Here is a 57,671-nt window from a genome sequence, read left to right as displayed (position 1 = left end):
TGCACTTCGAAGAGCTTCGCGGTGGAAATGATGGCCAGAGGGTTTTCCTGGCCGTCGACGACGCCGGTCTGCAACGCGGTGTAGACTTCCGCGAAGTTGATGGAAGCGGGAGCCGACTTGAAGGCCTTGAACATCGAGGTCCAGAGAGGGCTCACCGGCACGCGGATCTTGAAACTTTCGAGATCGGCAGGCGTGGTGATGGGTTTCGAGGCGCTGGTGATCTGGCGGAAACCGTTGTCCCAGATCGTATCCATGGCGACGAGATTCTGTTTGGCAATTTCACCGCGTACATATTTGCCGAGATCGCCGTCCATGGCCGCCCATACGGAATCATAATCCGGGAAGGCAAAGCCGATGCCGCTGATGGACGCGTTTGGTACCAGCGTGGACAGGATCAGCGGCGAGAGCGTGAAGAATTCAACGCCGCCGGAACGCACCTGGCTCAGCATGTCGGTATCGGCCCCCAACTGGCTGCTGGGGAATATCTTGATATTGACCCGCCCGTCGGTTTCTTTCTCGATACGATCGGCCGCTTCCTTGGCGCGCACATTCATGGGGTGCGCGGCCGGCAGGTTATTGGCATATTTGTAGCTGAATTCCGCGGCGCGTGCGCGCGATACGAATGCGGTGGCAAGAACGGCAGAACCGGCGCCCGCGAGCATGGTACGTCTGTTGATGATCATTGCTTTCTCCTCCCAAATAAAAGCATGTGTCGTTCGTCGGCATGGCGGGCGGACCCGCCACGGTGTCAGAGCAGAATTGTGGACAGACCCGGAATTCCGGCAATCAGCAGCAGGCCGATGACCATGGCTGCGAGATAGGGCCAGATGGCACCCATGGCTTCATCGGGCGAGACGTTGCCGATCTTGCAGGCAATGTAGAAGCCGATGCCGATGGGCGGCGCCATCAGGCCGATATTCATGGCGACCACCACGACCATCGAATAATGGATGTCGTTGATGCCGAGCGTGCGGGCAATGGGGAACATGATCGGTGCGAGCAGAACGATTGCAGGCAGTCCTTCCAGCACGCAGCCGAGGATCATGAAGATCAGGATCGATACGATCATGTAGGTCATCCAGCCGCCCGGCAGGTCGGTTATCATCGCGGTCAATTCGAAGGCGAAACCGCTTTGCGTCAAACCCCAGGCCATGGCGGAGGCGCAGCCGAGGATCAGCAGGATCGCGCCCGAGAGCGCCGCTGTCTCCACCAGCATCGAGTAGAGTTTTTTCAGGCTGATACCGCCATAAAGCACCGCGCCGATAATCATGGCATAGAGCACTGCAATGGTGGATACTTCGGTCGCCGTTGCCACACCGCCGCCCACAAGGCTGCGGATAAGGAAAGGCAGAACCAGAGCGGGTGCGGCAACGAGTGCCGCCTTGCCGACCAGCGGCCACGGAGTGCGTCTGGCGCCATCCATGTTTTCATTGCGCGCTTTCCACCGGGCCAATACCGCCAGCACCAGAAGCAGCACCATGGCGATCATGAAGCCGGAGGTAAACAGGCCGGCAATCGATACGCCCGCTGCCGAACCGAGGACGATGAGAACGATGGACGGCGGAACGGTATCGGCCATGGCGGCGCCGGTGGCCAGCAGTGCGATCATTTCCTTGGGCTTGTGGCCGCGTCGCTTCATTTCCGGAAACAGCGCAGGTGCGACCGTTGCCATATCTGAAACCTTGGAGCCGGAAATGCCCGAGACCAGAAACAGCGAACCGAGCAGAACATAGGACATGCCCGCGCGGATGTGGCCGAACATCGAGGACAGCAGTTCGACGATCGCCTTGCCCATGCCGGTTGCGTCAAGGACGCAGCCCAGCAGCACGAATACCGGCACCGACAGCAGAATGATGCCCGACATTCCTTCATCCATGCGCCCGACCATAACGATCATCGGAACCCAGGTGGTGAAAGTCAGATAGGACAATGTTCCAAGGCCGAAACAGAAGGCAATGGGCACGCCGAGCGCCAGAAACACCGCCACGAACAGGCCGAGGAAGATCGCCAGGTTAAAATTGCCAAAGGATTCCAGTGTGGGCGACGCCAGAAACAGAAGGCCGGCAGCCACCGCAACCGTGACGATAGCGGCGACGATGTCCCGCAGCCTTTCCCTCCGGAAGAGGTTGTTCATGACCAGGAGCAACATCAGGGAGGCGCCGAATGGCAGGGCTGCGGCGCGGAAAGTCATGGGAATGTTCAGCGCCGCCGATGTGACGACCCATTCCTCGATGGCGTATTCGATTGCGGGCTTGATGATAGCCGCAAGAAATGTCGCCACCAGCACCAGCGCCAAAGAATTGATGTAACCCAGAAAACGCTGCGGAAACATGTTGAGGAACAGCGTCAGGCGCAGGTGCTCGCTACGGTCGATGGCAATGGCCGCACCCAGCATGGCAAACCACAGGAAGCACAACGACGCCGTTTCATCGATCCAGACAATCGGCAGATGCAAGGCATAACGTGATGTCACGCCGAGCAGAAGCAGGCCGATCATCAGCGCCAAAAGAATGGCTGCCATGGCCTCGACCGGCCGCATGAACCAGGAGCCCGTTACCGGCTCCGTGTGCAGTAGCTCGCCGTCGAGCACAAAGACGTCGTCATTCGCGTTTGCGGTCATGGTCATTGGGGCCTCCTCTCCCGCAGAACAACCTTCGCAATGGATGGTGGTCAGCAAGGCAGAATGTCCGGGCCCCAGCCACGATCATGGCCGGCATCAGGATATATCTGTCATCGCAAGACCGGCCAGACCCCTCCAAAAGTCTGAGCGTATCGGTATATCGCCTCCACGATATGGACCGTTACAAAATCATACGTTCGGGATACACAGGAAGAATGATAAAATCAATAGTAAAAGGACGCAATTACGCAGTTTTAGACTCGTGTATATGGGTCCATATAGTGGATCTTACTTTGGCCCATTCGAGCTTGTGCCTGTGCGATGATCCGGGCGACAGACGCCATCCTGCCTGAAAGTGAACATCGTCGGCATCGAATGATCCCCTCGATGCGCCCTGGGGCCGGGCCGCAACGCGACCCGCGCCTCAAATGTCCTTTGCGAGGCGCAGGGCGTCGTAGATCGCCGCATGGGTGTTGCGCGCCGCGACGGCATCGCCGATGCGGAACAACCGATATGTGCCTGTCGGATTGCGCGCGACGGTCTGAGCCTCTCCGGCGAGCAGGGCGTCATAGGAAACCTCCCCGAGATTTGTCGAGCCGGGCTTGAGTTCGAAATACAGTTCATCCAGCGGGACTGTACCGTGATTGACGACGATCTGGTCGACGGTGCGCTGTCTGGAAATGCCGCCATAGTCGCTGCCGACGTGGGCGACGATCTGGTTGCCGCTTCTTTCGGCTGCTTCCAGCCGGTAAGTGACGGTGAATGTGGCGTCGAGCTTTTGCAGCGAGCGCATATAGGGAACGAGATTCATGGCCATAACTTCAGGGGCGAAGGAGCGATCCGGTGTCATGATTTCCACCTTGCCGCCAGCCTTGGCGATGAGCTCGGCCGCCTGAAGGCCGGCATGGTCTCCCGCGTCGTCATAGACGAGAACATTGGCACCCGGCCTGACGTCTCCGGAAATAATATCCCACGCGGAGACGACCAGTTCGTTGCCCTTAGACAGCACCTCGGTATGCGGCAGTCCGCCTGTGGCGATGATCACCACATCGGGTTTTTGCGAGAGAACCGTGTCCGCTTCCGCCCAGCTGTTGAAGTGGAAGACGACGCCGAGCTTTTCGCACTGGCTCATGCGCCAGTCGATGATGCCGGTCATTTCCCGGCGGCGTTCGCTCTGCGCGGTGAGGCGAATCTGCCCGCCCGGATGGCTCGCTGCTTCGAAGACCACGACCGTATGGCCGCGTTCGGCACAGACCCTTGCGGCTTCGAGGCCTCCCGGCCCGGCGCCGACGATAACCACCTTCAGGCTTTTCGCAGCCCTGGTGATGGCGTGCGGCATGGTTTCCTCGCGGCCGGTTGCCGGATTGTGAATGCAGAAGGCAAGGCCGCCCTGATAGATGCGGTCGAGACAGTAATTAGCGCCGACGCAGGGACGGATATCGTCCTCCCGCTTTTCCATGATCTTGCGCACGATATGCGGATCGGTCATGTGCGCGCGGGTCATGCCGACCATGTCCACCTTGCCGGTGGCGATGGCATGCCGGGCTGTGGCAACGTCCTGAATTTTGGCGGCATGGAAGGTCGGGAAACGTGTCGCTGCACGGATTTCCCCGGCAAAATCGAGGTGCGGTGCACTTGCCATGCCCTGAATCGGGATAACGTCGGTCAGGCCGGGATCGGTGTCGATATGCCCCCTGATGACGTTGAGATAATCGATCAGACCGCTTTCTTTCAGCAGTCTGGAGATTTCGAGGCCTTCTGCCTTTCCGGTGCCACCCTCCAGACATTCATCGGCGGTGTAACGAACACCGAGGATGAAGTCCTCACCCACGCGCCTGCGTATCGCCCGGAAAACGTCGAGGCAGAAACGCATGCGGTTTTCGAGCGAGCCACCATAGGGGCCATCCAGCTCGTTGGTCAGCGGGGAGACGAACTGATCGATGAGATGACCATAGGCCTCCAGCTCCACCCCGTCCATGCCGCCAGCCTTCATACGCTCGGCGGCGTCGGCGAAATCCTTGATGACACGCTCAATATCCCAATCCTCGATTTTCTTCGGAAAGGCGCGATGAGCGGCTTCCCGCTGGTGTGAAGGTGCGAGCACCGGCAGCCAGTCGCCCTTGTCCCACCGGGTGCGCCGGCCAAGATGAGTGAGCTGGATCATGATTGCCGACCCCGCCTCGTGGACGGCGTCGGTCATTTCCCTGATCCACGGAACGATTTCATCCTTGTACGCGAGCAAATTGTTGAAGACGGGAGGGCTGTCTTTCGAAACGGCGGCTGAGCCTGCGGTCATCGTCAACGCCACGCCGCCTTTCGCACGCTCGACGGTATAGGCGCGATATCGCCCTTTCGGCATGCCGTCTTCCGGATAAGCGGGCTCATGCGACGTCACGATGATACGGTTGCGCAGCGTCAGGTGCTTCAGCTGATAGGGTTGAAGAAGGGGATCGTTCGACATGGGCCTGCTCCAAGGGGGTTATGGTGCGAGGCTAAGAGAAAATGTACATATGTGTCAATTAACAAAACACCAGTGTCTATAAGTTAGACAAGAGTGTACGCCTCGCCTTGTCGCGCAGGGACTGATTTGCTACTCAACTGTCATGGACGCGACATTAAACGAAACCGGTTGGCGTGGATCGCAGGAGGGTTGGCTTGAGGCCGCCTACGAGTCCCTGCTGGAATCGGGGGTGGATTCCGTCAAGATTTTGCCGTTGGCGAAGAAGCTCAATCTCTCGCGCACCAGCTTTTACTGGTTCTTCAAGGATCGGGAGGAGTTGCTGGCGGCGCTTTTGTCCCGCTGGCGCGACAAGAACACGGGAAGCATCCTCAGGCAATCGGAGGCCTACGCGGAAACCTTGGCCGAGGCGATGCTGAACGTCTTCGATTGCTGGCTGGATCCCTCGCTTTTTGACAGCAAATTCGAATTCGCGGTGCGCAGCTGGGCGCTGCAGTCCGATGATATCCTTGCCGAGGTTCGCAAGGCGGATGCTGTGAGGATGGAGGCGCTTTCGCGCATGTTCGTCCGTTTCGGCCATCCCGAAAATACTGCGGATGTGCGCGCCCGCACCACTTATCTCGTGCAGATCGGCTACATTTCCATGCAGGCCGAGGAAGATGTGGCAGTGCGGATGAAGAGAATTGCGGATTATATCGCCATCTATACCGGCGAGGTGCCGCAACAACGGGAGCTTGATCGCTTTTATGCGAGGCACGGATACAGACCAGGCCCCGGGGCCTGACGCCTGCGTGCGGATCTCGACAGGCGCGGACAACCCTCGGGACAGCGATAAGTGACGCGGCCAACGCCTTCGATGCCAGTCGGATTACGCCGTTTGGGATGGTACAAGAAGAAGGGGCGGCCGGGCTGCAATCTATCTGCAACATTCACCAATCAGTGGTGGGGATGGCAAGAGCTCATCTTTGGGGGAAAGTCATTGCGAATCCTGCTTCTCGAGGACGAACCCGAAATGGCGCGGGCGCTGCTCGAAGCCTTGCGCCGGCGCGATGTGCTTGCCGATCATGTCAGTACCATCAGCGATGCGGATGTCCTTGCGCGTGACGGCTCCTACGATGTGCTTGTCCTGGATCGCCGCCTGCCCGATGGTGAGGGGCTGAACCTTGTATCGGCGCTTCGCCGCAGCAAACATTCCGTACCGATCCTTGTCCTGACGGCGCTTGGAAGTGTCGATCACCGCGTTGACGGGCTGGATGCCGGCGCGGATGACTATCTCGCCAAGCCTTTTGCGATAGAGGAACTGCTCGCCCGCCTCAGGGCCCTTCACAGGCGCGGCCCTTCCATTTCCGACAGATATGCGATTTTCGGAAATCTGAGCATTGATCAAAGAAGCAATGAAGTCAGCGTTGCCGGCTCCATCCTCGAGTTGCGGCGTCGGGAATATCTGGCGCTCGAAGCCCTGATGCGGCGCCCGAACCGTATCGTGACGCGGTCCAACCTGATCGAGGCGGTTTATACGCTCGACGACGAGATCGAGTCCAATGCGCTCGATGCCCACATCTCCCGTATCAGGAAGAAGCTGGCGCAGGCGGAAGCCACGGTGGAGATTAGAGCCGTACGCAATATCGGTTATCTCATTCGGGCAAAGTCATGAGTTCGCAGCACAACCAATCCCTGCGATGGGGGCTGATGAAGCGCCTTCTCGTCCTGCAGGCTTTCTTGCTCGTTCTCTTCGTCGTTCTTCTCGTTGGCTGGATCTGGATCATCGATCCAAGGCTGGAAGGCGCCAATGAAGAGGCTGTGCGCATCATTGCGGAAAGCGTGACAAAGGATGGGCAGGGGCGGACACAGGTGTCGGCTACACCCGATCTGGAGGCGCTGAAACAGCGCTATCGCAATCTCTGGTTCATGGTGCGGGACGCGGAAGGAATCGTCCTTCGATATGGAGATATCCCCACTTCCATCGTGACGGGGGCATTTCCTTTGGGCATCGAAAGGGCGCGTCTGGAGGCTGGGGAAACAGTCCGGGCCACGATGGAGAACCGCGATACGCCCGCCGGACGGCTGCAGTTCATTGCCGGGACGGAAAAAGGTCTCGCGAATGATGGCGTGAATATCTGGATCAACATACAGCTGGATCTGGAAAAGGATGCGGATGGTGCCATTCGCTGGTTGACCGTGCTGCCGGGAATTGGGTTCATCATTCTTGTGGCCGTGGTGCCCATGTTGCTGCTGACGGGTATTGCGACATTGCTGGTGACCCCACGTGCGGTCGGCCGTTCACTGAGTGGCCTCATGGAAACGGTCACCCAAGCGCAGTCGATCAATTTCGAGAACCGGTCCGCCCGTATCGCTCGCTCGAAGGTGCCGAGTGAAATCATTCCGCTGGTGGATGCCTTCAATGTTGCCCTCTCGAAACTGGACGAGGGCTATAATCGCCGCAACCGCTTCCTGGCCGACGCCGCCCATGAACTGAGGACGCCGATTGCGATCGTGCGCGTCCGCGCCGATCTTCTTCCCGATGACACGCTGAGCCGCCAGCTGCGGGCGGATATCGACCGGCTTACCCGCGTCGCACACCAGCTTCTCGAAATGCAGGCGGTGGGCGCGGTAGACCTGCCTGCGGAAGAGCAGGATTTGAATGTTCTCGTCGAACGCATCGCGACCGATCTTGCCCCGATTGCGATGGATGCCGGTTACGAGTTCGATTTCGAGCCGAGCGAAAAAGAAGCCCTGCTGACGGTCCAGACGTCGATCATTGAGATGGCGGTCGTCAACCTCATCCGCAATGCCATCGATCACGGCGGCGGCAGGGCCGCCATTGTCGTCCGGGTGGGTGCAGCAGGAACCATAGATGTCTGCGATGAAGGTCCGGGCATACCCGTTGACGAACGCGAGCAGGTGTTCGAACCGTTCCATCGCATCAACACCAGCTCCTCCGGTGCCGGCCTTGGCCTCAATCTCGTGCAGAAAGCAGCTGAGTTGCATGGGGGCAGGGTGCTGTTCCTCGACCTTGATCCCGGCTTCTGCGTTCGGCTGGAGATCCGCTCCGTCACGCCAGGGAGCGGTGCGGGGCCATGAATCGCCTCCGGGAAGTCCGGACTCCTGAAATTCTTAAAATAAGATTAAAGAAATAAGTATAATCACATGAAAAATAACAATTATATTTAAATAAAACAGCCGCGTGTAATCCAGGCGCAATTCTCGCGCGGAAAATGCCCGTATCTGCTGCGCTCATTCGCACAGGAGACCATGGGAGCCGGTTTCCGGTTCTTCAACGCGAACGGAAACCCTGGCGCCTCAGATTGAGACGCCCCTGGTTTCGTCTGGAGTCATTGATGTCGTTCATTGCAAAATCGCTTGTTGCCATCAGTATTATGGCGGCACCGAGCGCCTATTCCGCTGATCTTGCCAACTACAATGCGCAGCAATTCGATTATACCAGTCCGCCAGCCTTTTCCTGGGATGGGGCTTATATCGGCGCACATGGCGGCGTCGCCTCACCAAAAGTCAATCCTCTGGCCAGTGGCCGTGGTCTGACGGGTGGCGTACAGGCCGGTTACAATTTCCAGTTCGGCTCCGGTGTCGTCGGGGCGGAGCTGGAGGGCTCGTATCTCGGCAACGAGGCGCGGGTGCCGAATGGCCGCCTGAGAGAGCGTTTTCGTGGCGCCGCCAAGCTGAAGGCCGGTGTGGCGCTTGATCGTACCCTTCTTTACGGCACCGCAGGTCTGACCACGACGAAATTCAAGGATGGAAACGGCGTTACCGGACCGGATGACTGGAAGCGGGGCTATCTCGTGGGAGCGGGTGTCGAACAGAGTTTCGGCGGCGGCCTGTCGGCCAAGTTTGAATATAACTACGTGAACACGGGAAATGTATCGACGACGACCTCCAGCGGCAGATCGAAGACGGATGTCAGCGATCACGTCGTCAAGGCGGGCCTGAACTATCGTTTCTGATCCGCTGACATGTGCCACAGAAGCATAAGACCGCCGCTTTCGGGTCGAAGCGGCGGTAAGGGGAAATGGCTCGAACGGCGAGGGGGCCGTAAGAGGTTCATTCGCATTCGAGTGAGGGTTGCCGGAAGCTCGTTACATACCAGTCGTTACCGGAACTGCGGGTGTAGAAAGTGTAGTAGCAATCGATGCGCTCGACATAACCAGGCGTTTCGGACACTTCGTAACGCTCGCCATGCCGCGTCGAGCGGACCTCGCCGCTTGATGATCCGGCCACAACCTGCGTCTTGTTCTTGCGCCACTGATAGGCCTGCTGGCCGGGGCCGAGGCTATAGACATTGTCAGGCGGCCCATAGTCCAGCATCACGCTGGTAATGGGTGCGCCGATATAAGTTTTCATCACGGTTGATGCGCAGGCTGTGAGCAAGAGCGATGTGGCGGCGACGAGGGTGATTGCTGGCGGGACTGCAAGTGATGACCTGTCGGACATGGGAATTCCTTTCAGCTGCGGTGAATTTCAGCAGGGATAGGAACAGGTCATTGCAGGTACATTACACTAGCAGACGGCGCGATGGACGGTCGTCTCGACGGGCCCGTGCTTCAGCGGGGCGCACGTGAACGGAATCTCGGCTTTGGTGCGCTGACAGGCTGTTGTTGACTGTGATGATACTGCTCTACAGCACCAGGGCTACGGGCGGGATTGACCGCCCTGACACTGGCCACCGGAGCCAGTATCAGCTTCCATCCGAGAGCCAGCCAGCCTTTTCAGGCAGACGAGTTAGCGGCTGCGGGCGTTCCGAAGCTGGGCGAGGGTTGCCAGCGTATTGCCGCTGATGGACATTTTGCCATTGCCGAACAAGTCGAGACGGGGATCGGAAGGCGAATTGTTCATTTCATACCTCAGCAAAAAGCGGTCAATCAGCTTGTCGACCTTGCCGGCTTCCTGCAGGTCCCTCATCTTCAGTTTCTTTTCGATCATCTTTGCCTGCATCTCGACCTTGGAATTTGCGGTTTCCGCAGGAATTCCAAGGGCGGTGCGGGTGAATTCCGAAAGCGCATTGTCAGCCAGTATGTCGTAGGCATTGGAAATGCCGCCGGCCATCCGCTTGAAATAGAGAGCAAGACGAACACCGGCGTTTTCTTCTCCCGCCCTTTCCTCCAGCGTCTGCCGAACGTATTTGTCACGCGTTTCCATCAGGCCGCGGTTGTTCTGGACATGCTGGCTGGCTGTCGCGCGAATATTCCCCTTGGTGTCGAAGTTGAAGGAACCGGCAAGCGCGCGAAAGCGGGGATCCTTTTCGGCGTTTGCGAAGCTTTTCGGGTCCTTGAGGTCGGATTTGAAGATCTTTTTCAGATAATCGGTGCTGACCGATTTGGGGTCGATGCGTTCCGCAACAAGCATGAAATCCACCAGACGGCGGTCGGCAAGCAACTGATCAACGGTTTCCAACGTCTCCATCTGCTGGCGGTAATAGGCGGCCTCCGTCTTTGCCTTTTCCTTTATCTTGTCTTTGCTGTTTTTCTGGCGATAGGCGGCGAGTTCCTCATCCTGCTTGCCTGTCGTCTCCCTGCTCTTCGAGGCCGTGTTCCATCGGGTCATTTCGAGAACGTAGTTCCGGGAGATGCGGGTAATCTCGTTTTCGGCCTGGGCCAGCCGTGGCGAGCCGATCCTGCCTTCGGCATCAAAATTATAGGCTTTCGCCAGTCGAACGAACCTTTCGTCTTTGAGGTTGCGGACATAACTTTTCGGGTCCGACAGGGCACTGGTGAAGACCTTCTTCAACTTGAACGTGGAAACCTCTTCGGGGCTGATGTTGAATGCCTTCAGCGCGAAATTGCGAATGGTAACGGCTGCCGGTGCAGCGGAGAGGAAGTCCTCCAGGTTTTTCGTCAGGCCGATATAGCGTCTGTAGTCCTTGATCGTCTTTTGGTCCGCCGCCTCCTGTGCGTCGTCGTAGCGGCTAAAATAAAGTGTCATCATCGTACTGAGCTGGGCGGCGGTCTGGATCGTCTTTCCGGCAGCGATCTTGCCTTCCCCGTCGAAATTGAACGCTCTCGCAAGATCGATGAAGCCTTTGTCCTTTTCGGCGTGAAGCGCGCTTTGCGGATCGTCGGGATTTTCGCGAAGCGCCCACTGGATTTTCTTGTCGGTATCGGTGTCGTCCCTGAGGTTGAAGGCGACGATCAACATCGTTCTAAGACGGGAATTGGATATGAGTTGTCCGGCATCGGTAATCTCGTTCATCTTTTGCGCGAAGAAGTCGCGATTGAGAACTGCGCCGGTCTGCGTCAGGCGAGGATACGATAAAACATAGGTTTCGTTGATCAGCCGCTTCTGGGTTGCCGTCTGCGCTTTCGTGCCGTCATCCACGAAACCGTCATCGCGGAAATTAAACGCTGCCGCCATTTCGAAGAGCTTGTGTGCATTGGCGATGCGCTTGTTGTACTGGCCGAGCAGATAATCGATTTTGGCCAGCGACGCCTTATCGGCGGAGGGGACTTTTGCGCGTTCGATGCGCAGATCGGCGGTCTTTGCCTGCCATTCTTCGACCAGAGGTTTGTAGGTTCTGTTGACGTAACTGTCGGCGCTGCTGATATCGCTGGTCAGAACATCCCGCAGATGTTTGTAGTTGAAGGCTTCGGCGTCGATGCCGAAGGATTTGAAAACATAATCCCGTAACCGCGTGTTTTTGAAGATGTCATCCACATGGCCGACCGTGTCGATGACGATGTTGTAGTACCGCGTTTCCTCCTTCAGTTCGTCGTCTCGTTGTTTGTGTGCATCGTGATAGGCGGCAACCAGCCGGTCCTGCTGGGTTTGCGTTTGAACCGTTTTTTCCGATTTGATAGTGCCGAAATCAAACGCCGCCGCGAAGTCGCGGTAGCGGGTGTCCTTCAGCTTGTTGGCGAAACTGTTCGGGTCGTTGAGATTGCTTTCCAGCACCTTCTTCATGAAGGCGGCGGCGTAGGTCATCTCGCCCAGGCCATAGGCCTTCATGGCGTAGGAATATAGCCTGTGGTCCTTCAGAAACTCATCGAGATTTTTGATCTTGCCAATATTGTCGGCGTAATATTTGGCGTCGCGCGATACGATCGGATCGTTTGCGACGCGTTTCAGTGACGATGCCAGGTCGCGATTATAGAGGGTGTAAGTTGTATATGCGGGCAGCACCCCAAGCCTCCGGACAATATTCATTCGTGAAAACTGTCAATATTGTTTCGGATATAACTTGTGTGTGGCTGTATTTATTTAATTTATACTTCATATAATTCTTTAGTGTTTAATTTATAAAATATTGATTCATTTAGTTCTTTTGTTCGCAGCGGTGTCGGTACAATACATCGTCGCTGGAAGGGGTAGAAAAATCGGCGGTTTATCCAAAGCAGGGGCACAGGAGCGCGCGCCCGGATCGGGGCGCAACGGCATGTCGAAATCTCCGCGGGGACAGTCCTGCGCGTCGGATTATCCATGGCGTGCTTGGCCGCAAGGCAGGTGCGGCTGCGCTATGGATTGCTGCGGGAAACCGGCGCAATGGCGGCCATTTGCTGCAATGCCCGCTCGTTCGTGCGCTTTGCCCGTGCAAGCGCATCGTCTCGATCTTCCGGCAGCGTGTAGGTCATATAGGAGAGGGAGGTTTCGAGATCGTTGTTGTTATGCCCGAGAATGGCGGCGAAATAGCTGTTCTTGGTCACGTGGGGAGGTGCGAAATTATGATAAGCCACCTCCGCATAGAGATGCCGAAGACCATAGGGCTTGGGAAGCTCCTCCTTCGGCCAGAGATCTTCGAACAGGTTAAAAACCGTGTCCCTGAGCAGCAGGCGCGTCTCCGATGAAAAATCATCGATCGACATGCCATGCCACAATTTTCCCTGCCCGCTTTCGCGCAGGCGCTTGTAGGCGGCAAGAATGGTTTCCGAGCGCGCAAGCACCGGGATCTCATAGGTCACACCGTATTTCGTTCCCTCGCCCTGTTTTGTCTTGGCCTGGCCGTTGAACAGGACGCTCCATTTGGAAATGCCCTTGCCATAGGGAGCAGGCGAAAATTCCGCCTGGGTAAAGACTTCGTAGGGTCGGCGTCCGGTCATGCCGATCAGGCCGATGCCGATCATCAGGGGATCGGCTGACAGGAGTTTGTCGGCACAGATCTTCAGAACCTGGCGGTAATTCTCGAAGGTGATCAGCGCGCCGTGCTTTCTGGCGATCTTCTCCATCTTCACCCGTCGCGCATCGTCATACATCGCAGCGTCGCCGGTGGCGATTTTCAGCATCGGGTGATCGTCGCCAAACGCCTCGCGGATGGCGTTGCGATATTTGGTGATGTAGGAGATGATCGTTGTCTGGGCTCTGCCCTTCATGGTGCTGATTTCAGCATTCCACAGGGTCTGCATCTCTTCTTTCGTGCCCATGCCGTTCATCGCAGAAATGAAATCCGCGATGCGTAGAAGAACGGTGGGTTTGCGGCCGGCTGTATTAAATTCCGCGCGTTCGATTTTCTCGACGATCGAGGTTGCTACGCCCGTTTTCGGATAGTCGGCACGTTCGATGTAGGTTTTCAGCCGCTCGCGCAGTTTTTTCATGTTGCAAATGGCAAGCGGCGTGCTCTTGGGACCGAATTCGACCTTCAAGGCGTTACGGTACTTCATGATGTAAAGTTCGAGAGTCTTTTCGGTGCGCCCATTGTCGAAATGGTAGCGGACCTCGGCGTCCCACAGATCGCGGATCTTTCTGTTGCGCGAGGCGTCGTCGTTTTTCATCGCCTCTTTGACCTGTGCGACAAAGTGGTCGATGCGTTCCACCAGGACCGGCGTTTTTGTTTTTCGTTTTGAGGAAAGCATGCGGCGGCTCCCTGAACCGGTCCGGATATATAAATCGATGGTTTGCGATCAACAGCAGCAGGGTTGCAGAAATAGATCAACATCCACTGCAGTCCGGTTCTTTTGAATAATAGTTTAGGCGATTCCGCAAGCGCGATGCGGAAAAGCGTCGGCGGCCCATTCGCCGCCAAGGATTGTCGAGGGCTCCTGTCGTAGCCCGGGTCAAGGTGGTGAGTGAGACGCCGTTATTTCGACAGCCGGGTCTTCAGCGATGTCACGATACGCTTGGCCAACCCCTCATAATCCTCGTCAAAGTGGTGGCCGCCCTCGATGCCGACCGCCTCCACGCCCTTGGCTTTCAGGCCGGGGCAGGGGTCTTCGTCTTCTTCTTCCGTGCCATATATGCATTGCACCAGCTTCGGATCGATCTTCGCGATGTCATCCACCGTTTTGCCGCCCTTGCCTTCGCCGGCCACGCCAAGCCAGCCTTCGACGGAAATTTCGAAATCCACTTCGGTGGAAAGACCCATCAGGGTCAGCTGCACGACATGCGATTTGTCGCGGTCGGGCAGCAGATTATAGGTGGCGGGGATAATATCGGCACCGAAGGAATAGCCGATCAATACCACATTGCGGACTTTCCATTCCTTGCGATAGGTATCGATGATGCGGCCGAGATCGCTTGCGACCTCCTGTGGTTTCTTTTCCTTCCAGAAATAGCGGAGTGAATCGACGCCGATGACGGGTATGCCTTCCTTCTGGAAGGCGCCGCCCACTTCCTCGTCAAGATCGCGCCAGCCGCCGTCGCCGGAATAGATCACCGCCATGGTATCCATGACAGGGCTGGTTTCCAGAACCTTGATCGGCAGGCCGAGCGGACTGTCGGTGTCGCCTGCGGCGTCGACCTGGTCGGAGAGGGTCTGGGTCAGAACCTCGTCCGCCTTGTCATCCACATCCGTCACGTCGATATCGGGATGCAGCTTGACAAGCGCGTTGACGTGGTCGCGGCCCTTCTGATCCGCAGCAGAGGTGAACAGCACGCTGACGGGGGCAGGAAGGGGACCGTCGGTCAGACCATAAACGGTTTCGCCATCCACTTTATCCTTGGTGGCGGGGGTACAGAGGATCTTCTCGAGAGGCAGGCCGGCCTTGGGGTCCACGGCGATGGCCTCCCGCACGGTGGAGACAGGGCTCTGCGCAATCATCGCCAGCGCCAGCGTTCCGCCCTTGCCGATGCCGGAAAGGATGGGCTGGCGATAGCTGCTGGTGCCGGCGGTGCGCTGGATCTGCTGCGAGAGTGACTCGATGTCCGAGATCATATAGATGCACTCGTCATCGTCGGCCTCGAGCGCCTTCAGATATTCCTTGAAGTCGATGCCGACCACGGCGGCGCCCTTTTCCACCAGCGCCTTGGCACGGGTCTCATCGGCCGCCGACCATCCGTCCGCATCGGAAATCAGGAAGACGCTGGCGAGGATGTCGCCATCAGGCACCATGATGTGCCCGGCGGGGATCATGCCGGTTTCGTATGCGGGCTTGTCCTCAGCAAAAACGGCGCCAGAAACGAACAAGGGGGATGCAAACAGGGCGGAGGCGGCCAGAACTGCTTTGAGCATGCTGAATCTTCTCATTTTCCGATCACTCCTCTGACACCGCCGCTGATCAGAACCGTCGCATCCATCAGCGCCAGAGCGGCATCTGCACCGTTCTGCACGGCAAGGTAACGCGGTTCCCATTTCGGGTGGAACTTGGCCTTGAAGGCGCGAAGCCCCTTGAAGTTGTAGAATCGTTCACCGTGTTCGAACAGTGTGCTGCCGATGCGGTCCCAGACGGGCGCCGCGTCGCGTTTAGACATGCCGGACATGGGCGCCATGCCGAGATTGAAGCTCTCGTAACCGGCCTCGCGCAGATATTGCATGATGCTGACGAAGAGAAAGTCCATCGAGCCGCGCGGCGCATCCGGCGAAAAGCGCATGAGATCGACGGTGGCTTCCTTTTTCGTATCCGTCACCATCAGATTGGCGAAGGCGGTGATCTTTCCATCCTTGCGCAGCACGGCAACGGGTTGCGACAGAATGTAGTCCGGCTCGAAAGCACCGAGCGAAAAGCGTTTTTCGCGGGTGTTATGGTGGGCGAGCCAGCCGTCGGAAACCTGTTTCAGCTCTTCCAGAACATCCTGCACCTGGGTCTTTTCGATGACCTCGAAGGTCAGCCCGTCGCGCGCGCCGCGGCTCAGCGACTGGCGAAGATTGGCAAGCTTGCCACCTTTGAGTTCGAATGCGGTGAGATCGACCAGGGCCAGTTCGCCCAGCTTGAAGGCGCGCAGACCCGCGTCGGCGCAATGGGACAGCAGGAAGGGCGAAATCTGATAGAAGGCGGCACGTGCGCCAGCGGCACGGGCTCCTTCGACGAATTGCCACACGAGGTCAGGGAAATCATCTTCATCGCCGACCGGATCGGCAAACGCGATCCATGAGCGGCCCTGAATGCCGTACATGATGAAGGCATTGCCGCTTTCGGAAAACATCACGTGCTTGTCGCCCATGCGCACCAGATTGGCATCGGCCGCATCCTGCTTCATGACAATGTCTGTAGCACTTGCGATATCTTCGGCCTTGATGGCATCCGGGCGGAAGGCTACCGGCCTCATGAGGCTGAAGATGGCGATGGTGGAGGAGGCAAGCACGAGGCCTAAAAGGGCGCGCAGTCCGCGTGGCGCTTCCTCGGAGAATTCGAACTGCCACCAGAGCGTATGGCTGTAATCGGTATCGCGATAGACGAAGAGAAGGATGGTGGCCGCGCCGGCGACGATGACGGCCATGGCCGCGAGCCAGCTTGGCCCGAGCGCCTGTTTGACCAGAGAGGCGTGACGGTTGAAGCTGCGCATGTTGGCGGCGAGCGCGACGATGAACAAGCCGAGAAAGATCGCTTCGAAAACCGCGATCGCCTTGAGAAGCGAGAGAATGAGCGCCAGAGATGCCGCAACGAGGGCGATCCACCATGCGCCATCCAGTCTCTGCCCCAAGCCACGGGAGGCGACGACGAGGCCAAGGCCGAGAATGCTGGTCAGAAAGTGAGCGGCCTCGATGATAGGCAACGGGACGAAGTTCGAGAGGAAATCCAGGTTGCTGCCCGGCGTCGGTGTCACGCTCGAGAAAATCAGCATGGTGCCGAGAATGATCGCGAATGTGGAGAGCAGCGGTGGCGCCAGCCGCACGGCAAGCTGGCTGATATCGGATACAACGGGCTTTGCCGCAAACTGCTTCATTTCCGAAACGATCATCACCAGAATGGCGACCACCAGCGGCAGCACGTGGTAAATGACGCGATAGAGAACGAGGCTTCCGAGCAGCTGATCAACGCTGATCGCATTGCCGAGACCGGCAACCATCACGGTTTCGAAGACCCCGAGGCCGGCGGGCACGTGGCTGAGAACGCCAAGCCCCACGGCCGTGGCATAGATCGCGAAGAAGGTCGGCCAGCCGAGATGCGTTTCCGGCAAGAGCACGTAAAGAACGGAAGCCGAAGCGGCGATGTCGAATGCAGACACCAGGAACTGCCGCGAAGACGTACGGCTGTCTGGAAGGCGCAGCCGCCATTTGCCGAGGCGTATCGCCCTGCCATTGCGCCCGATATAGGCCGTGGCCACGAGAATGGCGATGACGGCGAGCGCCGCGCCTCTCAGCACGAGCGGGTCGAAACCGATGATTGCGGCGATGCGGGGCGCGACGATGAAGGTTGAAAGCGCGCTCACCGACAAAAGCCCAAGGCCGAACGACAGCGTGACGAAGGCGATGACCCGTGCGATGTCTCCCGGGGAAAGCCCCAGCCGGGAATAGGCGCGGAAGCGGATGGCGCCGCCGCTCAGCGGCCCGAAGCCAGCGGTGTTGCCGATGGCATAGGCCGCGAAGGCCGTGACCGCCATTGACGGAAACCGCACTTTCTTGCCGACATATTCGATGGCATTGGCATCATAAAAAATCAGTGACAGGAAGCTCAGCGCGGTAAAGAGGATAGCAAGAAGAACCGAGGAGAAAGACGTGTCGAGAAGGGCCGCAATCACATCGTCGTATCTTACTTCCGAGGTGAGACGATAAATTGCAAACGTCATCATCACGAAGATGAGCGTTATGGCCGCGGCCGTCAGGTAGGCACGGTTCCTGGCAAAAAAGCTTTCAACCGCGGAGTCGGCAATATCGGTCTCTGTAATTTCGCTCTTGTCTGCCATTTATCTTTTCCAGCGCCGTCCCGTCGGTTGGCGAACCACAGGATTGTGTCGCTAATTCGTTTCAGTTGCGGAAATTTGCTTAGCAGAAATGCGTGACGTGTCGATGTGAAGTTTGGACGGGTTTCCGGATGATTTTGCCAATTATATTCCGATGAATGCAACCACGAAATGTGCGATTTCCGAGTTTGATGAAAACGCGACGAAATTGATCGCTCCGGTTGCTTGGTGGCGGCATTTGATGCAACTACACGCTCCTTTGGATTGAAGGAGATACCAATGAACATGCCCACAAGAATAGTCGTTTCACTCGTCGTCGCGCTCGTGGCGGGCGCCGGATATATGGCGGTGGACAAGATGCGCGGTGCCGAATGGGTCGTTTCGCCGCAGCAGATTGCCGAGGCTAAGGCAAAGGGCCAGATGGGTTATGAATCGCAGCCGGGAACCGTAACCGTGCTGCCGATCCGCAGCGAGACGGCGGACGTGCTGCCGATGAAATGGGCCATGATCGGGCTGGTGGCCGGGCTTCTCACCTTCCGTGCGACCGGCAGGAAAAAAGCGGCAAAGGCCTGAAGGCCCGCCGCTTTCTGTCTCCGGCGCTTTGCGCCGGGGATGAAACTTTATTTTTGCCTCACGCGCCCCAGGTCTTTTCCAGCACCCGAATCCAGTTGCCGTGGCAGATTTTGGCAAGCGCCACGTCGTCATAACCGCTCTTGCGCATCGCTTCGACCGGCAATTGCAGATCGGCCGCATCCTTCATGGCGGCGGGTATGGTGGTGCCGTCGAAATCCGAACCGAGCGCCACGTGATCGATGCCGATGCGGTTGACGATGTAGTCCACATGGCGAACGAGTTCGTTGAGATCGGTATCCGGGTTCTTCACGCCGTCCTGACGCAGGAACAAGACACCAAAGTTGATGCCAGCGAGGCCACCCGTATCGCGGATGGCATCCAGCTGACGATCCGTCAGGTTGCGGCTGTGGTTGCAGATTGCGTAAGCGTTGGAGTGTGATGCCACCAGCGGTGCATCCGATATCCTGGCGATGTCCCAGAAACCCTGTTCGTTCATATGCGACAGGTCGACCAAGATCTTCAGTTCGTTGCAGGTCTTTATCAGCCGCTTGCCGGCATCCGTCAGGCCCGGGCCGATATCCGGTGTTGAGGGGAAACGGAAGGGAACGCCGTAGGCGAAGATGTTCGGGCGGCTCCAGACCGGTCCGAGTGTGCGCAGGCCCGCCTCGTGAAGAACGTGGAGGGCATCGAGATCAGCACCGATCGCTTCTGCGCCTTCGATATGGAAGACGGAGGCGAAGGTGCCCTCGGCCATGGCCTTGCGGATATCGGCGGCCGTGCGGCAGACCTTCAGCGCGCCCTTTGACTGCTTCTCGGCCCGGAACAAAAGGCCCGCCATGGCAAGCGTCGCCTTCAGCGCATCCGCCTCGGTGGGCGTCGGGTAGTCGCCGTTGGCGTCCTTATCCATGCTGGGCGAAGGTACATAGACGGCGCAGAGGCCACCGGCGAGGCCGCCTTTTTTTGCACGAGGCAGATCGATATGGCCGACGGTATCGCCTTCGATCAGAAGTGTTTCGGGAGAAGCGTTGCCCGATCGCCATAACCGCAAAAGCACATCATTGTGGCCGTCGAAGACGGGTACGGTTTTTTGATCAGTCATGGTCTCACCTTCGGAAATGGGATTGCGCGGACGCGCCTGCGGACAAGTTTTCGGAATTGGTAGAGGAAAGGTCAAGGCGGGAGCAAATGCAATCCGTGCATAGGCTCTGCCAAATTTGGAATTGGTCGGGCCTCGTTTGCTCGTGGTAATCGCGGGAAAACATAAAAAAAACGACTGGATTGGGGCAAACCCACCATTTTCCGAAAAATAAGGTCCGAAAGGGGATTTTCGATGATTTCAAGACGCAACCTGTTGATTGCCGGCGCCGCCGTTCCGTTCCTGTCCTATGCGCGCATCCCGGCCTTCGCCGCCACGCCGAAGGATATTCTGGTCGTTGCGCAGCAGCTGGACAACATGACGAGCCTTGACCCACATGAAGGTTTCGAGGCTGTCGGCGGTGAAATCATCTCCAACATGTATCAGAAGCTGGTGCGCGCCAACCGCGAGGATTCCACCAAGGTCGATCCCGTCATCGCCAAGTCGTGGGAAGCCGATGCGGACAGCAAGGTCTTCACCTTCACCATCGGCGACGACGCGACCTTCTCGAGCGGCGCCAAGGTCACGGCGGAAGACGTTGCCTTCTCGCTGCAGCGCGCCATCAAGATGAACAAGAGCCCGGCCTTCATCATCAGCCAGTTCGGCTTTGCGCCTGACAATGTCGAGACGACCATTGTTGCCGCCGACGAGAAGACGGTGAAGCTGACGACGGCGAGGCCGACCGCCATCTCCTTCCTGCTTTATTGCCTCTCGGCCAATATTGGCGCGATCGTCGAAAAGAAGGTGGTTCTTGCCAATGCTTCTGGTGAAGACCTCGGCAATGGCTGGCTGCAGAAGAACAGCGCCGGTTCCGGCGATTTCGTGCTGCAGGCCTGGAAACCCAGCGAAAGCGTCGCGCTCAACGTCAACCCGAACGGTCCCTACAAGGGCAACATCAAGCGTATCATCCTGCGCCACGTTACCGATCCGTCTTCCCAGCTGCTGATGCTGCAGAAGGGCGATATCGACATTGCCCGTGACCTGACCTCGGAGCAGCTGCGTACCGTCAAGGACGACGCCAACATCGAGCTGGAGCGCAAGTCCATCGCTTCGCTGGTGCTGATCTCGCTCAACCAGGGCAATGAGAACCTTGCGAAGCCGCAGGTCTGGCAGGCGATCAAGTGGGCGCTGGACTACAAGGGCATGCAGGAAAACATCGTGCCGCTGACGCACGAAATCCACCAGAGCTTCGAGCCGAAGGGCTTCCCCGGCGCCGTCAACGACATTCCGTTCCAGCGCGATGTCGAAAAGGCCAAGGCACTGATGGCCGAAGCCGGCCTTGCCGATGGTTTCGAAATCAGCATGGACCATTATTCCGCCCAGCCTTATCCGGATCTGGCGCAGGCCATCCAGGCAAACCTTGCCGATATCGGCATCAAGGTGCGCCTGCAATCGGCCGAGAACCGCCAGGTTCTGACCAAGATGCGCGCCCGCGAACACCAGATGGCGCTGTCGGCCTGGGGCACGGATTATTTCGATCCGCATTCCAACGCCGATGTCTTCAACATCAACAAGGACAATGGCGACGACGCCAAGTCGAAGCCCTTCCTGTGGCGTTCGCGCTTCAAGAACGACGACTTTGCCGCCAAGGCGGAAGCCGCGCGTGACGAGAAGGATCCTGCAAAGCGCGTGGAGCTTTATGAAGCCCTGCAGCGCGAGCACATGGAAAACAGCCCCTTCGTGTTCATGTTCCAGACCACCAAGACGGCAGCCTTCCGCAAGGGCGTTTCCGGCTTCGAGCTCGGCGTTCTCTCCGAGGGCAATTCCTACCACGATGCGAAGAAAGCGTGACATTGAACAAGCGCGTTAAAAGCATATCGTCGATACTGAGCAGCGTCCTCCTGACGCTGTTCGGTTTGATGATCATCACCTTCATGATAGGGCGCGTCATGCCCGTCGATCCCGTCATCGCGGCGGTCGGCGACAATGCGCCCGAAGACGTCATCGTGCGGGTCCGGGCCGAAATGGGTCTCGACCAGCCGCTGGTCGTGCAGTTTTTCCATTATGTCACGCAGGTTCTGCATGGCGATTTCGGCAATTCGATCCTGACCCGCAATCCGGTCTGGATCGATATCAAGCGCGTTTTCCCCGCCACCTTCGAACTTGCCACCGCAGCGCTCATTCTTGCCGCGCTGATCGGCATTCCGCTTGGTGTCTGGGCCGCCGTCAAGCAGGGCAAGCTGACGGATCAGGTCATCCGCGTCGTCTGCCTTGCCGGCCACTCGGTGCCGGTCTTCATGCTGGCGCTGATTTCGCTGCTCGTCTTTTACGCCACGCTTGGCGTCGCACCGGGACCGGGCCGACAGGACATCATCTATGACGGCATGATCACGCAGGTTACCGGCCTGATGACCGTCGACACGCTGCTTGCGGGCGACTGGGACGCCTTTTACGACGCCATCGCCCATATGGTGCAGCCCGTCTGCATTCTCGCCTATTTCAGCATGGCCTATATCACCCGCATGACGCGCGCCTTCATGATCGACGCGCTGAAGGGCGAATATGTCATCACCGCCCGCGCCAAGGGGCTTTCTGCCATGACCGTGATCTGGGGACACGCCTTCCCGACGGTCGCCGTGCAGCTCGTCACGGTTCTCGCGCTCACCTATGCCGGCCTTCTCGAAGGCGCCGTGGTGACGGAAACCGTCTTCAGCTGGCCGGGCCTTGGTCAATACCTCACCGTCTCGCTCATGAACGCGGACATGAACCCGGTCGTCGGAGCCACCCTGTTGATCGGCTTCATCTATGTCGCCCTCAACCTGCTCGCAGACGTGCTTTACAGAGTTATGGATCCTCGCGTTCGATGATGTTAGCTAATTTCAGAAACTGGGCGCTGGATGAGACGCCGCATTCGCGAACACAGGCTGCCTGGGGCAACCGGTATCGCATCTGGCTCAACCTCAAGTCCAATCCGCTGGCGGTGGTCGGTCTAACGATCATCGTCCTCTTCATCGCGCTGTCGCTGCTGGCGCCGCTGCTCGCTCCCTACGATCCGGCGACGCAAAACCTCGGCAACCGTCTGGCGTTCCCGAGCGCCGAACACTGGTTCGGCACGGATGAGCTTGGTCGCGACATTCTCTCGCGTATTCTCTACGGTGGTCGCGTCACGCTTGGTATGGTCATTGCCGTCGTCGTTCTCGTGGCACCCATCGGTCTCGCCATCGGCTGCATCGCCGGTTATTTCGGCGGCATCGTCGATACGGTGCTGATGCGCGTGACGGACGTGTTTCTAGCGTTTCCGCGGCTCATCCTTGCGCTGGCCTTTGTCGCGGCGCTGAAACCGGGCGTCGAAAGCGCCATTCTCGCCATCGCGCTCACCGCCTGGCCGCCTTATGCGCGTCTGGCGCGCGCTGAAACCATGACGGTGCGCGGCAGCGATTTCGTCGCGGCCTATCGCCTGACCGGTGCTTCCGCCTGGCGCATCATCGCCCGGCATATCGCACCGCTCTGCGTGCCGAGCCTTATCGTGCGCATCACGCTCGACATGAGCTCCATCATCATCACCGCCGCCAGCCTCGGCTTCCTCGGCATGGGCGCGCAGCCGCCTTCGCCGGAATGGGGCGCGATGATTGCGACAGCCAAGCGCTTCATCTTCGAACAATGGTGGGTCGCCACCATTCCCGGTATCGCCATCTTCCTCGTTTCGCTCGCCTTCAACTTCCTCGGCGATGGCCTGCGCGACGTTCTCGACCCGAAGGGACATTGAGCCATGCTGGTCGAAATCGAAAATCTGAAGATCGCCTTCCAGACCCGCACCAGCCGCTTCGAGGCGGTGCGTGGTGTCTCCATGAAACTCGGAACCGAAAAACTCGGCATCGTCGGCGAATCCGGTTCCGGCAAGAGCCTGACGGCCCGTGCGCTGATGAAGCTCCTGCCCTCCAATGCGGATATCCGTGCCGACAAGCTCGCTTTTGACGGCATCGACGTGCTGTCCGCCAGCGAAAGGCAGATGCGCCAGATCCGCGGCAAGCGGGCCGGCTTCATCCTGCAGGACCCGAAATATTCGCTGAACCCGGTGAAGACTATTGGTGCGCAGGTGGCCGAAGCATGGCGCACCCATAAGGGCGGCAGCAAGCGAGCCGCCATGGAAGCGGCAATCGCGCTGCTCGATCAGGTGAAAATCCGCAATCCGCGTCAGGTTGCTTCGTCCTATGCGCATGAGGTTTCAGGCGGTATGGGCCAGCGCGTGATGATCGCCATGATGCTCGCCCCCGATCCGGAGCTGCTGATTGCCGACGAACCGACCAGCGCGCTCGACGCCACGGTGCAGGCGGAAATCCTGCGGCTGATTGAGGAGCTGGTGTCGGAGCGGGGCATGGGTCTTATCCTCATCAGCCATGACCTGCCGCTCGTTTCGCATTTCTGCGATCGTGTTGCGGTGATGTATTCCGGCCGGGTGATGGAGGAGCTGAAGGCTTCCGAGCTTCTGAAAGCCCAGCATCCTTATACGCAGGGACTTTTGAACTGCATTCCCTCGCTGACGCATCCGCGCGAGCGTCTTCCCGTTCTCAACCGTGATGCAGCGTGGTCCAGCCAATGATCGACGTCGAAAACCTCCGTATCAAGTTCGGCGACCGCGAAGTGGTGAAGGGCGTCTCCTTTTCGGTGGAAAAGGGCGGCAGCTTCGGCATCGTCGGTGAAAGCGGCTCGGGCAAGTCCACCATCCTGCGCGCCATGGCCGGCCTCAATGAAAGCTGGGAAGGGCGTATCGCCTTTGCCGGCAAGGATGCCCCCCTGCGTCGCACACCGGAATTCTTCCGGCAGGTGCAGATGGTGTTTCAGGACCCCTACGGGTCGCTGCATCCGCGCCAGACCATCGACCGTATCCTCAGCGAACTGCCGCTGGTGCACGGCATGGACAATATCGAAAAGCGCATCCAGCAGGCTTTGTCGGACGTCGCCCTGCCGCAGGCGGTGCGTTTCCGGTTCCCGCACCAGCTTTCCGGCGGCCAGCGCCAGCGCGTGGCGATTGCCCGCGCCTTGATCGCCGATCCGCAGGTGCTGCTGCTTGATGAGCCTACTTCGGCGCTCGATGTGTCGGTGCAGGCGGAAATCCTCAACCTGTTGCAGGACCTGCGCGCGGCGCGCAACCTCACCTATATTCTCGTCAGCCACAATCTGGCTGTCATTGCGCATCTTTGCCCGCAGGTGGGCGTGATGTTGAATGGGGAGATGGTGGAGCAGCTGAGCGCGGGTGATCTGCGCGAGGGACGAACGAAACATCCGCATACGGAAGAGCTGCGTAGCCTGAGCATCCGGCTGGAAGAGCCGGCCTGAGTCCATGCGACCATGGATCGAGCGGGTGCCGCTCGCTTCTTCTCCCCGCCGGGGAGAAGTCCGCGGCAGCGGGATGAGGGGGCCAGCTCTCCGCATATCGCTGGCGTCGCCCCCTCATCCAGCCCTTCGGGCCACCTTCTCCCCGGCGGGGAGAAGAAACAAGCGGCGGTGCCGAGGCTTTTCTGTAAAGACGACGAGATAAGAGACCGAACCATGCCACAGCAACTCGACTGGAACGCCGCGTCAGCCCTTTCAGAGACCTTCGTCTCGCAGTGGACAGGCAACGAGCCGGGCGGGGCGGTCATCGGTTTTGATCTCGATGGTATCCGTTTTACCCATGCCGGCGGTGTCGAGAGCCTCTCGACCTTTGCGCCCTTCACGCCGCAGAGCGTGGTGCGGTATGCCTCCGTCACGAAACACGTTTTCTGCGCCATGGTGCTGGCCAATGCAGATCTGATCGGGCTCGACGATCCGCTCGGCAAACATCTGCCGGAGCTGCAATCGCCGCTGCGCGATGTCACGGTCGGGCAGGCGCTGGACATGAGCGGCGGCCTGCCGGATACGCGCGAGTGTCTCTCCTTGCTTGGGCTTTCCGTCTATACCGAAACGAAGGCCGGACCGCTTCTCGAATACCTGTCCCGGCTGACCCGGCTGAATTTCGATGCCGGCAGTGAAGTTTCCTATTCCAATACCGGTTACCGTCTGGTGGAAGCGGCGCTGGAGCGCAATGGTTTCCGTTTTGACGATTTCGTGCAGCAGCATATTGCCGCGCCGTTCGACGTGTTTCTGAAAGCGCCTGACGTCTGGAACGATCCGGTCAACGGCCTGGTGCCGGGTTACTGGAAGTCTGAAGAGAACTGGCAGCTTTCTGCTGCCGGACTGCATATCTCCGCGTCCGGCAGCCTTGCAGGCAGTGCCGACGCGCTGGCTCGCTGGCTGCAGGGGCTGATGCGGGGCGAGGGCAGCTTTGCGGGTGTTCTCGACAGGCTTTCGGCTGAGCGGCCGCTCGCCGACGGGCGGATGAGCGAATATGGCCTCGGTCTGCGCTGGTCGCATTTGGGCGGCCGCCGGTTTGTCGGCCACGGCGGTTCTCATCCCGGCTACAAAACTTACTTCCTGCTCGATCCCGAAAACGGCACGGGATTCGTCGTGGTGTCCAATCGCGAAGATACCAACGGTTTCAAGATCGCGCTTGAAAGCATGGCGGCTTTGACCGGCCTGCCTTTGCCCAAGCCGGCCGCCAACCTGCCGGAAGGCCTCTATGTCACCGAAAGCGGTCCGTGGTGGCTGGAGATCAAGGGCAGCACATCCACCTTCATCGATGGCGATGACACGCTCTATGAAGATGTCGATGGCTGGGTTTCTTCCCGCTCCGCATCGTCGCCCATGCGTCTCAGGTTAGATGGCGATGCCATCGTCGGCGAGGCCGGTCATGCCCCGCGCCGTTTCCTGCCTGTCGGAGAGCATACGGTGCCGAATGATCTTTCGGGAACGTGGCGTTCGGATGAGGGGGCGGAATTTTCGATCGGCGGTTCGTCGCTGACGATGGGCGTCGGCCCGACCCGCCGCAGCATGCCGCTCAAGGCGCTGGGTAACGGGCGTTTTCTCTTTACGCTCACCGATGGGCCCTGGACGAAGCGGGTCTGCCTCAACCGGCTCAGCAACGACCGGATCGAACTCGTCTCCAGCCGGGCGCGGATGATCGAATATTCACGGACCCGCTAACGACCGAGGCCAACTCCGCCGCGCGCCACATGCTCGGACCTGTCCAGAGGATGTGCAAGCCGAGGGATGACGAGAATGGGGCTCGGGCTATTTCCTCAACAGCCTGAAACCTTCTAACGGGTTTCAATCAGCTCCTATTCCTCCTAATAAAGAGCCGTGTTCCCGGCAGGCCGGGATGGCATCTTCGTGGGAGAACAGACCCTTGGAAGTCAAATGGCTCGAGGATTTCCTGGCATTGGCCGGAACGCTGAATTTTTCGAAGGCGGCGGATGAGCGGCATGTGACGCAATCGGCTTTCAGCCGGCGCATCAAGCAGCTGGAAGCCTGGGTGGGCGCGACGCTGGTCGACCGGGCGTCCTATCCTTCCCGGCTGACAGAGGCGGGGGCGAAATTCGTGCCTGTCGCCCAGGAAACGCTGAAACAGCTTTACCACGCACGGCGCACGCTTCTTCAGGAGGAGGGGGCGGATGCCAGGACGGTGCGGCTGACGGCGCTGCATACTTTATCCTTCACCTTCTTTCCCGACTGGTTGAAACGGGTGAACGAAAAGGCGGGCCCGCTGTTTTCCGTGCTGCGGCCCGATTCCGGCAGCATGGAGGAAAACCTTAACTCGCTGGTGGACGGGCAAAGCGATTTCCTTCTGACCTATGCCCATCCCGAAGTGCCGATGTTGCTCGATGCGCAGCTTTTCGAATTCCGCGTGCTGGGCGCCGAGAACATCATCCCGGTATCCGCGCCTGCGAATGATGGCTCGCCGCTGCATGCGCTGGTTGAAAATGCGCGAAAACCCTTTGCTTATCTGGATTATGAAAAGGCCTCTTTCTTCGGGCCTTTGCTGCGCGATCTTCTGAGCGCGCGGCTGCCGCAATTCGAGCGGGTGCATGAGGGCAGCATGTCGGTGGGGCTGAAGGCCATGGCGATGGCCGGCTGGGGTGTGGCCTGGGTACCGGAAAGCCTGATGCGGCACGAGCTTGATAGCGGCGCTCTGGTGCGGGCCGCAGACCCGACCTACGATATCGCGGTCGATATCAGGCTCTATCGCTCCAAGGAGAACCGCCGGCCCGTTGTCGAGCGCATCTGGGCGGTTCTCGAAGACTAGAGCATTTCCGGCCGCGGTTCTCCGACCGGAATGCGATAAACAACACGCGTTCGATCAGATCAACAACACGCGTTCGATCAGATCGCCGTGCGGCGTGCGTTTTCGAGGTAGAGCGCGCGCAGGCGGCTTACCATCGGTCCGGGTTTTCCGTTGCCTACCGGCTTGCCGTCGATCTTCGTGACCGAAACCACGAAGTTGGAGGCGCTGGTCAGGCAGGCTTCATCGGCATTCAGCGCCTCTTCCAGCGTGAAGGGGCGTTCCTCCAGCGTGAAGCCTGCTTCCTTTGCCAGTTGCAGGGCGGCGAGGCGGGTGCAGCCGGGCAGGGTCTTATTGCTGTTGCCGCGGGTGATGATCTTCTTATCGGCGGTGACGATATAGGCGGTGGAGGACGCGCCTTCAGTGACGAAACCGTTCTCGATCATCCACGCCTCGTCACAGCCTTCGGCCTTCGCGATGCGCTTTGCCATGACCTGCGGAAGCAGGCAGACGGTCTTGATGTCGCGACGTTCCCAGCGCTGGTCGGGAACCGACTTGACGGCGATCCCGACCTCTTCGACCGGAGTGCCGATCAGCTTCTTCGCCTGGGTGAACATGACCAGCGTCGGCTTCAGATCGGCAGAGAACAGGAAGTTGCGATCTTCCGCACCACGCGTCAGCTGCAGATAGATCATGCCTTCGACGAGATTGTTGTCGGCGATCAGGCGGCGTTCGGCCTCGACGATCTCCGCGGTCGTGACCGGCAGGGCCACGTCGATTTCGCGGGCGCTGCGCTCCAGCCGGGCCATATGCAGGTCGCTGTCGATCAGTTTGCCTTCCAGAACGGAGGTGACCTCGTAGATGCCGTCGCCAAACAGGAATCCTCGGTCGAAGATGGAAAGGCGGGCGTCCGCTTCGGGCAGGAACTCGCCGTTGACGTAAACGATGCGACCGGATGGGCTAGTCATGAAAACTCCGTCTGGAAAAGTCAGGCTGAAAGAAGGGTTTTGAGGGTGTCGATGGAAATGGCTTCGACCGTGGAGGCCTTGCCGGTGCCGGCATTGAAGCCGGTTGTCGTTTCTGCTGCGCAGAGCGAATTGAGGATCGCTTCCTCCGTCGCCTCTATCGTGGCTTCGAAGAGCGGCGAGATCGCGTCGTTGGAAAGCTCGGGGTAGTCCGTAACGGCCTTGCGGCGCGCAGGCGTGCGGCGCAGGCGCTGATCGGTGGAAAATGCCAGCGCATAATCACCGGAACCATTGCTGAGTGCCGCACCCGTGCGGGCAAGTCCGCCGAAGCTTCTGGCCGCCAAGCGCTTCAGATTGCGGGAAGAGAGCGGCGCGTCGGTGGCGACAATGATGACGATGGAGCCATCCTTGTCCTGGTGATCAGGGCTGACATAGGGTTTGCCGCAGACCAGCAGATGGCCGCCATAGTTGGATTGTACGAGAACGCCGATGGTGTAAGCATCACCGGCAATGGTGACGATGCGGGAGGCGGTGCCGATGCCGCCCTTCATGCCGAAGGCGACCGTGCCGGTTCCTGCGCCCACCCCGCCCTCTGCGATGGGGCCGGTGGTCGCATTTTTCAGCGCGGCCGAGATTTCCTCGATCGTCGGGCGGCCGGCGCGGATGTCGTTCAGGCGGGAATCGTTGGTCTCGCCGACGACGGCATTCATCGAGACGACTTTTTCATTCCCCGGCTGCGCCAACGTATGTCGGTTGATCGCCTCGATGGCCCGGCCTGTCGCCAGCGTATTGGTGAGGATAACTGGCGTTTCGAGTTCGCCCAATTCCTCAATCTGGGTTGAGCCTGCAAATTTGCCAAAGCCGTTATAAACGGCGAAGGCGGCGGGCACCTTGTCCTGAAACAGGTTGCCGCCATGCGGCAGGATCGCGGTTGCGCCGGTGCGGATCGTGTCGCCTTCGATGACGGTCGAATGGCCGATGGTCACGCCTTCGACATCGGTGATGGCGTTGAGCGGGCCGGTCTCGAAATGGCCGGGCCGGAAACCGATATCGCGCAGTCTCGGGCGGGTCGTCTGATGCATCGGGCGATCACTTTTGCGGAATGCGGGCTGAAATTGGGACGAGTGGGGGCTTGTGAAAAGCTTTGCTTGTCCGAACGTTAGCCTAGTTCGCGGCGAAACGGCATCGCAAAAATGGAATAGTTTTATGCGGGCAATGGATGCCCTCAGGAGGCGCGCAGCGCGGGTTCGCCATCACGCTCCTGCCATTGCCGTATCGCGTCTTCCGTCTCTTCGCGCGTCGGTGCACCGGCCCGGCCGCCGAAGACTGTGCATTTGAGCGCGGCAGCAACGGAGGAGAGGCGGATGGCGGCGCGGCTTTCCATGCGCTCAGCCATCGCAAGTGCAAACGTACCGTGGAAAATATCCCCCGCCGCCAGCGTGTCCACTGCTTCGACCTGCATCGTTGACTGGAAATGCACCGTGGGATTACCGGCTTCCGTCCACCAGCAGCCTAGTGGACCGGCGGTGACGGCAATGAAGGTCTCAGGATATCGCGCATGCAGCACCGGCAGCATGTCTTTCACCGTTTCAAGCCCCGTCAGCCGGGCAGCGGCGGGTTCGGAAAAAACGATATGGCTAGCGGCTGGCGCAAGCTTCTCAAGGATTTCGACGGGTGCAACGTCTCCATCTAGAATGGCGGGTTTGCCGAGTGCGCGCGCCATTGTGAGCACATCAAGCGCCAGTTCCGGCCAGCGCACATCCACCAGAACGGCGTCGAAAAGCGCAATGTCTTGCGGCGTGCAGGACCGCTTCTTATCGTGCAGCCGGTGATCGTAGAAAGGTACGATCAGCCGTTCTCCCCTGTTATCGATGATGATCGTCGACAGGGCCGAGCGTGCGCCGGTCGCGACCGTCATGCCGCTCGTGTTGATGCCGCTTTCGCTGAGATCGCGAAGGATACGGCTTCCGGTCTCGTCGTCGCCCACCGCTCCCCAAAGGCTGGCGCGGCCGCCCATGCGATGCACGGCATAGGCAGCACTGGACGCCATGCCTTCGGCGATCTGCAGCATTTCATAGGGCAGGACCTTGCCTTCACCCTTTGGCATGTCGTGAACGCGAAACAGGGTGTCGAGCACGGCTGCCCCCACGCAGAGCACATGCTTGCCGCCCTGATTGTCTGCCATGCTGCTCACTCCTGCCGTGTTCAAAGACGCTTGCCGCTGTCCTTGTCGAACAGATGCACCGTTGCCGGATCGATGGCAATGTGGATCGTATCGCCGAAGCGGACATTGAGGCGCTCGCGGAACAGGCAGGCGATGTCGTCGCCCTTGCAATCGAGTTTGGCATAGATTTCCGAGCCGGTGCCTTCGACCAGTTCGACGCGGCCTTCGATGCCGGTCTCGGCGGCGCGGATATGTTCGGGCCGCACGCCGTAGACGAGGTCGCGGCCGCCGAGCTTGCCGATATCGGCATGGGAGGGCAACGGCAGACTAAGGCCCTTGGCAGTGCGGAAGACGCCTTCTTCGACCCGGCCGCGAATGAAGTTCATGGCGGGTGAGCCGATGAAGCCGGCAACGAAGAGGTTGGCGGGATTGTCGTAAAGTTCGAGCGGCGCGCCAATCTGTTCGATCACGCCGTCATGCAGCACCACGATCTTGTCGGCCATGGTCATGGCTTCCACCTGGTCGTGTGTGACGTAGATGGTCGTCGTGCCGATGCGCTGGTGCATGGCCTTGATCTCGCCGCGCATCTGCACGCGCAGCTTGGCGTCGAGGTTGGAAAGCGGTTCATCGAACAGGAAGACCTGCGGGTCTCGCACCAGCGCGCGGCCCATGGCGACACGCTGGCGCTGGCCGCCGGAGAGCTGGCGCGGATAACGGTCGAGCAGTTTTTCCAGTCCCAGAATGGCGGCGGCCCGGTCCACCTTGGCCTTGGTTTCCTCGGCGCTCACCTTCTTCAGTTTCAGCGCAAAGCCCATATTGTCCTTGACCGTCATATGTGGATAAAGCGCGTAGTTCTGGAAAACCATGGCGATATCGCGGTCGCGGGCGGGCAGGTGGCTGACCTCGCGCGGGCCGATATGGATTTCGCCATCGCTCAGCTCTTCCAGCCCTGCAATCATGCGCAGCAGGGTGGATTTGCCGCAGCCGGAAGGACCGACGAGGACGACGAATTCGCCATCCTTGATGTCGATATCGATGCCGTGGATGACGTTGACGGAGCCGAAGCGCTTCTGGACGTTTTGGATATTGACCGGTGCCATGTGCAGGTTCCCGTATTTATTTGTTTGATGGTTCAGCCGCCCTTGACGGCGCCGGCGGTCAGGCCCGCCACGATCTGTTTCTGCGCGAACATGGTGAGCAGCAGCACTGGCAGCGTCACAATCAACGCGGCTGCAGCCAGCGGACCCCAGCTCACCTGTTCGAAGGACAGCATGTTGTAGACCGCGACCGGCAGGGTGCGGGTTTCACGGCTGGCCAGCACGATGCCGAAGACGAAGTTGTTCCACGAGAAGATGACCGCCAGAATGAAAGAGACGACGATTCCGGGCTTGGCGATCGGTAGCGCCACGAGGCGAAACACCTGCCAGGAGGATGCGCCATCAATGCTTGCGGCCTCTTCCAGCTCCTTCGGTGTCGTCTCGAAATAACCGATCATGATCCAGACGACGATCGGCACCGTCACGACAAGATGGATGATGATCTGCGGCCAGAGCGTGCCGAGCAGGTTCAGCCATTGGAACAGCAGGAACAGCGGAATGAGGAAAGAAAGGCCGGGTGTCATGCGGGCGATCATGATGACGACCGCCGACTTTTCCGCCTTCAGCCGCGCGATGCCGTAACCGGCGGGTACGCCGATAACGAGCGCCAGAATGGTGGCGGCACCGGTGACGAGAACCGAATTCCAGAAATAGAGGAAGAAATTGTTCTCTTCGAACACTTTCACATAGTTCGACCAGGCGAAACGTTCGGGGATGAGGATCGGCGGGTAGGCGCCGTTGTCGATTTCATATTTCAGCGACAGCGAGATCATCCAGATGAAGAACAGGATAACAGGCGAAATCATCACCAACGCCACGAAGAACAGGCCGAGCCGGTCGAGATTTCTGCGTTTCAGGATTTTTGCGGACATCAGTGTTCCTCCATCTCGTTCCATTGCGAGCGCTGGCGCACCATCAGAAGCACGAAGGAAAGCGCCACGATGATGATGAAGAAGACGACGGCCATGGCCGAGCCGTAACCGATGTCGTAATAAGCAAACGCCGTATTGTAGAGATAGATGTTGATGGTTTCGGAGGCCGTGCCCGGCCCGCCCTGGGTCATCGCATAGATGATGTCGAAGCTCTTGACGGCATCGATGGAGCGGATGATGACGGCGATCATCAGGAACGGCGCGATCATCGGCATGGTGAGATAACGGAACTTCTGCCAGGCATTGGCGCCGTCGATTTCCGCACTTTCATAGGGTTCGCGCGGAACAGCCGCCAACCCACCGAGCACGATCAGCATGACGAGCGGCGTCCATTGCCAGGTTTCTACCAGCACCAGCGACGGAATGACGGTCGACTGATTGTAGATCCATTCCAGCGGGCCGATGTGTATGAAGGACAGGAGATAGTTCAGGACGCCGAGCTGCGGGTGGAACATCATGGTCCAGACCAGCGCGATGGCGACCGGGGTCGCCATCATCGGCATCACGAAAACGCCGCGCAGAAAACCGCGCAGCGGAAACTGCGCATCGAAAACCAGCGCCGCCAATGTTCCGAGGAAGAGCGGAGCGACAACCGACAGCACGGTATAAACGAGCGTATGCCAAAGCGATTCCCAGAACCTGGCGTCGCTTGCGAGCCTTACGTAGTTCTCGAAACCGATAAAGCTCTGCTCCTGTCCGAGCGTCCAGCGATGCGCGCTCATCCAGAGGGTGAAGACCCATGGAAAAACGATGACAGCCGAAATGACGACAAGTGCCGGTATGACGAAAGGCCAGTAGTTGGGAGCAAGCCTTGCCGGCCTGCTCCCTTCTTTGCGACTGGCGCCTGTCTTGGTGTTTTCGATGCTCACGGAGGCCATTATCCCTCGCTACGCGCCAGAACGGGTGTGAACTGTTCCGTTGCCTTCTTGAGTTCCGCCGCCGGGTCGGCGCCGCCGATCATGTTGGTGAGGCCGACGCCGTAGATGTCGCGGAACTCCGTCACCGGAATGATAACGGGAAGGGCAAGCTGCGAGACCTTGCCGGAACCGACAACGGCATCCAGCCATGCGGCCGGCATCTTGACGCCCTCGCGGACCTTCTGGTCTTCGAGGATGGACTGGCGGAACGGGACACCTGCACCTGCCTGCAAAAGGCGAGCGCCCATTTCATGCGAAATCGCCCACTGGCAGAAGAGGTAAGCGGCTTCCTTCTTGCTGCTGGCTTCGACGACACCGAGGCCATCACCGAATGTGCCAGCGGCCTGCGCTGCCGGGCCCTTCGGCATGACGCCATAACCAACCTTGCCGACGACACGGGATTTTTCCGGGTTCTCGATCGGCGGGGCAAAACCGACGCCATCGAACCACATGCCGATCTTGCCCTGCAGGAAGGCCGACTGCGCTTCCGCCCAGTTGAAGCCGGAGACGCCTGGAGGCGCGGCTTTGGTCATCAGGCGCTGATAGAGCTTGGCCGCTTCAACCGCCTCCTTGGACTCGGTGTTGACCTTGCCGTCGACGATCGGCTTTGCGCCGTAGCCGAGCATCAGCGAGGTCCAGACCGGTGTATTGGCGTTCTTGAGGCCACGCGCCACGAAACCATAGGTGTTGGTTGCGGGATCGGTGATCTTTTCCGCGGCCGTTACAAGCTCCTCGAAAGTTTCAGGGTATTTCAGGCCCTTGGCTTCGAAGAGCTCCTTGTTCCAGTAGACGATCCAGTAATCCACCGAGAAGGGCAGCGAGCGCAGCACGCCGTCGCTATCCTTGGCAAACAGCATGCCGGCCTCGGCAAAGTCCTTTTCGGTAAGCGACGGATCGGTGAGTGACGGGTCTTTCAGGAAGCCGCTGATATCAGCCAGCCACTTGCCCTTTTCGAACTGGCGCTTCTGCACATGGTAGCTCAGATGCACCACGTCGAAGCTCGGCTTGCCGGAGGAGAGTTCGATAACCACCTTCTGGCGCTGCTGCTGTTCCGGTGTCGCTTCGGCATTGACCTTGATGCCGGTCAGCTCTTCGAACTCGCCGAGATATTTGATCAGCGTTTCGCTGCGCGGGCTTTTGACGAGATTGACTTCAAGGGTAGTGCCCGCGTGTTTCTTCCAGTTCACCGCCGCCGATGCCGGGCGAATGCCGAGCACCGCGCTGCCGCCAAGCGCCGCCGTGCCTGCCAGAAAGGCGCGGCGCGTGGGGTTGAGCAATGAATGCGTCATGTCTGTTCTCCTCCAGTTAGCCGGAAATTCTCCTCACCCCGGCTTGTTGCTTATTCCCTGCAAGGCCGGCGCAGACCCTCTTTGTCCCGCCGGATTTGCCTTAAACCGCCAGCGCCCTGTCCCTTGCGTTGCGGATGTGGGCGGTCAGCCGTTCCACGGCGTCTTCCACGGATCGCCTCTCGATGGCTTCGAGAATGGCGAGATGTTCCTTCATGACCGACTTCACATGGCCGGCGATGCGAAAGCGCTCCTGATTGATGAGGCGCATCTTGATGGAATTGACCCGGTAGGCATTCGAGATGATCGAATTGCCGAGCGCATCGATGAAGGCATCGTGCATGCCCCAGTCCACCTGCTGCGCGTGCTGCTCCAGTTCCGGCGATTCCCCCCCATTTTCGGCCGCTTCGGCGATATCGCGATGCTGTTTCAACAGTTTCGCAATAGCTGCGTCTGAGGCAGAACGGGTAAACAGCGCCACGGCCTCCTTTTCGAGGAAGATACGGAACTGGAATGCTTCGCGGATGAGATTGATGTCGATATGGGCGACCTGTAATCCCCGCTGCGGCACGGTCTTGATCAGCCCTTCCGCCTCCAGCCGCGGAATTGCCTCCCGGATCGCGCCGAGCGGCAGACCTGTCAGTTCCACAAGGCGGCGCTGCGAGATGAATTGCCCCGGGCGAACATCACGCGAGAGAAGGTGATGCGTAAAGCTCTCATACGCCCGTTCCCGCAATGTCTGTTCGCCGGTATCGTCCATGCTCAACCTTTCAGCTCCGTTCAGGCGGCCTGTTTGCGAAACAGCGCGTCGAAAGCGCCTTCGATCTGCCGCCGATCCTCAGGTGAAATCGCCACCAGCGGTGCACGCACATCCGACCAGATATTTTCCCCTGTCGTGTGTGATACCAGCACCTTGACGGCTGGTGTAACCGGGAATTTCAGAAGTTCCACAACAAGATCAACGATGCGTGGATCGTCCTGGCCATCAACGGCCATGGCGCGCACTTCCTGCGTCAGGAAATTGGCAACGCCGGATATCGCGCCCTGACCGCCGAGGCGAACACCCTTGGCCAAGTCGCGCTCATCGCCGATCAGGATTGCGAGATCGCCGTGCTCTTTCAGCAGGCGCTCGGTGTGGCTCCAGTTGCCGGAGGAATCCTTCACGCCCGTGACGACGCCGGGAAATGCCTTTTTCAACCTTCCGACCAGTTCCACGGACAAGGTGACCATGGTTACGGAAGGAATATTGTAGACGAGAATGTCGCGCGCATCCTTGCCGATTTTTTCGAACACCGCCGAGAACCAGGCAAACAGGCCGTCATCGCTGACATTCTTGAAATAGGAGGGTGGCGCGAGCAGAATATTGCGGGCACCGGCTTTCAGCGCTTCCGCCGACTGGTCGGCCGCGTCCTCAATGGAATCCACCAGAACGCCAGTGACCAGACGGGCAGGCGCAACACCCGCCTCGATGAAGCGGGAGAGAATGACCTGCCGCTCGCGGCTGCCGACCGAGCATCCTTCGCCTGTCGTACCGAAAAGCGTCACGCTGTCGCAACCATTGGACAGGCAGCGGCGGGCATGGGCGATCATGGCATCGATATCGACCGTTCCGTCCGTTTTGAAAGGGGTTGTCAGGGCTGCCGAAAGGCCGAATTTCTGGGTCAATTAAGATGCTCCTCCAAGGTGACTACGAATTGATGGCATACTGACATGTTAGTTGTAAAGAGCTAATTGCAATATGATTGTCCGGAAGTGCGGTTTGAGTTTCGCTTCGTTTCTGGCCGCGCCGTCAGGTGTTGAGGCGAAGGGTCAAGGAAGCTTAGAGTAGGCTGCCCTGCCAGGGAGATGGCGGCCCGATGCTCTTTCCAAGGCGTGTCGATAGTGCGAAAATAAATTTGACTGTTGGAGTAAAGATTTTTATCAGGCAGTCTGAATATAGGGATAAAGGGACCATCATCATGACCATCGCCGAGCCGGCAGGGCCTGTAGCAGAGATCGAGCAGAGCCGCGTCAAGCGCCTGAAAGCTGCAACGCGCGGTGCGCATGGCGATCTGGATGCCTTCATCATGGCGGCGAAGCCGTTCATGAGCCGGGAGAACTTCGGCAAATTCGTGGAAACGCAATATCTCTTCCATCGCGATCTCGATGCCTTTTTCTCCAATCACACGCTTGATGGTCTGCTCCCCGACCTCAAGGGCCGTCGTCGTCTTCCCATGATCGAGCAGGACCTTGCCGATCTCGGTCTTGCCATTCCGGAAACGTCCGAACCGCGCTTTACCGCCGAAACGGCCTTCGATCTGCCGGAGGCCATGGGCTGGCTTTACGTAGTCGAGGGCTCCAATCTTGGCGCTGCCTTCCTGCTGAAGGATGCAGCCAAGCTCGGTCTGGATGAAGAATTCGGCGCGCGCCATCTGGCCGGCGCACCGGAAGGGCGCGGCCTGCACTGGCGCACGTTTACTGCGGCCCTCGATGAAATTTTGCTGACGGTGGAAGAAGAAGAGCGTGTTGTTGTCGGCGCTGAAGAGGCGTTTCGGGCGGTCCATGCTTATGCGCAGCAGCGGATGGGCTGAGGGTTTCGCATAACTGCGCGGTTGTTGTCCTCATCGCGCAGAACGCCCCCTCGCGCGTGCGCATTTGATTGAGTCTTAACTCCCTACCGCCGTCACCCCGGACTTGATCCGGGGTCCGGTGCGATCAAGTCCTTGATCGCGAAAGATTCCATTCACGGCGCAGACGCGCCGTGTCTGGATGCCGGATCGGGTCCGGCATGACGGAGGAGAGCCTTCGGATTTCTTAAATCAGTCTGCGACTGTGGTAAGGGCCACTCGCCTTTGATGTGCCGCTCTCGATATTTGCTGAATAAACAGGCAAATATTTTTACCAAATGATAAAAAATTTGCCTTTCGGTCAAGGCTTAATCTGTCCCGAAATTTTATCCATTTGATAAAATTATTTTATTTGGTCTGGCACAGAACCTGCTACTCTTTTGGCAAGTCAGGAGACACCTGACGCAAAAAAGGGAACAGCAAAATGGAAATTGGTGTTTTTATCCCGATCGGGAACAATGGGTGGCTTCTTTCCGAAAACGCGCCGCAATACAAGCCGAGCTTCGACCTGAACAAGGCGATCACGCTGAAGGCGGAGCAATATGGTTTCGACTTTGCGCTGTCGATGATCAAGCTGCGCGGCTTTGGCGGCAAGACCGAATTCTGGGATTACAATCTGGAATCCTTCACGCTGATGGCGGGGCTGGCCGCCGTCACGTCAAAGATCAAGCTGTTCGGCACCGCCGCCACGCTGGTCATGCCGCCGGCGATCGTTGCGCGTATGGCGACGACGATCGATTCCATTTCCGGTGGCCGTTTCGGCATCAACCTCATTACCGGCTGGCAGCGGCCGGAATATAGCCAGATGGGTCTTTGGCCGGGCGATGATTATTTCGGAGACCGTTACGAATATCTCGGTGAATATACGACTGTGCTGAAAGAGCTGCTGACGGAAGGTCAGTCGGACTATAAGGGTAAATTCTTCCAGATGGATGATTGCCGCATGAAGCCGGTGCCGCAGGGTGATGTGAAGCTCATCTGCGCCGGTTCGTCCAATTCCGGCATGGCATTTTCGGCCAAGTTCGCCGATTACAGCTTCTGCTTTGGCGTTGGTGTCAACACACCCAAGGCCTTTGCGCCCACCAATGAGCGGCTTCTGGCGGCAACGGAAAAGAGCGGCCGCGAGGTTAAGTCCGTGGTGCTGACCATGGTGCTAGCCGAGGAAAAATCCGAGGATGCCTGGGCGAAGTGGGAGCATTACAAGGCTGGTGCGGATCAGGACGCGATCAAGTGGCTCGGCCTGCAGAGCGCCGTTGACACCAAATCCGGTTCCGACACCAATGTCCGGCATATGTCCAACCCCGTCTCTGCGGTCAATATCAACATGGGAACCCTGATCGGCTCCTATGAGGAAGTGGCGGCCATGCTGGATGAAATGAGCGAGGTGCCGGGAACGGGTGGCGTGATGCTGACCTTCGATGAGTTTCTCGAAGGGGTCGAAAAATTCGGCAAGTACGTGCAGCCGCTGATGAAGAGCCGCGCGCATGTTCAAGCGGCACTGGAGGCAGCGGAATGAGCGAAGCCGTGATTGCGGGCTACAAGGGCCCGGAAAACCGCTCGGAAAGTGTCACGCTTCCCGCAAGGCCGGAGCCGATTACCCTGAAACCCAGCGAGACCGCCGTTGTCGTGGTCGACATGCAGAACGCCTATTCGACCGAGGGCGGTTATGTCGATCTGGCCGGTTTCGACATCTCAGGCGCAAAGGGCACCATCGCCAACATCAAGAAGACGCTGGATGCGGCGCGGGCCGCCGGTGTCCAGGTCATCTATTTCCAGAATGGCTGGGACAAGGACTATGTCGAGGCGGGCGGGCCGGGTTCGCCCAACTGGCACAAGTCCAATGCGCTGAAGACCATGCGCAAAAGGCCGGAACTGCAGGGCCAGCTGCTGGCCAAGGGCACATGGGACTATGCCATTGTCGACGAGCTGCAACCGCAGCCCGGCGATATTCTGGTGCCGAAAACGCGTTACAGCGGTTTCTTCAACACCAATATGGATAGCGTGCTGCGCGCCCGCGGCATCCGCAATCTGGTCTTTGTCGGCATCGCCACCAATGTCTGCGTGGAAAGCTCGCTGCGCGATGCTTTCCACCTCGAATATTTCGGGGTGATGCTGGAGGATGCCACCCATCATCTGGGGCCGGACTTTATCCAGCAGGCGACGGTCTACAATGTCGAGAAGTTTTTCGGCTGGGTTGCCACCGTCAATGATTTCTGCGGCGTCATTTCGCAGGCAGCCCCCGTCACCGATTGATTGAGAAACGCAAAGAGGAGAACGAAATGCCGAAAAAGATCATCGTGCCCGTTGGCACAAGCAAACCCATCGCTCCCTTTTCGCCGGGAACCCTCGCCGATGGCGTGGTTTACGTGTCCGGCACGCTGCCCTTCGACAAGGACAACAATGTCGTGCATGTGGGTGATGCCAGTGCGCAGACCCGCCATGTTCTCGAAACCATCAAGTCGGTCATCGAGACCGCCGGCGGCACGATGGAAGACGTGACGATGAACCACATCTTCATCACCGACTGGGCGAATTATCAGGCCGTCAACACAGTCTATGCGGAATATTTCCCCGGCGACAAGCCGGCGCGTTATTGCATCCAGTGCGGCCTCGTCAAGCCCGATGCGCTGGTGGAAATCGCCACCGTCGCCCATATCGGCAAATAGGGCGAAGCGGGAGATGATGCATTTCGAGGTTCATGGTCGCACCGAGCCTGAGGCCCCCACTATCCTGTTGTCCTCGGGACTGGGCGGATCGGGTGCTTACTGGACGCCGCAGATCGAGGCTCTTTCCGGCCATTTCCGGGTCGTCACCTATGACCATCGCGGAACAGGCAGGACAGGCGGCGAGGTGCCGCTCGATGGCGGCATTTCCGCCATGGCGGATGATGTGCTGGAAATTGTCTCAGCCCTGAACCTCGAAAAATTCCACTTCATGGGACATGCCCTCGGTGGCCTGATCGGCCTTGATATCGCGCTGCGGCGGCCCGGCCTTATCGACCGGCTGGTGCTTATCAACGCGTGGAGCAAGGCCGATCCACATTCCGGGCGCTGCTTTGATGTGCGGATCGAACTCCTAGAAAAATCTGGAGTAGAGGCTTTTGTCAAGGCGCAGCCGCTGTTCCTTTATCCGGCGGCGTGGATGTCTGACAATCAGGACCGGCTGGCACGGGACAATGCCCATGGCGTGGCGCATTTTCAGGGCAAGGACAATGTGCTCCGCCGCATTGCGGCGCTGCGAGCCTTCGATGTGGACGCACGGCTTGGCGAGATAGGCAATCCGGTGCTGGTGGTGGCGACGAAGGACGATCTTCTGGTGCCCTATACCCGCTCGTTGCGTCTTGTCGACGGTTTGCCGCAAAGCGAGCTTTGCCTTCTCGATTTCGGGGCTCACGCGGTCAATATTACCGAACCCGACCTTTTCAACGCCCGGCTTTTGCAGTTTCTGCTGCCGGTTGACCAAACATTCTGACAGGATTTTAGAGCACGATGACGAAAGCACTGGATGATGCAGCACTCGCAACGCTTTTCACCGAAGCACGCACCCACAATGGCTGGACGGACAAGCCGATCAGTGACGAGACGCTGCACGCGCTTTACGACCTGACGAAGATGGGACCGACTTCGGCCAATTGCTCGCCGGCACGTTTCGTCTTCGTGCGCAGCCCGGAAGCCAAGGAAAAGCTTCGGCCGGCACTCTCCTCGGGCAATCTCGAAAAGACCATGGCCGCGCCGGTCACCGTCATCGCTGCCATCGACAGCGAATTTTACGAGAAACTGCCGGAACTGTTTCCGCACGCCGATGCGCGTTCGTGGTTTACCTCCAGCCCTGCCGTGGCCGAAGAAACTGCCTTTCGCAACGCCACGCTTCAGGCCGGATATCTGATCCTTGCCGCCCGCGCGCTGGGGCTGGATACCGGGGCGATGTCGGGTTTCGACAAGGGCAAGGTGGATGCGGCGTTTTTTGCCGGCACGACGTGGAAATCCAATTTCCTGATCAATCTCGGTCATGGCGATCCGTCAAAGCTCTTTGGCCGCCTGCCGCGCCTTGGCTTTGACGACGCCTGTGTGCTGGCTTGATGGCCTGTTAAGGAAGGATGGGTTAGATGCAGATGATGTCTCTTGAAAAGGAAGCGGCAATGGAGACGAAGACTGCAGAGCAACGCAGCCTCGATTATAGAAACGCCATGGCGCGGCTCGGTGCGGCGGTCAATATCGTCACGACGGATGGTGCCGTAGGCCGGGCAGGATTCGCCGCGACGGCGGTTTGCAGCGTTTCCGACAATCCGCCCACGCTTCTCATCTGCCTCAACCGCAATTCTTCCGCTTACAGGGTGGTGAAGGCCAATGGCGTGGTCTGCGTCAACACGCTCGCCGCCCATCATGAGGTGCTGAGCACGCTCTTCGGCGGCAAGACGCCTGCCGAGGAACGTTTCGCTGCGGGCAGCTGGGGCGTGCTCGAAACCGGTGCGCCGGTTCTCGAAGATGCGCTCGTCTCTTTCGATTGCCGTATCCGCGAGGCCCATGACGGCGGCACGCATGATATTCTCATCTGCGAGGTCGTGGATATGAAGATCAATGCGGGTGATGAGGCGCTGATGTATTTCAACCGGCGTTACCGGGTGCTTTGAAGGCTGTCTATCGACAACATCCGGCTGGACGATTCTGTTTGGCGCGGCCATAGCATCCGCACACCGTCACCCCGGACGAAACGTATCGTCGTTTCTCAGAAAGTCGAAGGGCGTTCCCGGTCTCCCGGAAACGCCCTTTTCATTACTTGATCAGCGGCAGAAGATCGTTGATCGACTTCTTCGCATCACCATAGAACATGCGCGTATTGTCCTTGTAGAACAGCGGGTTCTCGATGCCGGAATAGCCCGTGCCCTGGCCGCGCTTGGAGACGATGACGAGTTTCGACTTCCACACTTCCAGCACCGGCATGCCCGCGATGGGCGAGTTGGGGTCGTCCTGCGCTGCCGGGTTGACGATGTCGTTGGAGCCGATGACGATGACGACGTCGGTGCTGGGGAAGTCATCGTTGATCTCGTCCATTTCGAGCACGATGTCGTAAGGCACCTTCGCTTCGGCGAGCAGCACGTTCATGTGGCCCGGAAGACGGCCAGCCACCGGATGGATGGCGAAGCGCACGGTCTTGCCGTCGGCGCGCAGCTTGCGGGTCAGTTCCGACACGGCCGATTGCGCCTGCGCCACCGCCATGCCGTAACCGGGCACGATGATGACGCTGTCGGCGTCGTTCAGCGCTGCGGCCACGCCTTCGGCGTCGATTGCCACCTGTTCGCCTTCGATTTCCATCGCCGGGCCCGTCGTGCCGCCGAAGCCCCCGAGGATGACCGAGATGAAGGAGCGGTTCATCGCCTTGCACATGATGTAGGAGAGAATCGCACCCGAGGAGCCGACCAGCGCGCCCGTGACGATCAGCAGATCGTTGCCGAGCGTGAAGCCGATGGCTGCTGCCGCCCAGCCGGAATAGCTGTTCAGCATCGAGACGACGACAGGCATGTCGGCGCCGCCAATGCCCATGATCAGGTGGTAACCGATGAAGAAGGCGGCAAGCGTCATCAGGACGAGCGTCCATGCGCCTGCGCCGTTGCAATACATGATGAGCAGCACGAGCGACAGGATCGCAGCACCGGCGTTCAGCAGATGCCCGCCCGGCAGCTTCTTCGCCTTGCCATCCACCTTGCCGGCAAGCTTGCCGAAGGCAACGACAGAGCCGGTGAAGGTCACCGCGCCGATGAAGACGCCGAGGAAGACCTCCACCTTCATGATCGCCAGTTCAACAGGCGTCTTGTGGGCGAGGATGGCGGAAAAGCCCGTCAGCAAGGAACGCGCGGTGTCATCGAGCGAGGCGACATGCGCTTCCTCGATATGGGCGTTGAAGCCGATGAAAACGGCGGCAAGGCCAACGAAGGAGTGAAGCGCCGCCACAAGCTGCGGCATCTCGGTCATCTGTACACGGCTTGCGACGAAGTAGCCGAGCACGGAGCCGCCCGCCAGCATCAGGAGCACGACGAGCCACTGCCCGACGCCTTTGCTGATTTCAGGGCCAAAGACGGTGGCGATGATGGCGAGGCCCATGCCTGTTATGCCGTACCACACGGCGCGTTTGGCGCTTTCCTGGCCGGAGAGACCGCCGAGCGAGAGGATGAAAAGAACGGCTGCGGCAACATAGGCCGCGGAAACAATACCAATGGTCATTTATTTGATTCCCCGCTTGGCTCAGGACTTCTGGAACATGGCGAGCATGCGCCGTGTCACGAGGAAACCGCCGACGATGTTGATCGTCGCGATCAGGACGGAAAGCGAGGCAAGGATCACCACCAGCCAGTTGCCGGAGCCGATCTGCAGCAGCGCACCGATGATGACGATGCCGGAAATCGCGTTGGTCACGGCCATCAGCGGCGTGTGCAGCGAGTGACTGACATTCCAGATCACCTGGAAGCCGACGAAGCAGGCAAGCACGAAGACGATGAAGTGGCTCATGAAGCTTGCCGGCGCGTAGAGGCCAACGAGCAGCAAGACGGCCGTGCCGGCGACCAGAAGCCCGACCTGGTTCTTGGTCTGTGCCTTGAACTCGGCCTTTTCCCTGGCGTGTTTCTCCTCCGGCGTCAGCTCTTTTGCTTTTTCCTTCGGTTTCTGCGCGGCAATGGCCTGAATTTTCGGTGGCGGCGGAGGATATGTGATTTCACCCCGATAGGTGACCGTCGCGCCGCGGATGACGTCATCTTCCATGTTATGAACGACCTTGCCATCCTTGGCAGGCGTCAGATCGGTCATCATGTGACGGATATTGGTGGCGTAGAGGGTCGAGGCCTGCGTCGCCATGCGGCTTGGGAAATCGGTGTAGCCGATGACGATGACGCCGTTGTCGGACACGACGCGCTGGTCGGGAACCGTCAGATCGCAATTACCGCCGCGCTCGGCGGCGAGGTCGATGATGACCGAACCCGGCTTCATCATCGCCACCATGTCGGCAAGCCACAGCTTCGGCGCGTCGCGGCCCGGGATCAGCGCCGTGGTGATGACGATGTCGATCTGCGGTGCAAGTTCGCGGAATTTCTCCAGCTGCTTCTCGCGGAATTCCGGCGAGGAGGGGGCGGCATAACCGCCGGTCGCTGCGCCATCCTGCTGCTGGTCGGCAAAATCGAGATAGACGAATTCCGCGCCCATGGATTCGATCTGCTCGGCCACTTCAGGGCGAACGTCGAAGGCATAGGTGATCGCGCCGAGCGATGTGGCCGTGCCGATGGCGGCAAGACCGGCAACGCCGGCACCGATGACCAGCACCTTGGCGGGCGGCACCTTGCCGGCGGCTGTGACCTGCCCGGTGAAGAACCGGCCGAAATTATTGCCCGCCTCGATCACCGCGCGATAGCCGGCGATATTGGCCATGGAGGAGAGCGCATCCATTTTCTGGGCGCGCGAAATGCGCGGCACCATGTCCATGGCGATGACGTTAGCGCCCTTTTCCTTCGCCTGCTCCAGAAGGTCCTTGTTCTGGGCGGGATAGAAAAACGAGATCAGCGTCTTGTCAGAAGACAGGCGATCAATCTCCGAGGTTTCAGGCGGACGAACCTTGGCGATGATGTCGGAGCCGGTGTAAAGCGCCTCAGCGCTGTCGACCACGGTCACGCCTGCGGCGCGATAGGCGTCGTCAGAAAAACCGGCCGCCTTGCCGGCGCCGGCTTCGATGACGCAATCATATCCCAGTTTCTGCAAAGCCTGCGCGCTATCCGGCGTCATGCCAACGCGGGCTTCGCCCTCATATAATTCTTTAGGTGTCCCGATTCTCAAAACTGCTCTCCCATTCCCGTCCTGATAAGCCGTCATAGCCCATTTCGAGTGTTTTTGTCTTGTTCTTGCTGTTTTTCTACCTGCGGCGGATTGACAGGCTGGAAAAGCCCATTTTCGGCGATGGCGGTACGGCGGCAACAAAAAACCCGGCGCCGAAGCGCCGGGTGATTGCTGCGTTTCATCGACTGCCACTCAATCCATGGCGTGGATATCACGATCCTTGGTTTCCGGCAGGAACAGCATGCCGATGACCAGCGTGATGCCTGCAAAGATGATCGGATACCAGAGGCCATAATAGATGTCCCCCTTGGCCGCGCTCATGGCGAAGGCGGTGGCGGGCAGAAGGCCGCCGAACCAGCCGTTGCCGATGTGGTATGGCAGCGACATGCCGGAGTAGCGGATGCGGGTCGGGAACAGTTCGACCAGCAAAGCTGCGATCGGGCCATAGACCATCGTCACGTAGATCACGAGGACGGTGAGAACCGCGATGATGACAACCCAGTTCACGGCAGCCGGATCGGCCACCATGGAGAAGGCGCCGCCGCCGGCCACGGTGTAAACGGCCATTTCGGCTGCACCACCGGTTTCGGCCGGGGTCAGCAGCTTGTCAGCCACCAGCTTGTCGGTCGCAACCATCTTCTTGTCGGCAGCGCGAACGGCGTCTGCATTGAGGTTCAGTTCCGGGTTTGCGGCAATGAAGGCGTCCAGTTTTGCGTCCGGCACCTGTGCCGCGCCACGCACCAGCGGGTAACCGCCATCGTGGAGCGCCGTGTTGACCTGCTTCTGGAAGGCCTTGTCCTTGGCTGCCGCATCCGCGCCGGCGGCGCCGGCGTCGTAGCTGGTAATGGTGGCGTCGCCGATCTTCACGGTGGCCGGCTGGCCGGCTGCGCCCGCAACCACGTCATAAGGCACCGAGTTGCGTGTCAGGAACGAGGTGGCGATATCGCAGGACGTGGTGAACTTCGCCGTGCCCGTCGGGTTGAACTGGAACTTGCAGTCGCCCGGTGCGGCAGTCACGGTGGCGCGAACGCTCGCCTGTGCCTGTGCAAGCGCCGGGTTGCCTGCCCAGGTCAGTGCCTTGAACAGCGGGAAGTAGGTCAGCATGGCAAGGATGAGGCCGGCCATGATGATCGGCTTGCGGCCGATCTTGTCTGAAAGCCAGCCGAAGATAACGAAGAAGCTGGTGCCAAGAATGAGCGCTGCCGCCACCATGATGTTGGCCGACTGTCCGTCGACCTTCAGAATGCTCTGCAGGAAGAAAAGGGCGTAGAACTGGCCCGTGTACCAGACAACGGCCTGGCCGATGACGGCACCGACAAGCGCGATGAGCGCGATCTTGGCGTTCTTCCACTGGCCGAAGGCTTCGCTGAGCGGCGCCTTCGACGTCTTGCCCTCTTCCTTCATCTTCTTGAAGGCGGGGGATTCGTTCATCTTCAGACGGATCCAGACGGATACGCCAAGCAGCAGAACGGAAACGAGGAAGGGAATGCGCCAGCCCCAGGCAGCGAAAGCTTCCTTGCCGAGCGCGAACTGCACACCGAGGATAACCACCAGCGACAGGAACAGGCCGAGCGTTGCCGTCGTCTGGATCCAGGAGGTGTAATAGCCCCTGCGGCCGTTCGGTGCGTGTTCGGCCACGTAAGTTGCAGCTCCGCCATATTCACCGCCGAGTGCAAGACCCTGCAGCATGCGCAGGACGATCAGGATGATCGGAGCGGCGATGCCGATCTGCGATGCGCTGGGCAGCACGCCGACGAGGAAGGTGGACACACCCATGATGAGGATGGTGATGAGGAAGGTATATTTGCGGCCGACGATATCACCGAGGCGGCCAAAGACCAGCGCGCCGAAGGGGCGGACGAGGAAGCCAGCGGCAAAGGCCAGCAGAGCGAAGATGTTACGCGTCGTTTCCGGATACTGGCTGAAGAAGTTCGCGCCGATGTAAATCGCCAGCGAGCCATAGAGATAGAAATCGTACCATTCGAAGACTGTTCCGAGAGAAGAGGCGAAAATCACCTTCTTCTCTTCACCCGTCATCGGACGGGCGGCGCCGCTTACGGCTGCAACATTTGCCATTGTCTGTCCTCCACAGATGTCCCAATCGACGCATTGCGGAGCCCAACTCTCTCCTCTGGACTCACCTTGCGGCTGCAATGCGCGGATCATGAGAGTGACAGAAAATTAACCCCAATAAGAGCGATGCTTTCGGATTATGACTTTAGTCTAATGTTAAACGTCCCGAATATGTCGCTGCGGCGATTTGTGCTTTGGTCCGAGCGGCTGCATGACGCGCCTTTTTCCTTGACAGAACCGAGAAACCTTCTAATAGCTTCTCGCGAAGAAGGAGCATCACCTTGCGCATGCATGTTGCAGACATGTTCGTCATGGAAGGACCGGCACAATCCGCCGGCGATGATCCGCGCCTTTCTTATTCTATCCGAATTACGGCCAAAACGACGATTAAAACCGTCTGACGTCTCTGGCCACCGCTCTCTCCCCGGTTTGGCTGGGGATCGAGGAAGCCGCGATCTGATGATGCGGGTTCCCACCTCACCAAAAAGAGGAGAGACAGAAAGAGAGCTTGATCATGGGTTTCAAAGTTGCAATTGCAGGCGCCACCGGCAACGTCGGTCGCGAAATGCTTAATATCCTGGCCGAACGCGGTTTTCCCGCCGATGAAGTCGTGCCGCTCGCTTCCGCCCGCTCGCAGGGCACGGAAGTCTCCTATGGCGACCGCACGCTGAAGGTCTCGAACCTCGAGAACTACGATTTTTCCGACACGGATATCTGCCTGATGTCTGCGGGCGGCGATGTTTCCAAGAAGTGGTCGCCGAAGATCGGCCAGCAGGGCTGCGTCGTCATCGATAACTCATCCGCATGGCGCTACGATCAGGACGTTCCGCTGATCGTTCCGGAAGTCAACGCCGATGCGGTTGCAGGCTTCACCAAGAAGAACATCATCGCCAACCCCAATTGCTCCACGGCGCAGCTTGTTGTCGCGCTGAAGCCGCTGCATGACTTCGCCAAGATCAAGCGCGTCGTCGTCTCCACCTATCAGTCGGTGTCCGGCGCCGGCAAGGAAGGCATGGACGAGCTTTTCCAGCAGACCCGCGCCGTTTTCGTGGCCGACCCGGTCGAAGCCAAGAAGTTCACCAAGCGCATTGCCTTCAATGTTATCCCGCACATCGACGTCTTCATGGAAGACGGCTACACGAAGGAAGAATGGAAGGTTCTGGCCGAAACCAAGAAGATGCTTGATCCGAAGATCAAGGTGACCTGCACGGCCGTGCGCGTCCCTGTCTTCATCGGCCATTCGGAATCGGTCAATATCGAGTTCGAAAACGAGATCACCGCCGATCAGGCCCGTGACATCCTGCGCGAAGCACCGGGTTGCCTCGTGATCGACAAGCGCGAAAACGGCGGTTACATCACGCCGGTTGAATCCGCTGGCGAAGACGCGACCTACATCTCGCGTATCCGCGAAGATGCGACTGTCGAAAACGGTCTCAACCTGTGGGTTGTTTCTGACAACCTGCGCAAGGGTGCTGCCCTTAACGCCGTCCAGATCGCCGAACTGCTCATCAATCGTGGCTTCATCAAGCCGCGCAAGGCGGCCGCCTGATCCGAGATACGAATTTTTAAGGTTCGTTAAGTATAACCCGTCTGTTCTGTGTGGGGCAGGCGGGTTTTATAATTGGCGAGATCACGGCCAGTTTATTTGCAGGCCTTGCTGCCGAAAGGCAATTTAGGCCGCCAAAAGACAGTTTTGGCACCTGAATCATACAGTATTGACGGTTTGGTTCTCGGGAAAAACTCCCCAAAGGATATCGAAGGCAGATTTTGATGCGGGCAATGAAGGTAATTCTGGCTGGTGTGGCCATGGTCTCGGTTCTGGCAGCGACGCCGGTTATGGCCGCGCAATGCGGCAACACTTCGGCGGGCTTCGATGCCTGGGTCAGCGCCTTCAAGCAGGAAGCGGCGGGTCGCGGCGTCAGCGCCTCGGTGCTCGACCGGGCTTTCTCCGGCGTCTCCTACAACCAGGCGACGATCCGCGCCGATCGCGGTCAGCACAGCTTCAAGCTTTCCTTCGAGCAGTTCATGCAGAAGCGCGGCGGTCAGACGATCATTTCGCGCGGCAAGACCATGAAGAAGAACAACGCCGCACTGTTCGCCTCCATCGAGCGTGCCTATGGCGTGCCGGCTGGTCCGCTGCTCGCCATCTGGGGCATGGAAACAGGCTTTGGCGGTTTCATGGGCAACCAGCACACGCTTTCCGCCGTTTCAACGCTTGCTTTTGACTGCCGCCGTTCGGACTATTTCACCGAGCAGCTTTATGCGGCTCTGAAACTCGTCGGCAGCGGCTCGCTGAACGTCAACGCCAAGGGTGCCGCCCATGGTGAAATCGGCCAGACGCAGTTCCTGCCGCTGAACGTCGTGCGCTACGGCGTGGATTTCGACCGCGACGGTCGGATCGATCTCGTCGGTTCGCGCGCCGACGCGCTGGCTTCCACCGCAAACTTCCTCGTCGGCCATGGCTGGCAGCGCGGTGCAGGCTACCAGCAGGGGCAGGCGAATTACGCGGCAATTCAGGGCTGGAACGCCGCAAGTGTCTACCAGCAGGCGATCGCCTTCATCGGCAAGGCGATTGACGGCCAATAAGGCCGCTTTTCACGCGCGAATTCCCACTTCCGTCATGCCGGACTTGATCCGGCATCCAGTCACGGCGCGTCCGCGCCGTGAAAGAGTCTTTGGCGATCAAGGATTTGATCGCGCTGGACCCCGAATCTAGTCCGGGGTGACGAGCGTTGAGTTTGGCCGGTAGCTATTACCTGCCAATCACAGATCCGGGCGGCGGAAGTCGCCGGTCTTGCTGTCCATCACCCACAATTCGCCGGTCGAAATATCGAACCATGCGCCGTGCAGCTTCACCTTGCCGGCGGTTTCCTGTGCCTTGACGAAGGGGAAGCCGCGCAGATTGGCGATGGAGTTGCGGATGGAGACTCGTTCCAGCGCCGTCTGCCGCTCAGAGGCGGTCATGACGTCGTTGCTCTGGATTTGCGAGGCGGCCGACTTGACCATGTTCATCCATTTGCCAATGAAATCACCGGGCGACAGCGGCTCCAGATTGGGATCGAGCGCTGCCTGAATGCCGCCGCAGCGACCGTGGCCCATGACGACGATATCCTTCACCTTCAGCACCTGAACCGCATATTCGATGGCCGCCGAGGTGGCGTGATATTGCCCGTCCGGCTCGAAGGGCGGCACCATGTTGGCAACATTGCGGACGACAAAAAGCTCTCCCGGGCCGCAGTCGAAAATGGTTTCCGGCGCGGAGCGGGAGTCACAACAGGCAATGAACAGGGTCTGCGGTTTCTGTCCGGTATCGGCCAGAACGCGGTATCTTTCGCGCTCGTCGGCATAACGACCGCTCATGAAGTTCTTATAGCCGTTGAGAAGGTTTTCCGGAAAATCTTTCATCTATCGCAGTACCGTTGTGGTTGGACCGAGATCAAGGGAAGAACTCGGTGCGTTGAAGACCAATCCTTTGGAGCATTTTCGGTTTTCTTCGAGCCGTGAAACCGCTCCAACTCCTTGCTTGTCGCATTTCCGGACGAAGACCGAGGGCCACGTTTCACGGAAATGCTCTAGCCGCTATTTGCGCTTGCTGCGCGAAGGATGCAAGAGATGACGCATCTGCACCATGGCCATGGGTGTGGAGAGGCTTGAAGAATCCGTCTCCAGCGTCAGTTCGTTCATGTCGCGTTTTTTTGTGCGGGCCAGAATTTCGAACACGCTGGCGGTTGCGAGCTGCAGCGCCTTTTCGTCATCCAGACCTTCCAGCAGGCGGGCAAGAAACAACGCCGACATCAGGTCGCCGAGGCCGTTAGGCGCATTTTCAATGGCGCGATGTTCGGCGAGCAGCGCGTGGCGGCCGCTGAGGTAAAGGTTGCCGGTGCCGCCCGTCATCATCGGCACCGCCGAGGTGACCAGCATTTTTGGCGGGCCGAGGGAAAGCGCTGCATCCATGATGGCGCTGTTGGTCTCAAGCGCGGCGCCGCTCATCCAGGCGAGTTCATATCGGTTGGGCGTGGCGACCGTGGCAAGCGGAATGAGGTGATCGCGGATGGCTTCGGCAGTCTCAAGGGGAATATAAAGTCCGCCCAGATCACCCATGACAGGATCGCAGGCGTAAATCAGCGCCGGGTTCTTTTCCTTGAGATTTCGGATCAGCCTTGCGACGGCACGCACCTGCGCGGCGCTGCCGAAATAACCGGTCAGAACCGCCTTGACCTCGCCGATCCATTTGGCGTTTTCGAGGTCGGTCATCGCCTTGTCGAAGTCTTCGTCCTGAAAGCGCATGCGGGTGGATGGTCCGTGGCCGGGATGCCAGGGCATGACGATGGTGGGCACTGCCCAAACCGGAAAACCGAGTGTCTCCAGCGCGAAGACTGCCGCGCGGTTGCCAACGGAGCCCCGCATGACATGGCTGGAAATGACGATGACGGCGCCTTGGGTATTGTCCTGCATCACGGCCTTCTTGCGTTCAAACGCGGCAGAAAGCCCACCAATGCTGCCCCCGCCCAAAGATCAAGATGCGCTCTCATGACATATCGCAAGACCAGTTTCCACCGTTAATCCCGCAAGGGTCTGTCCCGCAAAAGCATGGCGGTCGTTTTGTCGCCGTCAGGGAAGGTCTGTCATTGCGGGATCGCTGCACCGATTTCTCGTCAAGGCGGCGGCTTTCGCGTTACACTTCTCCGCCTGATGCCCTATAGTTGTATTCATGCTCGCTCTCATCATCGCCTATTGGCCGCATATTCTTGCCGTTCTCTCCGTTTTGATGGGAACCGTGGCGGCCGTGCACGCCACCATGACGAAGGAAGAAGTTCGCTCGGCACTGGGCTGGGTCGGCGTCATCGTGCTGTCGCCCATCGTCGGTGCGGTCATCTATGCCATTGCCGGCATCAACCGCATTCGCCGGTCCAACATCACCCAGCAGCGGTCCTTCATGCAGGACGAGATCATGGACCGCGTGGCCCGTTTCGACGCCGGCGGTGAGCTGGTAGCCGAGCGGTTCGGCCGCCGTTTCGCGGCGATGAAGGTACTGGGTGACCGGGTGACCCGCCATGCACTGACGACTGGCAACAGCATCGAACCCATCGCCACGGGTGACGCCGCCTATGCGGCGATGCTTGGAGCGATCGAGCAGGCGAAACGGTCGATCATCCTCGAAACATATATTTTCGATAATGACCGGATCGGCGCCCGCTTCGTTTCCGCCCTCCAGCGGGCAAAACAGCGCGGCGTGGAGGTGAGGGTGCTCATAGATGCCGTGGGCGCGCGTTATTCGGTTCCGAGCATCCTGCCGACGCTGCGGGAAAGGGGCATCGTCGCCAACGTCTTCAACGGTAACGTCATCATGGGGCTGCGGCTGCCCTACGCCAATCTGCGCACCCACCGCAAGATTCTCGTGGTGGACGGACGTGTCGCCTTTAGTGGCGGCATGAACATACGCGAGGGTTTTACCGAGGAGTTCGGCCAGGGAAGACAATCGCACGACACACATTTCAAGATCAGCGGACCGGTGGTAGCGGATTTTTTCTCCATTGCGGCGGAAGACTGGCGTTTCACGACAAAGGAACTTCTGGATACGCCGGTCTGGGATATCGCCATTCCAGAAGGCGTGCCGGGCTCGCAGATCGTTGCCCGCGTTTGCTCCTCCGGGCCGGACAAAAGCATCGAGACCAATCACAAGATGCTGACCGGCGCTTTTTCCATCGCAAGGTCGTCGATTCTCATCATGTCGCCCTATTTTCTCCCGGATCGGGAGCTTATTTCGGCGCTGATTACGGCGGCGCGACGCGGCGTCGTCGTTGATATCGTAGTGCCGAAAAGCAATAATCTGGTGCTTGTCGACAGGGCGATGACGGCGCAGTTCGATCAGATGTTGCGCAACTATTGCCGGATATGGAGGGCGACGGGAGCGTTCAATCATTCGAAGATGCTGGTGATCGACGGACGGTGGAGCTACATCGGTTCGTCCAATCTCGATCCCCGCTCTTTGCGTCTGAATTTCGAGATCGATCTGGAGGTTATGGACGAAGCGTTCGGACAGGCCATCACGCAGACGATCTCGACGGCGCGCGACGCCGCAATACCTGTGAGACTGAGCGAACTGAAAGCGCGTCCGTTCGTTGTTCGTTTTGTGGAACGGGTACTGTGGCTGGCCTCGCCCTATCTTTGAGCGGAGATGACGTGTGAAAAAAGACGGCGTGCTGGAAAACGAAAAAGCGGTACTGGCGCGGAATACCAGCCTGCCGGCCTTTGTGATGGACTCGCTGCGCAATCACCGTCAGCGGCAGAATGCCAAGCCTGCGGAAAAGGCGCATGATTTTCCCGTTATCGCCTCCTACAACGTGCATAAATGCGTGGGCCGGGACCGCAAGTTCGATCCTGATCGCACCAGTCGCGTGATTCAGGAAATCGGGGCGGATATCATTGCGCTGCAAGAGGCCGACAGCCGCTTCGGCGAACGCACCGGGCTGCTCGATCTCGCCCGGCTGGAAAGGGAAAGCGGCCTTGTCCCCGTGCCTGTGCAGGTCGGGGTGAAGGCGCATGGGTGGCATGGCAATGTCGTCCTGTTCAAGGAGGGCGCGGTCAAGGAGGTTCATACCCTGAAGCTGCCTGGGCTTGAGCCGCGTGGCGCGCTCGTTGTTGAACTGGATCTGAAGCGCGGCGGCACCCTGCGGGTCATTGCCGCTCACTTCGGGCTGCTGCGGCATTCCCGCGCCCAGCAGGCGAAGGCTCTGATCGGCCTTCTTGAAGCGAGGGATGAATGCCCGACCATTCTCATGGGAGACCTGAATGAATGGCGCCTCGGCAATGGTTCATCACTCAATACGTTTCGCGATGCTTTCGGCGCTCTGCCGCCAGCCGTACCCAGTTTTCCGTCCAACCTGCCGGTGCTGGCTCTGGACCGGATCATCGCCAATCGTGAAGGGCTGATCGAGCAGGTCGAAGCGCATGACAGCGCACTGGCGCGTATCGCTTCGGATCATCTGCCGCTGAAAGCCGCGGTGCGGACCGACCTGCTTCCGGCCTGATCTTGCAGCGGCGTGCCCAGGAAAGCTGCCGCAACAATCTCAGGAGGCCGGCTTAAACCCGTTGCGCCGCTGTCACGTGGCTGCGTGAGCGCGCTTCCAGCAAGGATGTGCGAATGGCTTCCATCAACCGCTCACGATTGTTTCTGGTCTTGCCTCTATCGAGATTTTGCGCAGAAAGCGCGAGATCAAGACCCTCATGCATCACTATCGAATAGGCAACAGTCGTCGCCCAGTTCTCGTAATCCTGCTCCATCATGTCGCCCCTGAACTAAATCATTTAGTCCGAATCACCCTGTTCTTGGAAAATAACACAAAATACAAAGCATAAAATATCATTGTTTCTTCCTCTGCGGGCAGTCACCAACATCTATATTGACTTTTGCCAATTGTGGTGCGGCCGGAACGCGGCCTGTATTACCGTTAAGCACTTGAAACTGATTCAATTTCAGAAGAGGCGCATACACATCTTTCCATATGAAACGCCGCGCATCTCGGGATGCGCGGCGGGCTTGCGTCGAAGGTTGCGGTGGATAGGTGTCGGTCTCAGCCGGCCTTTTCGAGCTTGTAGTCCGAATTGGCCGGTTCTTCCTGCTTGTGCTGGATGAGCGGACGGTTGCCCGCCAGCTTGCGCACCAGCACATAGAAGACCGGAGTCATGAAGATGCCGAAGAACGTCACGCCGATCATGCCGGAGAAGACCGCGACACCCATGGCGGCGCGCATTTCCGCACCGGCACCTGTCGAGACGACCAGCGGCACCACGCCCATGATGAAGGCGAGCGAGGTCATCAGGATCGGGCGCAGGCGAAGCCGGCTTGCCTCGATGGCCGCCTGAAGCGGCGTTCGTCCCTCGAATTCCAGTTCCCGGGCGAATTCCACGATCAGGATCGCGTTTTTCGCTGAGAGACCGACAAGGACGACAAGGCCGATCTGCGTAAAGATGTTGTTATCCCCTCCCGTCAGCCAGACGCCCGTGAGGGCTGCGAGCACGCCGAGCGGGACGATCAGGATGATCGCGATCGGCAGGGTCAGGCTTTCATATTGCGCAGCGAGCACGAGATAGACGAGCAGCAGCGCCAGCGGGAAAACCACGATGCTGGAATTGCCGGCGAGAATCTGCTGATAGGTCAGATCCGTCCATTCGTAATCGACGCCCGCGGGCAGGGTTTCGGCAAGGATCTTTTCGATCGCGGCCTGTGCCTGACCCGAGGAGAAGCCCGGTGCCGGTCCGCCGTTGATATCGGCCGCAAGGAAGCCGTTATAACGGTTGGTGCGCTCCGGTCCGGTCGTCGCATTCACCTTCAGGAGCGTCGACAGCGGGATCATCTGACCCGTTGCCGAGCGAACCTTCAGGCGGCCAATATCTTCGGCGTGGGCGCGGAACTGTGAATCCGCCTGCACACGGACGCTGTATGTGCGACCGAAGGCGTTGAAGTCATTGACATAGAGCGAGCCGAGATAGATCTGCAGCGTCTGGAAGACGTCGCTGACGGAGACGCCCAGCTGTTCCGCCTTGGCGCGGTCGAGATCGGCGAAGAGCTGCGGCACGTTGATCTGGTAGCTGGAGAAAATGCCTGCCAGCTCCGGCGTCTGATATGCCTTGGCGATAACGGCTTTCGCCGCTTCGTCCAGCGTCTGGTAGCCGTAACCGGCGCGGTCTTCGATCTGCAGCTTGAAGCCGCCTGTCTGGCCGAGACCGTTAACCGGCGGCGGCGGGAACATGGCGATGAAGGCGTCCTGAATGCCGGCATATTTCTGGTTCAGCTGCATGGCGATGGCGCCACCTGACAGTTCCGGTGTCTTGCGCTTTTCGAAGTCGTCGAGAACCGCAAAAACGATCCCGGAATTGGAACCGATGGTGAAGCCGTTGATCGACAGGCCGGGGAAGGCGATGGCGTGGCTGACACCGGGCGTTTCCATGGCGATCTCGCTCATCCGCTTGATCACGCTTTCGGTACGGTCGAGCGTTGCGCCATCAGGAAGCTGCGCGAAACCGATGAGGTACTGCTTGTCCTGCGCCGGCACGAAGCCGCTCGGAACTGTCGTAAACATGCCATAGGTGGCGGCCACCAGCGCCATGTAGACGATCATGACGAGGCTTTTGCGCGTCACCAGCCCGCCGACCGTCTTGCCGTAGCCGTTCGAGGCCGCGCCGAAGGCACGGTTGAAGCCGCGGAAGAACCAGCCGAGGATCTTGTCCATGAAGCGGGTGAGCCAGTCTTTCGGTGCGCCATGTTCCTTCAGCAGCAGGGCTGCAAGTGCGGGTGACAGCGTCAGCGAGTTGATGGCCGAAATGACGGTGGAGATGGCAATCGTCAGCGCGAACTGCCGGTAGAACTGGCCGGAAAGGCCGGAGATGAAGGCGAGCGGCACGAAGACGGCGACCAGTACCAGCGCAATGGCGATGATCGGGCCGGAGACTTCGCGCATCGCCTTATAGGTGGCGTCACGCGGTGAGAGCCCGTTTTCGATATTTCGCTCGACGTTTTCGACGACCACGATCGCGTCATCCACCACGATGCCGATGGCGAGCACAAGGCCGAACAGCGTCAACGCGTTGATGGAGAAGCCGAAGGCATACATGACGGCGAAGGTGCCGATGATCGAGACCGGAACGGCGATCAGCGGAATGATCGAGGCGCGCCACGTCTGCAGGAAGAGGATGACGACAAGCACCACGAGGCCAACGGCCTCGAGGAGTGTATCGACAACCTTCTCGATGGAGGAGCGCACGAATTTCGTCGTATCGTAGACGATCTCGTATTTCACGCCATCGGGCATCGCCAATTGCAGATTATCCATGGTGGCGCGGACATTGTCGGCGATTTCGATGGCGTTGGAGCCGGGGGCCTGAAGGACCGCAACAGCCACGGCCGGCTCACCATCGAGCAGAGAACGCAGCGTGTAATCGGCTGCTCCGAGTTCGA

General features: G+C 59.1%; 48 protein-coding genes (2 of these 48 cut by a window edge). 23 read left to right on the top strand and 25 right to left on the bottom strand.

Annotation, left to right across the window (positions count from 1 at the left end):
* The 3 genes from QE453_RS20965 to QE453_RS20955 all read right to left on the bottom strand — a co-directional run.
* Positions 1-683, bottom strand: partial view of a TRAP transporter substrate-binding protein gene (locus QE453_RS20965; protein WP_004443559.1) — the 5' portion only. The gene continues 328 nt to the left of window position 1, outside the view; 683 of the gene's 1,011 nt are visible here — the first part of the coding sequence; it begins with the start codon at positions 681-683; the stop codon falls past the left edge of the window.
* A gap of 65 nt (positions 684-748) precedes the next feature.
* Positions 749-2,626, bottom strand: a complete 1,878-nt coding sequence (locus QE453_RS20960) for a TRAP transporter large permease subunit (protein WP_004443556.1) — start codon at positions 2,624-2,626, stop codon at positions 749-751.
* 418 nt (positions 2,627-3,044) lie between these two features.
* Positions 3,045-5,081 (bottom strand): NADH:flavin oxidoreductase, encoded by a 2,037-nt coding sequence (locus tag QE453_RS20955; protein WP_309777909.1) that lies wholly within the window; start codon positions 5,079-5,081, stop codon positions 3,045-3,047.
* A gap of 142 nt (positions 5,082-5,223) precedes the next feature.
* On the opposite strand from QE453_RS20955, the gene QE453_RS20950 reads away from it, so the two are divergent.
* The 4 genes from QE453_RS20950 (at position 5,224) to QE453_RS20935 (ending at position 9,037) form a co-directional block, all read left to right on the top strand.
* Positions 5,224-5,862 (top strand): TetR/AcrR family transcriptional regulator, encoded by a 639-nt coding sequence (locus QE453_RS20950; RefSeq protein ID WP_006698730.1) that lies wholly within the window; start codon positions 5,224-5,226, stop codon positions 5,860-5,862.
* Between the two features lie 195 nt (positions 5,863-6,057).
* A complete protein-coding gene (locus QE453_RS20945; protein ID WP_037091920.1) occupies positions 6,058-6,732 on the top strand; it encodes a response regulator transcription factor in 675 nt (224 codons plus the stop codon).
* 35 nt (positions 6,733-6,767) lie between these two features.
* The gene (locus QE453_RS20940) at positions 6,768-8,159 is read left to right on the top strand and encodes a sensor histidine kinase (RefSeq protein WP_404977902.1); all 1,392 of its coding nucleotides are present in this window, start codon (positions 6,768-6,770) and stop codon (positions 8,157-8,159) included.
* A gap of 257 nt (positions 8,160-8,416) precedes the next feature.
* Entirely contained in the window at positions 8,417-9,037 is a 621-nt protein-coding gene (locus QE453_RS20935; RefSeq protein WP_045532270.1) for an outer membrane protein, read from the top strand.
* A gap of 97 nt (positions 9,038-9,134) precedes the next feature.
* Here QE453_RS20935 and QE453_RS20930 read toward each other — a convergent pair whose 3' ends face one another.
* From QE453_RS20930 to mprF, 5 genes are all read right to left on the bottom strand, one after another.
* On the bottom strand, positions 9,135-9,524 hold the full coding sequence (locus QE453_RS20930) for a hypothetical protein (RefSeq protein WP_309777905.1): 390 nt from the start codon (positions 9,522-9,524) through the stop codon (positions 9,135-9,137).
* Between the two features lie 288 nt (positions 9,525-9,812).
* On the bottom strand, positions 9,813-12,206 hold the full coding sequence (locus QE453_RS20925) for a DUF1217 domain-containing protein (protein WP_309777903.1): 2,394 nt from the start codon (positions 12,204-12,206) through the stop codon (positions 9,813-9,815).
* Between the two features lie 332 nt (positions 12,207-12,538).
* Positions 12,539-13,870 (bottom strand): telomere resolvase, encoded by a 1,332-nt coding sequence (locus QE453_RS20920; RefSeq protein WP_309777901.1) that lies wholly within the window; start codon positions 13,868-13,870, stop codon positions 12,539-12,541.
* A gap of 224 nt (positions 13,871-14,094) precedes the next feature.
* Positions 14,095-15,465 carry a virulence factor gene (locus QE453_RS20915; protein ID WP_113380800.1) on the bottom strand — a complete coding sequence of 457 codons (1,371 nt, stop codon included), beginning with the start codon at positions 15,463-15,465 and terminating at the stop codon, positions 14,095-14,097.
* Positions 15,466-15,476: 11 nt separating this feature from the next.
* The gene (gene mprF / locus QE453_RS20910; RefSeq protein WP_244455421.1) at positions 15,477-18,077 is read right to left on the bottom strand and encodes a bifunctional lysylphosphatidylglycerol flippase/synthetase MprF; all 2,601 of its coding nucleotides are present in this window, start codon (positions 18,075-18,077) and stop codon (positions 15,477-15,479) included.
* A 276-nt stretch (positions 18,078-18,353) separates the two neighbouring features.
* Here mprF and QE453_RS20905 point away from each other — a divergent pair, with 276 nt between their 5' ends.
* Entirely contained in the window at positions 18,354-18,647 is a 294-nt protein-coding gene (locus QE453_RS20905) for a hypothetical protein (RefSeq protein WP_037091912.1), read from the top strand.
* A gap of 58 nt (positions 18,648-18,705) precedes the next feature.
* On the opposite strand, the gene QE453_RS20900 is transcribed toward QE453_RS20905, so the two are convergent.
* Positions 18,706-19,746 (bottom strand): dipeptidase, encoded by a 1,041-nt coding sequence (locus QE453_RS20900; RefSeq protein WP_309777899.1) that lies wholly within the window; start codon positions 19,744-19,746, stop codon positions 18,706-18,708.
* Between the two features lie 231 nt (positions 19,747-19,977).
* On the opposite strand from QE453_RS20900, the gene QE453_RS20895 reads away from it, so the two are divergent.
* The 7 genes from QE453_RS20895 (at position 19,978) to QE453_RS20865 (ending at position 27,883) form a co-directional block, all read left to right on the top strand.
* Positions 19,978-21,573, top strand: coding sequence for an ABC transporter substrate-binding protein (locus QE453_RS20895; RefSeq protein WP_004443523.1), 1,596 nt, complete (start codon positions 19,978-19,980; stop codon positions 21,571-21,573).
* 2 nt (positions 21,574-21,575) lie between these two features.
* On the top strand, positions 21,576-22,589 hold the full coding sequence (locus tag QE453_RS20890; protein WP_034498671.1) for an ABC transporter permease: 1,014 nt from the start codon (positions 21,576-21,578) through the stop codon (positions 22,587-22,589).
* Positions 22,586-23,488 carry a nickel transporter permease gene (gene nikC / locus QE453_RS20885; RefSeq protein WP_004443520.1) on the top strand — a complete coding sequence of 301 codons (903 nt, stop codon included), beginning with the start codon at positions 22,586-22,588 and terminating at the stop codon, positions 23,486-23,488. The genes QE453_RS20890 and nikC overlap by 4 nt, the downstream gene beginning before the upstream one ends.
* A 3-nt stretch (positions 23,489-23,491) precedes the next feature.
* The gene (locus tag QE453_RS20880) at positions 23,492-24,322 is read left to right on the top strand and encodes an ABC transporter ATP-binding protein (RefSeq protein ID WP_004443518.1); all 831 of its coding nucleotides are present in this window, start codon (positions 23,492-23,494) and stop codon (positions 24,320-24,322) included.
* The gene (locus QE453_RS20875; protein ID WP_022556864.1) at positions 24,319-25,059 is read left to right on the top strand and encodes an ABC transporter ATP-binding protein; all 741 of its coding nucleotides are present in this window, start codon (positions 24,319-24,321) and stop codon (positions 25,057-25,059) included. The genes QE453_RS20880 and QE453_RS20875 overlap by 4 nt, the downstream gene beginning before the upstream one ends.
* A 213-nt stretch (positions 25,060-25,272) precedes the next feature.
* The gene (locus QE453_RS20870; RefSeq protein WP_309777898.1) at positions 25,273-26,784 is read left to right on the top strand and encodes a serine hydrolase domain-containing protein; all 1,512 of its coding nucleotides are present in this window, start codon (positions 25,273-25,275) and stop codon (positions 26,782-26,784) included.
* A gap of 202 nt (positions 26,785-26,986) precedes the next feature.
* Positions 26,987-27,883: a LysR substrate-binding domain-containing protein gene (locus QE453_RS20865; protein ID WP_004443513.1), complete on the top strand. Its 897-nt coding sequence runs from the start codon at positions 26,987-26,989 to the stop codon at positions 27,881-27,883.
* Positions 27,884-27,960: 77 nt separating this feature from the next.
* On the opposite strand, the gene QE453_RS20860 is transcribed toward QE453_RS20865, so the two are convergent.
* From QE453_RS20860 to QE453_RS20820, 9 genes are all read right to left on the bottom strand, one after another.
* On the bottom strand, positions 27,961-28,827 hold the full coding sequence (locus tag QE453_RS20860; RefSeq protein WP_112765895.1) for a D-amino-acid transaminase: 867 nt from the start codon (positions 28,825-28,827) through the stop codon (positions 27,961-27,963).
* Positions 28,828-28,847: 20 nt separating this feature from the next.
* Positions 28,848-29,906, bottom strand: coding sequence for a P1 family peptidase (locus tag QE453_RS20855; RefSeq protein WP_184287955.1), 1,059 nt, complete (start codon positions 29,904-29,906; stop codon positions 28,848-28,850).
* A 143-nt stretch (positions 29,907-30,049) separates the two neighbouring features.
* Entirely contained in the window at positions 30,050-31,009 is a 960-nt protein-coding gene (locus QE453_RS20850) for a sugar kinase (RefSeq protein WP_045532251.1), read from the bottom strand.
* A 20-nt stretch (positions 31,010-31,029) separates the two neighbouring features.
* Complete coding sequence (locus tag QE453_RS20845; protein ID WP_045532250.1) at positions 31,030-32,088, bottom strand: ABC transporter ATP-binding protein; 1,059 nt, start codon at positions 32,086-32,088, stop codon at positions 31,030-31,032.
* A gap of 32 nt (positions 32,089-32,120) precedes the next feature.
* A complete protein-coding gene (locus tag QE453_RS20840) occupies positions 32,121-32,942 on the bottom strand; it encodes a carbohydrate ABC transporter permease (RefSeq protein WP_169538611.1) in 822 nt (273 codons plus the stop codon).
* A 14-nt stretch (positions 32,943-32,956) separates the two neighbouring features.
* Entirely contained in the window at positions 32,957-33,895 is a 939-nt protein-coding gene (locus tag QE453_RS20835) for a carbohydrate ABC transporter permease (protein ID WP_004443501.1), read from the bottom strand.
* On the bottom strand, positions 33,895-35,223 hold the full coding sequence (locus QE453_RS20830; RefSeq protein WP_004443500.1) for a sugar ABC transporter substrate-binding protein: 1,329 nt from the start codon (positions 35,221-35,223) through the stop codon (positions 33,895-33,897). Before QE453_RS20830 ends, QE453_RS20835 begins: the two co-directional genes overlap by 1 nt.
* A gap of 100 nt (positions 35,224-35,323) precedes the next feature.
* Positions 35,324-35,980: a GntR family transcriptional regulator gene (locus QE453_RS20825; protein ID WP_004443498.1), complete on the bottom strand. Its 657-nt coding sequence runs from the start codon at positions 35,978-35,980 to the stop codon at positions 35,324-35,326.
* Positions 35,981-36,000: 20 nt separating this feature from the next.
* Positions 36,001-36,885: a dihydrodipicolinate synthase family protein gene (locus QE453_RS20820; RefSeq protein ID WP_309777894.1), complete on the bottom strand. Its 885-nt coding sequence runs from the start codon at positions 36,883-36,885 to the stop codon at positions 36,001-36,003.
* A 293-nt stretch (positions 36,886-37,178) separates the two neighbouring features.
* Here QE453_RS20820 and QE453_RS20815 point away from each other — a divergent pair, with 293 nt between their 5' ends.
* From QE453_RS20815 to rutF, 7 genes are all read left to right on the top strand, one after another.
* Positions 37,179-37,790 (top strand): biliverdin-producing heme oxygenase, encoded by a 612-nt coding sequence (locus QE453_RS20815; protein WP_309777892.1) that lies wholly within the window; start codon positions 37,179-37,181, stop codon positions 37,788-37,790.
* 460 nt (positions 37,791-38,250) lie between these two features.
* Positions 38,251-39,342: a pyrimidine utilization protein A gene (rutA, locus tag QE453_RS20810; protein ID WP_142185112.1), complete on the top strand. Its 1,092-nt coding sequence runs from the start codon at positions 38,251-38,253 to the stop codon at positions 39,340-39,342.
* On the top strand, positions 39,339-40,079 hold the full coding sequence (rutB, locus tag QE453_RS20805; protein WP_137068953.1) for a pyrimidine utilization protein B: 741 nt from the start codon (positions 39,339-39,341) through the stop codon (positions 40,077-40,079). Before rutA ends, rutB begins: the two co-directional genes overlap by 4 nt.
* Before the next feature lie 26 nt (positions 40,080-40,105).
* Positions 40,106-40,492: a pyrimidine utilization protein C gene (rutC, locus tag QE453_RS20800; RefSeq protein ID WP_004443491.1), complete on the top strand. Its 387-nt coding sequence runs from the start codon at positions 40,106-40,108 to the stop codon at positions 40,490-40,492.
* A gap of 13 nt (positions 40,493-40,505) precedes the next feature.
* Positions 40,506-41,297, top strand: a complete 792-nt coding sequence (gene rutD, locus QE453_RS20795) for a pyrimidine utilization protein D (RefSeq protein ID WP_309777887.1) — start codon at positions 40,506-40,508, stop codon at positions 41,295-41,297.
* A gap of 17 nt (positions 41,298-41,314) precedes the next feature.
* On the top strand, positions 41,315-41,905 hold the full coding sequence (locus QE453_RS20790) for a malonic semialdehyde reductase (RefSeq protein ID WP_022556850.1): 591 nt from the start codon (positions 41,315-41,317) through the stop codon (positions 41,903-41,905).
* A 26-nt stretch (positions 41,906-41,931) separates the two neighbouring features.
* Positions 41,932-42,456, top strand: a complete 525-nt coding sequence (rutF, locus tag QE453_RS20785; protein ID WP_309777885.1) for an NADH-dependent FMN reductase RutF — start codon at positions 41,932-41,934, stop codon at positions 42,454-42,456.
* A gap of 142 nt (positions 42,457-42,598) precedes the next feature.
* Here rutF and QE453_RS20780 read toward each other — a convergent pair whose 3' ends face one another.
* The 3 genes from QE453_RS20780 to QE453_RS20770 form a co-directional block, all read right to left on the bottom strand.
* Entirely contained in the window at positions 42,599-44,044 is a 1,446-nt protein-coding gene (locus QE453_RS20780; protein ID WP_006697606.1) for an NAD(P)(+) transhydrogenase (Re/Si-specific) subunit beta, read from the bottom strand.
* 21 nt (positions 44,045-44,065) lie between these two features.
* A complete protein-coding gene (locus QE453_RS20775) occupies positions 44,066-45,640 on the bottom strand; it encodes a Re/Si-specific NAD(P)(+) transhydrogenase subunit alpha (protein WP_006697607.1) in 1,575 nt (524 codons plus the stop codon).
* A 192-nt stretch (positions 45,641-45,832) separates the two neighbouring features.
* Complete coding sequence (locus QE453_RS20770; RefSeq protein WP_194842396.1) at positions 45,833-47,716, bottom strand: MFS transporter; 1,884 nt, start codon at positions 47,714-47,716, stop codon at positions 45,833-45,835.
* 511 nt (positions 47,717-48,227) lie between these two features.
* Here QE453_RS20770 and QE453_RS20765 point away from each other — a divergent pair.
* Together QE453_RS20765 and QE453_RS20760 are read left to right on the top strand one after the other, a co-directional pair.
* Positions 48,228-49,262, top strand: a complete 1,035-nt coding sequence (locus QE453_RS20765; protein WP_003522626.1) for an aspartate-semialdehyde dehydrogenase — start codon at positions 48,228-48,230, stop codon at positions 49,260-49,262.
* 221 nt (positions 49,263-49,483) lie between these two features.
* Positions 49,484-50,299, top strand: coding sequence for a lytic transglycosylase domain-containing protein (locus QE453_RS20760; protein ID WP_004443477.1), 816 nt, complete (start codon positions 49,484-49,486; stop codon positions 50,297-50,299).
* A gap of 177 nt (positions 50,300-50,476) precedes the next feature.
* On the opposite strand, the gene QE453_RS20755 is transcribed toward QE453_RS20760, so the two are convergent.
* A complete protein-coding gene (locus tag QE453_RS20755) occupies positions 50,477-51,118 on the bottom strand; it encodes a carbonic anhydrase (protein WP_022556845.1) in 642 nt (213 codons plus the stop codon).
* A 174-nt stretch (positions 51,119-51,292) separates the two neighbouring features.
* Positions 51,293-52,168 carry a pyridoxal kinase PdxY gene (pdxY, locus tag QE453_RS20750; protein WP_004443475.1) on the bottom strand — a complete coding sequence of 292 codons (876 nt, stop codon included), beginning with the start codon at positions 52,166-52,168 and terminating at the stop codon, positions 51,293-51,295.
* A gap of 256 nt (positions 52,169-52,424) precedes the next feature.
* Here pdxY and QE453_RS20745 point away from each other — a divergent pair, with 256 nt between their 5' ends.
* Positions 52,425-53,885, top strand: a complete 1,461-nt coding sequence (locus QE453_RS20745) for a phosphatidylserine/phosphatidylglycerophosphate/cardiolipin synthase family protein (RefSeq protein ID WP_309777882.1) — start codon at positions 52,425-52,427, stop codon at positions 53,883-53,885.
* A 13-nt stretch (positions 53,886-53,898) separates the two neighbouring features.
* On the top strand, positions 53,899-54,744 hold the full coding sequence (locus QE453_RS20740) for an endonuclease/exonuclease/phosphatase family protein (protein ID WP_004443473.1): 846 nt from the start codon (positions 53,899-53,901) through the stop codon (positions 54,742-54,744).
* Between the two features lie 52 nt (positions 54,745-54,796).
* On the opposite strand, the gene QE453_RS20735 is transcribed toward QE453_RS20740, so the two are convergent.
* Positions 54,797-55,000 (bottom strand): hypothetical protein, encoded by a 204-nt coding sequence (locus QE453_RS20735; protein ID WP_004443472.1) that lies wholly within the window; start codon positions 54,998-55,000, stop codon positions 54,797-54,799.
* A gap of 287 nt (positions 55,001-55,287) precedes the next feature.
* Positions 55,288-57,671, bottom strand: partial view of an efflux RND transporter permease subunit gene (locus QE453_RS20730; RefSeq protein ID WP_022556841.1) — the 3' portion only. The gene runs 811 nt beyond the window's last position; only the last 2,384 of its 3,195 coding nucleotides appear in the window; its start codon lies beyond the right edge, outside the window; its stop codon occupies positions 55,288-55,290.

The organism is Agrobacterium sp. SORGH_AS_0440 (assembly GCF_031453135.1).
Classification (GTDB): domain Bacteria; phylum Pseudomonadota; class Alphaproteobacteria; order Rhizobiales; family Rhizobiaceae; genus Agrobacterium; species Agrobacterium pusense.
Note: the sequence above shows the minus strand (reverse complement) of the source record. Positions and strands in the feature narration are given on the sequence as shown.

Bases quoted from the DNA above. Each gene is read 5' to 3' on its own strand.
- QE453_RS20860 (WP_112765895.1), bottom strand. From the start codon at position 28,827: ATGACTAGCCCATCCGGTCGCATCGTTTACGTCAACGGCGAGTTCCTG.
- mprF (WP_244455421.1), bottom strand. From the start codon at position 18,077: ATGGCAGACAAGAGCGAAATTACAGAGACCGATATTGCCGACTCCGCG.
- QE453_RS20880 (WP_004443518.1), top strand. From the start codon at position 23,492: ATGCTGGTCGAAATCGAAAATCTGAAGATCGCCTTCCAGACCCGCACC.
- QE453_RS20845 (WP_045532250.1), bottom strand. From the start codon at position 32,088: ATGGCACCGGTCAATATCCAAAACGTCCAGAAGCGCTTCGGCTCCGTC.
- rutA (WP_142185112.1), top strand. From the start codon at position 38,251: ATGGAAATTGGTGTTTTTATCCCGATCGGGAACAATGGGTGGCTTCTT.
- QE453_RS20755 (WP_022556845.1), bottom strand. From the start codon at position 51,118: ATGAAAGATTTTCCGGAAAACCTTCTCAACGGCTATAAGAACTTCATG.
- QE453_RS20935 (WP_045532270.1), top strand. From the start codon at position 8,417: ATGTCGTTCATTGCAAAATCGCTTGTTGCCATCAGTATTATGGCGGCA.
- QE453_RS20835 (WP_004443501.1), bottom strand. From the start codon at position 33,895: ATGGCCTCCGTGAGCATCGAAAACACCAAGACAGGCGCCAGTCGCAAA.
- QE453_RS20830 (WP_004443500.1), bottom strand. From the start codon at position 35,223: ATGACGCATTCATTGCTCAACCCCACGCGCCGCGCCTTTCTGGCAGGC.
- QE453_RS20825 (WP_004443498.1), bottom strand. From the start codon at position 35,980: ATGGACGATACCGGCGAACAGACATTGCGGGAACGGGCGTATGAGAGC.
- QE453_RS20940 (WP_404977902.1), top strand. From the start codon at position 6,768: ATGAAGCGCCTTCTCGTCCTGCAGGCTTTCTTGCTCGTTCTCTTCGTC.
- QE453_RS20955 (WP_309777909.1), bottom strand. From the start codon at position 5,081: ATGTCGAACGATCCCCTTCTTCAACCCTATCAGCTGAAGCACCTGACG.
- QE453_RS20875 (WP_022556864.1), top strand. From the start codon at position 24,319: ATGATCGACGTCGAAAACCTCCGTATCAAGTTCGGCGACCGCGAAGTG.
- QE453_RS20735 (WP_004443472.1), bottom strand. From the start codon at position 55,000: ATGATGGAGCAGGATTACGAGAACTGGGCGACGACTGTTGCCTATTCG.
- QE453_RS20895 (WP_004443523.1), top strand. From the start codon at position 19,978: ATGATTTCAAGACGCAACCTGTTGATTGCCGGCGCCGCCGTTCCGTTC.
- QE453_RS20760 (WP_004443477.1), top strand. From the start codon at position 49,484: ATGCGGGCAATGAAGGTAATTCTGGCTGGTGTGGCCATGGTCTCGGTT.
- rutD (WP_309777887.1), top strand. From the start codon at position 40,506: ATGATGCATTTCGAGGTTCATGGTCGCACCGAGCCTGAGGCCCCCACT.
- QE453_RS20915 (WP_113380800.1), bottom strand. From the start codon at position 15,465: ATGCTCAAAGCAGTTCTGGCCGCCTCCGCCCTGTTTGCATCCCCCTTG.
- rutF (WP_309777885.1), top strand. From the start codon at position 41,932: ATGCAGATGATGTCTCTTGAAAAGGAAGCGGCAATGGAGACGAAGACT.
- QE453_RS20905 (WP_037091912.1), top strand. From the start codon at position 18,354: ATGAACATGCCCACAAGAATAGTCGTTTCACTCGTCGTCGCGCTCGTG.
- QE453_RS20770 (WP_194842396.1), bottom strand. From the start codon at position 47,716: ATGGCAAATGTTGCAGCCGTAAGCGGCGCCGCCCGTCCGATGACGGGT.
- QE453_RS20900 (WP_309777899.1), bottom strand. From the start codon at position 19,746: ATGACTGATCAAAAAACCGTACCCGTCTTCGACGGCCACAATGATGTG.
- QE453_RS20920 (WP_309777901.1), bottom strand. From the start codon at position 13,870: ATGCTTTCCTCAAAACGAAAAACAAAAACGCCGGTCCTGGTGGAACGC.
- QE453_RS20950 (WP_006698730.1), top strand. From the start codon at position 5,224: ATGGACGCGACATTAAACGAAACCGGTTGGCGTGGATCGCAGGAGGGT.
- QE453_RS20930 (WP_309777905.1), bottom strand. From the start codon at position 9,524: ATGTCCGACAGGTCATCACTTGCAGTCCCGCCAGCAATCACCCTCGTC.
- nikC (WP_004443520.1), top strand. From the start codon at position 22,586: ATGATGTTAGCTAATTTCAGAAACTGGGCGCTGGATGAGACGCCGCAT.
- QE453_RS20790 (WP_022556850.1), top strand. From the start codon at position 41,315: ATGACGAAAGCACTGGATGATGCAGCACTCGCAACGCTTTTCACCGAA.
- QE453_RS20870 (WP_309777898.1), top strand. From the start codon at position 25,273: ATGCCACAGCAACTCGACTGGAACGCCGCGTCAGCCCTTTCAGAGACC.
- QE453_RS20855 (WP_184287955.1), bottom strand. From the start codon at position 29,906: ATGCATCAGACGACCCGCCCGAGACTGCGCGATATCGGTTTCCGGCCC.
- QE453_RS20745 (WP_309777882.1), top strand. From the start codon at position 52,425: ATGCTCGCTCTCATCATCGCCTATTGGCCGCATATTCTTGCCGTTCTC.
- pdxY (WP_004443475.1), bottom strand. From the start codon at position 52,168: ATGCAGGACAATACCCAAGGCGCCGTCATCGTCATTTCCAGCCATGTC.
- QE453_RS20780 (WP_006697606.1), bottom strand. From the start codon at position 44,044: ATGACCATTGGTATTGTTTCCGCGGCCTATGTTGCCGCAGCCGTTCTT.
- QE453_RS20960 (WP_004443556.1), bottom strand. From the start codon at position 2,626: ATGACCATGACCGCAAACGCGAATGACGACGTCTTTGTGCTCGACGGC.
- QE453_RS20765 (WP_003522626.1), top strand. From the start codon at position 48,228: ATGGGTTTCAAAGTTGCAATTGCAGGCGCCACCGGCAACGTCGGTCGC.
- QE453_RS20815 (WP_309777892.1), top strand. From the start codon at position 37,179: ATGACCATCGCCGAGCCGGCAGGGCCTGTAGCAGAGATCGAGCAGAGC.
- rutC (WP_004443491.1), top strand. From the start codon at position 40,106: ATGCCGAAAAAGATCATCGTGCCCGTTGGCACAAGCAAACCCATCGCT.
- rutB (WP_137068953.1), top strand. From the start codon at position 39,339: ATGAGCGAAGCCGTGATTGCGGGCTACAAGGGCCCGGAAAACCGCTCG.
- QE453_RS20850 (WP_045532251.1), bottom strand. From the start codon at position 31,009: ATGGCAGACAATCAGGGCGGCAAGCATGTGCTCTGCGTGGGGGCAGCC.